This is a genomic window from Plantibacter sp. ME-Dv--P-095 (genome assembly GCF_030209365.1).
Classification (GTDB): domain Bacteria; phylum Actinomycetota; class Actinomycetes; order Actinomycetales; family Microbacteriaceae; genus Plantibacter.
This window is the reverse complement of the sequence record NZ_JARVSB010000010.1, coordinates 57672-115342: the sequence shown is the minus strand read 5'-3', so window position 1 is coordinate 115342 and position 57671 is coordinate 57672. Positions and strand designations below refer to the sequence as shown.

Below are 57671 nucleotides of genomic sequence, written 5' to 3'. Positions count from 1 at the left end.
GCCGCCTGCGTCCCCGTCGTCGTGTTGTAGCCGCCCTTGTCGCGCTGCGTGACCGCCATAGGGAACCGCGCCACGAGGGCGTCGGCGACTTCCGGCACATCACATGAGATGTAGAACCGGAGATCGGGTCGTTGTTCGAGAAGCTCCCGCATGCGCGTCTCGTACCAGGACACCGGCGAGAATTCCTTCGTCTTCGGGTGTGACGCCTCGTGTGCCCGGATCATCACCCCGACGAATTCACCCTGGCCGAGCTCGCCTCCCACCTGCTCGATCCGCTGGGCCACCGAAGCGGCGGGCCGGAGTGCGCGGAGCTGATTGCCCCAATCGAGCCGTTCGCCGTCACGGTCGACGATGTAGTCCCCCGTCTTCAGATTGATCCGACGCCGACCTTCCGCACCGGCGGGCCACGTCCGTTGGTCACCCGACAGGAATGCCCTCGACGGCAAGCTCCACAGCGTCGCCGTGGCTCGCGATGTGCGCTCGAGTTCGTTCTGCCACAGCTCGTCCAGCTCAGCGGAGAGCCCAGCCGACCGGTCGTCCCAGGTGTAGGAGAATTCCCAGCCGTGCCGATCGCTGAGATCCTTCGCGCCGAGCAGCGACCGCATCCTGTTCCCGAGGCCGCTGAGGCACCAGACATTGAGCTGTGTCATGCAGAGACCGTTTTCGTTCAGCCGAGCGGGTTCCTCCGTTGACGAAGGTCCGGGCTCGAGTTCGGGCGTGACTGGTGTTCAGACCGACGAGCGAGACAGACGTCGACGTCGACTGACACGCAGTTGCTACCCGGCTGCCGGTGTGAGAGTGACGCTATCACTGCCGATACCCCCAAGGTCCGGTCCCGATGCGCGCGATTCGTGACCCACTGCGGCTCGCACGAGCAAGAGAACTCGACGATTGTGGGGTAGTCAGTAGGATGAGAACGAGGGGTTTGCCTACGCGGCATGCATGGTCCTTCACAGAACCGCATCGCAGCGTTCGCGACTCTACTCGAGGACTAGCTCATCGACTGCTGCAGTCGCGCGCGCGGGTGTCCGACATCGAATCGAGGATTGTGTGCCACTGAGCCACTCTGATGCCGAGTACCTGCGCACGCTCAGGGAGGCCACCGAGCGCACGTTGCGAGACGCGATCGGGGATACGGTGGACGTGGCCCTCCTCGACGCCCCGAATCAGACCAATGTCGGAGACTCATTGATCTGGGCGGGAGAAATCGCCTACTTCCGCCGTCTCGGACTCCGCATCCGGTACATTGCCGACATCGCCACCTTCGATCCCGCGGCACTCCGCCGTGCGATGCCCTCAGGAGTCGTCCTCCTTCACGGCGGCGGGAACTTCGGCGACCTTTGGATGGGGCATCAAAACCATCGCGAGCGGATCGTGAAGGAACTGCCGGATTACCGCGTCTTGCAGCTGTCGCAATCGATCTACTTCGCCTCCGAGGCTCGCGCCGCGCAGGCCGACGAGATCATCGGCAAGCACCCGGATTTCCGGCTGCTGCTTCGCGACTCCCTCTCGATGGAGCGCGCCGCCAAGCAGCTCCCCTCCTTGCAGCCGGTGTTCTGCCAGGACATGGCGCTCGGATTCGATCCTCCGGCACAGGAACGCAGCGCCCGGGGCACCGATGTGCTCGTCATCGCTCGGCGTGACAAGGAGGCCATGTCGGGCCTGCACGACGTCGGCGATGACTGGGGTGACGGCCTGTCAGTCACCAGCACCGACTGGCACAGTGAAGGCTGGCTCGCGGTGCGCTATCGCACTGCGCGACGGCTGATGAAGCTCCACCACTTCCTCGTCCGAGTGCGTCGGCGTCTCGGCTGGACGCCGACGTTGCCGCAGTGGGCGGTTCAGCGTCTCATCACCTCCCTGAACGTCATCAACATCACCGGAGCACTGCGGTGGTACGCCGCCGCGGACATCGTCGTCGTCGACCGGCTCCACGCGCATGTCCTGGCGCTGCTGTTGGGTATCGACCATGTCGCGTTGGATAACAACTACCGGAAGATCGGAGCGGTGTTCGACGATTACACCGGTCGATTCTCAACGGCGAACTATGCGACCGACACCGCAGTCGCGAAGGCGACTGTCCAGAGTCTGACGGCGCACTGATGCTCGCGTTCATCACGACGCTGCGGCACCCGCAGAACTCGGTCGACTACGGGCGTGTGGAGCGGCTGCTCGAGGACACGCTGCGCTCGGTCACGCAGCAGACGTCCGATGACTACGTGGTGATCATCGTGGGCAATCGGCGACCGGACTTCGAGCTGCCGCCTCGCACCGAGTTCGTCGAGGTCGACTTCCCGGCGCCGGCGCCGGCGACCGGAGCGCAGACCGCACGGGCCCCCTTCGTCTGGGACAAGGGCACGAAGCTCGGTATCGGGCTCATCGCCGCCGCTCGGCACGATCCTACGCACGTGATGATCTTCGACGCTGACGACTTCGTCCACCGCGATCTGGCCGCGACGGTGTCGGCGAATCCCGACCACGGTGGTTGGGTGATCCACGACGGCTGGATGTATTCACGGGCACGAAACGTGTACGTCCCGCAGGCCGACTTCAACCGAACCTGCGGAACGTGTTTCATCGTCCCGATCGGTGCCTACGGGGTGCCCACGCACCTCTCGAAAGGTGCCTCACAGGAAGCGGTCGCGGAGGCCTACGGTGAACGACTGAACGAGATCATGGGCGCCCACCGGAATGCGGAGAGCTGGTACCGGGAACACGGCCATGCCTTGCGGACACTTCCGTACCGGGGCGCGGTCTACCACGTGGACACCGGGGAGAACCACTCCGGGAAGTCGCTCGCAGGAGTCGCTCGCCCGCTTTCGGCCGCCATGGAACGCGACTTCGGGATCCGCCCCTCGCGAGGACCATTGAACACGCTGTGGTCCGCGTTCGGCCCGTCGGCTGTCGCCACCGATCTCTCCGCGCTGCTCCGTCGGGCGATCCGTCCGCTGCGCCGGCGCACTCGGCGATGACCGACGGCGAGAGCGACGGGCTCAGAAAGAAGGCGACCCAGTCGATCGGCTGGATCGTTCTCGAACGATGGAGCTCGCGCGTCCTGACCCTCGTCGTGATCGCCGTCATGACGCGGCTCCTGTCACCTTCGGACTTCGGTCTCGTCTCCATGGCGACCGTCGTCATCGCCCTCCTGCAGGTGTTCGTCGAATCCGGCTTCGTCACCGTCCTGGTCCAACGCAAGGATCTCGGACCGAAGGACGCGTCCACCGCGTTCTGGACGTCGGTTTCGCTCAGTGTGCTGCTGTACACGGCGCTGTTCTTCTCCGCTCCGCTCCTCGCCTCGCTGTTCGGCGAACCTCAACTGGTCGACGTCCTGCGCGTGCTCGGCCTGAGCCTGCCGGTGTCGTCACTCGCCCAGGTACCCGCGGCGCTGCTGGAGCGCTCGTTCGGGTTCAAGTCCCTCGCCGTCCGCCAGGTCGGCGGAGCGCTCTGCGGTGCGACGGCGGCGATCCTTGTCGCCGTCGCCGGAGGCGGCGTCTGGGCCCTCGTGACCCAGACACTGGTCACGAGCACGGCCTCGGTGATCATCCTCTGGACGGCGACGGCGTGGCGACCGAGCTTCGAGTTCTCGTTCGTCGCACTGCGCTCCATGTGGTCCATGGGACTGCGCATCATCGGCATCGGGCTCCTCGATGCCGTGCAACAGAACATCGACAAGCTCATCGTCGGTGCGTTCTTCAGCACCGAGGTGCTCGGCTACTACTACCTGGCTCAGCGCATCGGCACGATCCTCATTGAACTGGTCACCACCGTCATGTCCCGGGTGACACTGACGACGTTCTCGAAGGTGCAGGACGATCTTCCACGCTTGAACCGCATCTTCCTCCAGATGACGTTCGCCTCCGCGGCCATCGGCGTGCCCCTGTTCGGACTGGTAGCCGTGTTCGCGGTGCAGATCGTGCCGTTCGCCTTCGGGCCGGGCTGGGACCAGACGGCGCCGCTGATCTGGATCCTTGCGTGCGGCTGGGCGTTCGGCGCCGTCATGTACTTCGATCGGAGCGCGTTCCTGTCGATCGGCAGAGCGGACGTGGCCCTGTGGGTCGCCGTCCTGCAGAACATCGTCGGCGTCGCGCTCGTCTTCGCTCTGCTTCCGTTCGGGATCGTCGGAGTCGCCCTGTCGCGATGGTCCAGGATCGTCACGTGGCCCGTGCGCATCCGCATCCTTCACAGGTTGATCGGTCTCCCTGCCGGAAAGTATCTTGCACAGGTGTTCCGAAGCGTGGGTGCCATGGTCCCCGTCGTCGTCGGTATCGCCCTCCTGCAGCAGACGGCCTGGGCTCGTGGCGACCACGCGTTCTGGACTTTCGCCGTTCCGCTCGCGGTCCTCGGGTCGATCGTGTACGCGGCCCTGCTCTGGTGGTTCGCCGGCAGCGAGAACCGGCTGGTCCTTCGTCAGATCATCGGACCGATCCTTCGCCGGATCACACGCCGATTCCGCCGGACCGCCTGACGCGCGAAGCCGCCGCCAGACCGGCGCGCTCCGGTCGAACCTTCGGTACGATCACAGCCACATCTGCATCGATACTCAGTTCGTTGGGAGTGCCGACGGGCGACCGACCGTCTTGGTAGCCACGCGCGCTGCAGACCTCATGCGACCTCCCCGGAGGCATCGGGGTCCGCGCGCTCATTGATGACGCGCTTCTGGTGGCTGGTGATGAAGTGTCGCTCCACGAGCCAGAAGAATCCGTACGCAAGCGAGAGGGCGACCGGAAGCACAACGAGCACGAGCAGCAGCCAGTTCACGAAGGTCGGCAGCTCGAGCGGCAGGAGGAGGATGTTCGCCAGCGCGAGTACCGGCGAGTGAATGAGGTAGATGCTGTACGACCACAGCCCGATCCAGACGAGCGGACGCCATTCCAACACACGCCGTTCCGGGTTCACACGTCCGTCGACGGCGGCACGTCCCATCGACACCAGCGCGAGGGCGATCGCGGTACCGGCGAGCGTGTCGCTGATGATCTGCTCGTTCCGAGTGTGTGGAGTCACGAAGATCATCCACGCTGCAGCGAGAATCCCCACCCCGAGCGCTCCCCACCCGAACCACGGGGCGGGGATGCGGGTGCCGCGGACGGTGACGAGCGCCGCCGCCATGCCGAGCGCGAACAGCCCGATCATCCAGTAATTGCCGGATCCGGCGTTCGGGAAGGCGTAGGAGACAACCGGCCCCACCGCCAGAGCGACGACGACCATGACCCAGGGGCTCAGCCACCGGCAGATCGGGAGGAGGACGAGCGGCATGATGAAGTAGACATGCCACTCGGTCGCGACGGATCAGGCGGGGCCGTTGATCTGATAGATCCAGGCACCATTCCAGTTGTGGATCAGCAGGAAGTGTGAGACGACGCCCTCAAGAGTGATGGGGACCTTGTTGAACCAGGCGGTGTCGTTCCCGGACTGGAGCGCGGGCACCGTGGCGATCAACAGCAGGAATAGGACGAGGGAGGCGTAGTAGGGCGGGAGGATACGCTTCGCGCGTCGCCACAGGTACCGCCAGAAGCCCCCACGCAGTTCGAAGTTAGTGGTCCGCGCCACCGGCAGCATCAGGACGTAGCCCGACAGGGTGGTGAAGACGGGGACGGCGTAGTTCCCGAGCTCCGTGAGGCGTGCGATGACGGGGAGGTTTGCATCCGCGTCTCCCAGATGCCCGGTGAATGTCGTCGCGTGCAACACCGCGACAGCCAACGCGGCCACGGCTCGTAGCCCGTCGGCGAACTCGAACTTTGGTCGCGCTCGCGCCTCGTCCACAGCTGCAGCTTAGGGGCCACCGATAGCGCTGGTGATTTTCTTTTCCGGCCCCGTTGAGTGGTCCGGCGGACGCCGCTGAAGGGTTGCTGCGCCCAGGCCGAACTCGTCGGTTTCCGCGTCCGCTGCACCGTCGGCAGGGTCCCAGACAACGAAGAACGGCCGGTGCAGTTGCACCGGCCGTTCTGTTTCGGCCCGAGGACCGAAAGGGTGTTACGCGGCGAGGCCCGCGCGCTGACGACGCATCATCACGAGGACCGCGATGAGTGCTGCGCCGAGGACGACTGCACCAGCAGCGCCCCACACGAGGAAGGCCGGGGTGTTGAAACCGGTGTCGGCGAGGCCGCCACCACCGGTGCCACCAGCGCCGCCGCCGGCAACCGCACGGACCGTGACGGTCGTGGTGCCGATGATCTGCGAGGAGAGGCCGGTGCCGGTCACCGTGTAGGTGCCGGTGGCGTTGGTCGGGAGGGTGACGGTCAGCGAGACCGAGCCGGTGGCCGAAGCCGTCTTGACGAGCGTCTTGGTGTCGACGGCCGCGAGGGTCGCGCCGGTCGCGTTCTCACCGGTCAGGGCGAGGGAGACGTCCTCGTTCGGCTGGAAGGCGCCGTCCGTGAAGGTGACGACGAAGGTGCCGCCGGCCGTGACATCGCCGGTCACGACGATGTCGGCGCCGGGAACGTACGAAGCGTTCGCAGCGACCGGAGCGATGAAGAGGCCAGCGAGGGCCAGCGCGAAGACCGCGGTGATTTTCTTGAGCATGTGTGGATTCCCCTTGGAGACTGATCGGTTGACAGTGCTGTAACTGACAGAGCTGTAGCTACCGCCACGAACAGCCGCGTCGTGACGAAGAGTGTTGCGTCGTATCCGAAGCCCCCCGAAAACGGTTCAAATCCGACAACACGCATTACTGTACGGCAAATTCGCAGCTAAGCGCCAGTTGTTGTGTTTCGGAAAGATGAAGTTTGGGGGTCGAGACGACAAATGGCTGCCTCGACACGCCGGAAGTGGAGACCGCGAGGTCGATCGTCGTGCTCTCACCGGGCGCCAATTCGAGGCGGAACTGCGACAACGGGAAGTCGCCGTCGACAGCCGGCTGCACCGGAAGATCCGCGCCATCACGCTGAATTCCTTCGGTGTAGGACCCTGGCGGCGAGTACAGTGCCACCTTGAAGTTGAAGTTCCCCGGCACGACGCCGTACTTGCCGCCGCCGGTGATGTACTCGCTCAATGACGTCGCAGCATCCGCTGGAGCCGTGTTCGTAAATTTCAGACGCAATCCGAGGACCTGTCCTCCGGAACCGCATTGTGCTATCCCGCTCTCCGTCTGCACGTCGAGGTAGTAGCCCATCTTGCTGCCGGTCGCGTCGTTGATGTACACGCCGAAAGCGTCCGCCTGCTGCTCCTTCGTCGGGAGCATGTCGGTCAGGCTCGTCCCGGCGAGGAGCGTCTGCTCCTCCTCGGAGGCGTTCCAGACCAGCACCCGGCGCTCGTCGCCGGCCTTGGCGAGTGCCTCGACCAGCTTCGTGGCGTCGAAGTTGCCCGTGGAGATGCGGGTGAAGACGGCGGCCGATGCCGCAGCGAAGAACGCGTCCTGCTCCGCTCCTGCCGGATAGCGCTGGTAGACCTGGTTCAGCAGCAGGTCCGCGGCGTTCTCGGCAGTCAGCTGGTCCCCCGAGGGGAGGTCGATCGGTCCGGTTGCCGCCAGGAGGTAGCCGAGCGCCACGGGATCGATGCTGAGCACCCCGTCGACCCGCGTCCCGAACCGCTGGAACCACATCTCCGATGCGAGCTCGGAGGACAGGTCGAACCGCGGCGTGAGCGTCGTGTCCTGCAGGAATCGGCCGGTGATGTTGCCGTAGACGCCGGCGGTCTCCACTGGGAGCGGCAGGACCGGCTCCGGGAACCGTGGGAAGTCGGCGGTGGTCGCCTGCTGGACGAGCGAGATCCGACCTCCATCGGTCCCGATGAGCGCGAGCGCACCGGGGTTGCCGCCGCTCGCGCGTGGCTCGGCCGGGTTCTGGAACATGATCAGGTAGTTCCGCGGCCCATCGGCTCCGAGCATCGCCGGGAGGAGATCGATCGCGCGACGTGCTGCATCCACGGTGTCCGCGGTCTCCGTGAGCACCGGACCGAGCTGGTCGACGGCGGCCGACACCTGGCTGATCAGGGAGGACTGGTCGATGCCGCGGACGCGCTGGGCGGCGCCCTCCAGAGCGTCGTCGGCGGAACGGACGTCCTGCTGCGCGTCGATCATCGGCTGCAGCGGCACCGCTCCGTCGACCGGCTTGAAGAGGTCGGGGCGGAGGGAACCGGACAGGTTGACGAGCGGCGAGATGGCTCCGACGGCGACCTCATCGGTCGCACCGGCGAGGTTGCGCACGGCCGAGAGGTTCGGACCGATCCAGGGCACGATCTCCGCAGCGCGCCAGATGGGGTCGCTCGTCAGCGCCGCAGCCTCACGTGCATGCGAGGCCAGTTCTCGAGCGGTCTTCCCGGCGGCAGGAGCGTCTCCGGCGAGGACCTGCTCCCGGACCTGCTGGGCGAGGGGCACTGCGGCCTCCAGCTCCCCCTTCGCGAGGAACGCGCGAACACCGATCCAAGCGACAACGGCGAGGAGCAGCACGAGCACACCCGAGACGATGAGGGCCGTCCGGCGGCGGCGGGCGCGGAGGCGCTCAGGGTCTGCATTCTCCCGGCGGCGGGCACGCTTACGAGCATTCGTGCTTCGGCGACTCCGCGACGAGGATCGGGAGGAGCTTGAGGAGGATGAACGACGATTGTCGGGTTCGGGTGCCGGCATGGGGGTTATTCAATCACGACGCCGGTACCGCCGGTCACGGCGGTCAGGCCGAGAGCGAGGATCGAGGTGTTGAAAACGACGTGCGCGACGACCGCCGGGCCGAGCCGACCGGTCAGGATCGCCAAGCTGCCCGTGACGAGTCCGACGAGCAGGGTTCCTACGCCGACGACGATTGTCTGCGCCAAAGTGGTCACGACTAGCAGGTGCAGGACGGCGAAGAGCACGGCGCTGATCACGACGGCGATCCAACGGCCGCCGCGAAGGGTTCCGATCACGGAGGGCAGGACGAGGCCTCGGAAGAACAGCTCTTCGATGACCGGTGCGAGCGCGACGACGGCGAGTAAGGCGACGACGAAGAACACCACCTGATCGACCGTGCCCAGGGGGACGGCACCGCCGGCCGTCGCCGGCAGCCCGCCGTAGAACAGGATCTCGAGGGAGCTCGTGGCGATCCGGAGCAGGAATCCGGCGGCGGCACCCCACAAGAGGTCGATGGGTCGGATCCTCCAACGCACCGCTGACGACCCCGCCGCGCGCCAGCGGGGCACCAGGGCGACGACGAGCAGTGCCACCACGAGCGGCAACCAGACCAGTAGGTACCCATTCAGTGGGGAGAACGGACCGGCGATCCGGACGCCGGCGGGGAACGCTACGATGAGCGCCACCGTCGCTGCGAACCCGAACAGCGCAATGATGAGGCGCGATCGAGCGACGTGTTGATCATCGTGCGGAGTCGGTTCACCTGGGTTCGTCACGAGAGCAAACTACGGCAATCGACCATGTTCATGACACGGCCGCTCGGGAACAGGCGTCGGTTTATGGCAGCATGGCTCCCAACGCCCTGTTCGGGGCACGCCTTGGCAGCAGGGTGAACCGCTCTCCTCCTGATCGATCGGAAGCCACCGCGTGGAGCTCAGTGACTACCTCCGTATCCTCCGCAAGTACTGGGTCCTCATCCTTGCCCTCGCTCTGACGGGGTTGGCTGCCTCCGCGCTCTACTCCCTGTCGAGGACGCCGGAGTACAGCTCATCGGCGAAGGTCTTCGTCTCGACGCAGGCGACGGACAGCCTGTCCGAATTGAGCCAGGGCAACACCTACTCGCAACAGCGGGTCAAGACCTACGTGAATCTGGTGAGCACGCCGATCGTGCTGCAGCCCGTCATCGCGGCGCTCGAGCTGAACATGACCGCCGGCCAGTTGGCCGGTCAGGTGAGCGCCACCTCGACGGCCGACACGACGATCATCGAGATCACTGCGTCGAACGCCGACCCCGTCCTGGCCGCCGAACTCGCGAACACCACCGCAGAGAGCCTGACCGGTGTCGTGGCGAAGATCGAGAGCTCCGAGGACGGCGCCTCCAGCCCGGTCAAGCTCACCCGGGTGCAGGAAGCGAACGTCCCGACCCAGCCTGGAAGCCCGAACGTACCGCTCAACCTGATCATGGGGACGCTGCTCGGCGTGGCACTCGGGGTCGCGTTCGCAGTCCTGCGCACCACCCTCGACACGCGCATCCGCAACGAGCGCGACGTCGAGTCGGTGACCGACATCCCGCTCATGGGCGGCATCGCCTTCGACCCGAAGGCGAAGCAGCGCCCGCTCATCGTCCAGGCCGACCCGAAGAGCCCACGCGCGGAATCGTTCCGGAGCCTGCGCACCAACCTCCAGTTCCTCGACGTCAGCGACCAGCCCCGCAGCTACGTCATCACCTCCTCGATTCAGAGCGAGGGCAAGAGCACGACGGCCGCGAACCTCGCGATCGCCCTGGCGGATGCCGGTCACCGCGTGATCATCATCGACGCCGACATGCGTCGCCCGAAGCTCGCGTCGTACTTCGACCTCGAGGGTGCCGTCGGGCTCAGCGACGTCCTCATCCGCCGGGCGACGCTCGAGGACACCATGCAGCCCTGGGGCCGCGGCGCGCTCACGGTCCTCCCCGCGGGCGCGGTCCCGCCGAACCCGAGCGAGCTGCTCGGCTCGAGCGTGATGCAGAAGCTCATCACCGGTCTCGAGAAACAGTTCGACTACGTCCTCATCGACGCACCGCCGCTGCTCCCGGTCACCGACGGCGCCCTCCTGGCCCGCCACACGGGTGGCGCGCTCGTCGTCGTCGCCGCCGGCCGGACGCACAAGAACCAGCTCAAGGGTGCCCTCGAGTCCCTCGTCCACGTCAACGCCTCGGTGGCCGGTCTCGTCATGACCATGGTGCCGACCAAGGGGCCCGACGCGTATGGCTATGCGCGCTACGGGTACGGTGCCGGCTACGGCTACACCGAGGATGTGAAGGCGTGACCGACGGCACGACGACGACGGACACGCGTCCGTTCTCGATCCTGTTCGTCTGCACCGGCAACATCTGCCGGTCCGCGCTCGGTGCTCAGCTCCTGACCGCCCGACTCGACGAGGCAGGGGTCACCGCTGGCGGCCACCTCATCCGCGTGACGAGCGCTGGAACGGGTATGGAGCCTGAGCTCGTCATGCCGGCGGAGGTCGCCGAGCAGTCCCGCCGCTTCGGCGGAGACCCGAGCGGTCACGTCCCGCGCCAGCTGGACCGCGACATCGTCGCCGACGCCGATCTCATCCTCACGGCGACGAGAGCGCACCGCAGCGACGTCGCCCGACTGCTCCCCCGCGCCTCACGGGTCACGTTCACCGTGCCCCAGTTCGCTCGCCTCGTGGCCGAGACGGAACCGGCGACGGACCTGTGGGCACTCGTGGCGGAAGTGGCCGCCGAACGCGGGCTCGTGCCCCCGCCCGAGATCCCTGACGCCGACGACATCGAAGACCCCTATCGCCGCAGCACCGAGACGTATGAGCGGGTCGGCGAGCAGATCCGCGGCTTCATCGACGTCATCGCGCGTCACTTGGCGCAGTCGGGCGATCGACGGTGAGCACTAAACGCGGGCGCTCGACCTTCCGATCGGCGAAAGGCCCCTCCCGCTGGCGTGAGTCTCTGAGTTCCAGCCAGCGGGTGCTCATCCTCGTGGGCCTGGCCTTGTTCCTGATCGTCGACGTGATCCTCGTCGGACTCGCCCTCTCGGCGAATGATGCCCCGACAGCAGGACGCACACCGCGCCCCCTCGTCACCTTCAACACCACGCCGCAGCCGGCTGAACCCGGTGCTTCTGCCGAGCCGACGGCTGAACCGGCGGCGGATGGCAAGCGGTTCATCACGACCGTCGACGGTCAGACGCTGTGGCGTGCAACGGCCGGCGCCTGCGCATCAACGCCCGCGGTCGTCGAGCGGAGCGTCGACGCCGGCGTGACGTGGGCGCCGCTGGCGACGAGCACCTTCGACCTCCGGCAGGTCCTCACCCTGACGACCGGCGACGAGGGTGAACTCGAGATCATCGGTGCCACGGGCGACGCCTGCGCCGTCGGGGGCTTCTCCTCCGCCGATGCCGGTGACTCCTGGGCGCCGGACACCGCGCTGGCGGCCGAGGTCGGCTACCTGACTTCTGACGAGACCTCCGTCGTCGTGGCGGGCCAGGGCGTCGGGCTCCCCTGCCCATCCGTCGACGTCATCGACGCGACGGCGACGCGGACGGTCGCCGCCTGCGCAGCCGTCCTGGCTGAGTGGAATCCCGCCACCGGCTCGTGGGGCGCGTCCCCGTACGCCGGTGTGCACGGACTGGCAACCGACGGCGAGCGCCTCATGTTCGTCGCGCGTGGCGTGCCGGGCTGCAACGGTCTGGGTGCCCTCGTGACGAACGGTGCCCCCGCTCCGTTCGAGAATGCCTCGCTGGTCGGTTGTGCCGAGGGAGCGGACGTCACCGCTCCTGCTGCCCTCGCGATCGCGGGCACCGGGGCCTGGCTGTGGGTCGGCGACACCGTGCTTCGATCGACCGACGGCGGCGTCACCTGGGGTTAGGGTTTTCCCTACAGTTGTAGCTCAGGAACCCCGGCTGGGGGCCAATCGCTAAAAGGAGGACAGATGTCGGCTACCTCGACCGCTATCCTCGGCAACAGGATGGATACATCCGCGTATCGAACCACGAAGCTCTTCCCACGTCACCCGTAGTAATTACGTGTCCCACCACGGAGACCGCATGTTGTCGCAGCCTTCCGTGCCGCTGCCAACGACGCCTGCGAGCACTGCCCCCGACCCAGCTCGCCCTGTCGCGCGCGATTGGCGCCGCGTCTACGCGCGCCGACTCGCCGTCACCGACGCGATCGTCCTGATCTGGATCGTGTTCGGCACCCAGCTCTTCTGGTTCGACTTCGACCAGGAGACGACGTCGGTCGGCTTCGACATGACACGGGTGGTCGTCAATTACACGGCCATCTCGATCACGCTCATCATCGCCTGGCTCGTCACCCTCCGCATCTTCGGCACCCGCGAGTACCGGGTGGTCGGCAGTGGCAACGCGGAGTACCGGCTGATCGCTGATGCGAGCATCCGCCTGTTCGGCATCATCGCGATCATCGCCTTCCTCGTGAAGCTCGACCTGGCTCGCGGCTACTTCCTGCTCGCCTTCCCCCTCGGCATCCTCGTCCTCCTCCTCTCGCGGTGGATGTGGCGGCAGTGGCTGTCGGTGCAGCGCGCGCACGGGCGCTACGCATCCCTCGTCCTCCTCGTCGGCTCGGCCGAGTCCGCCGAGCACATCGCCAAGGAACTGACCCGCAACACCGATGCTGGCTACCGGGTGGTCGGCGCGTGTGTACCGACGGGCAAGATCGGTGGAACCCTCGGCGACACGGGCATCCCCGTGTCCGGCACGGTGGACACCGTCCTCGAGGCGATCGCGGTGACGCGCGCGGACACGGTCATCATCACCAGCTCCGACGAACTGACGCCGGTGCGCGTGCGCGAATTGAGCTGGAGCCTCGAGCCCGGACGCCAGCACCTCATCGTCGCGCCGAGCCTGACCGACGTCGGTGGCCCACGCATCCACACGCGACCGGTCGCCGGGCTGCCGCTCATCCACGTGGAGACCCCGCGATACGAGGGCCGGAAGCGGTTCTCGAAGCGTGCGTTCGACATCCTCGGTTCCGGTGCGATCCTCCTCGTGGCCTCGCCCATCCTGCTGGTGGTCGCCCTCCTCGTGAAGTTCACCAGCCCCGGTCCGGTCCTCTACCGGCAGGAGCGGATCGGCCTGAACGGCGAGCCGTTCCACATGCTCAAGTTCCGCTCCATGCGGGTGAACGCCGACGCCGAGCTCGCCGCGCTCCTCGAGCAGCAGGGCACCAGCGACCGCCCGCTCTTCAAGGTGCAGAACGACCCCCGCCTCACGCGGGTGGGCGCGACGCTCCGGAAGTTCTCGCTCGACGAGTTCCCGCAGCTCATCAACGTGTTCCGGGGCGACATGAGCCTCGTCGGCCCGCGCCCGCAGCGTGAGGGCGAGGTCGCGCTCTACGACTCGGCGGCCAAGCGTCGCCTCATCGTGCAACCCGGCATGACCGGCCTCTGGCAGGTCAGCGGCCGTTCCGCGCTCAGCTGGGAGGACGCGATCCGTCTCGACCTGTACTACGTCGAGAACTGGTCCCTCACGGGCGACGTCATCATCCTGTGGCGCACGATCCGGGCGGTCGTCGCGCCCGGCAAGGAAGCCCACTGATGGCGGGTCTCATCGTCCACGAGTGGATCGAACGCCACGGTGGCTCCGAGAACGTCGTCGACGCGATGGCCGCCGCCTATCCCGACGCCGACATCCACTGCCTCTGGAGCAACGCGCCGGACCGCTTCCCCGGCCACACGGTGAGCGAGTCCTGGCTTGCACGCACCCCGCTCCGCAAGAGCAAAGCGGCAGCCTTGCCGTTCATGCCCCTCACCTGGGCTCGGACCGACGTCTCGGACGCCGACTTCGTCCTCATCAGTTCGCACGCCTTCGCGCATCATGCCGGAGGACGACAGCCCGTCGACGGCCCCGAGCGCTTCGTCTACGTGCACACGCCGGCCCGCTACCTCTGGGCGCCGGAACTCGACGTCCGTGGTGGGAACCTCGCCGCTCGCGCCCTCGCACCGGCGCTGCGTCGGGTCGATCGCAAGCGCGCGCAGGACGGGGCGACCTTCGCCGCGAACAGCGACTACATCCGGCAGCGGATGGAACGGTCTTGGGGGGTCGAGGCCGAGGTCATCCACCCGCCTGTCCGCGTCGAGTACCTGCAGAGCGTCCCCTCGTGGGCCGATCGGTTGAGCACCGCGGACGCCTACCTGTTCTCGACGCTCCCGACGGACTACGTCCTCGGCGCCTCGCGATTCGTCGACTACAAGCGTCTCGACGTCGCGATCCGAGCCGGGGAACTGGCCGGGCTGCCGGTCGTCCTGGCGGGCGCCGGCCCGCAGCACGCCGAGTTGCAGGCCCTCGCAGACGCCGCCTCGGTGCCCGTCATCATCATGACGAGGCCGAGTGACGAGCTCCTCTTCGCACTGTACGAGGCCGCTTCCCTCCTCGTGTTCGCGGCGATCGAGGACTTCGGCATCATGCCGGTCGAGGCGATGGCGCTCGGCACCCCGGCGCTCGTGCTGTCCGAGGGCGGGGCTTCCGAGAGCGTGCTCGCCATCGACGGCGGGGTGGTCGTCGATGCGCTCGACGATGCGACGCTCCGCGAGGCCGTCGAGCGTGCACTGCTCGTCGACATGGCACCCGCGCAGGACCGGGTAAACGCCCTCTTCGGATCGGCCGCCTTCGCCACCAAGCTCACGAACTGGGTCGGACATCCCGTCTCCGCCAGTGGTACCGATCGGACCGTCGCCTCATGATCCTCGCCGACACCAGGTGGAGCGGCGTCCACGGCATCGGTCGCTATGCGTCCGAAGTACTCCCACGGCTGAGCGTCGAGTGGTCGGCGCTCGTGGTGGGCGGCAAGCCGTCGGACCCCCAGGACTTCCTGCGGGTGCGCCGCACGCCGGCCGGTGAGACCATCTACTCCCCCGGCTACAACGGATTCCTCGCGCGTTCGCCGCAGGTGGTCACGGTGCACGACCTCATCCACCTGCACCCGACCACCGGTCGCCGTGCCGTCTACCTCGCGCACTACTCGACCGTCCTGCGGCCGATCATCCGCCGCAACCGCCTGGTGCTCACCGTCTCCGAGACGTCGAAGCGCGCGATCGAGGAGTGGGTGGACGACGACCGCGTCCGTGTCGTGAACGCCGGCAACGGCTTGTCCGAGGCATTCCACCCAGGAGACGCACCGGCAGCAGCCCACGGCGCCCCCTACTTCCTCTACGTCGGGAACCTGCGAGCGCACAAGAACGTCGATGTGGTGTTCCGGGCCCTGGCGCGCGTTCCCGACGCGAGACTCGTCGTGGTCATGAACGACCGCGAGGGTGCGGTGCGTCGCGCGACCGAGCTCGGCGTCGCCGACCGGATCGAGGTGCGCAGCGGGCTGTCGGACCCGGAACTCGCCGAGCTGTACCGTGGCGCCGTTGCGACCGTCTTCCCGTCGCTCGTCGAAGGGTTCGGACTCCCCGCGGTCGAGAGCATCGCGTGCGGCACACCGGTGATCTTCTGGGAAGGCTGCGCGTCGATCGCCGAGATCTCGAGCGGGCAGGGGTTCCCGGTCGGTGACGCACACGACGACGTCGCGTGGGCCGCAGCGATGGAGCGCGCCCTGTCCGAACGGCCCAGCGCGGTTCCTCTCGCCGCTACCTATAGCTGGGACCGCACGGCCGAGCTCGTGTCCCGGACGCTGAAGGAACAGTCATGACGAAGCCCCTGACCATCGCGTTCGTCAGTCACACCGACGCCTCGGGAGCATTCCGAGTCGGCAGCCACCACCTGGCCCGGGAGCTGTCCCGGCTCGGTCACCGGGTCCTGCACCTCTCCACGCCGGTGTCCCTCGCCCACCGAGTCCTCAAGCGAGGGGAAGCGACGCGCGACGAGGCCTCGCGTCGCGGAATCACGACGGACGCGGATGGCGTCATGCACCTGGTTCCGCGGACGCTCGCCCCCGCTGGTGTCGCACCGCTCTCGTTCTCGCCGATCTTCACGAAGGCCTTCGGCACCTCCCGGATCGACCTCGCGTTCGTCGACCAGCCCACCCTCTGGTCGAGGGAGCTCAGGCGCCTGGTGACGACGGTCGTCTACCGCCCGACCGATCTCTACGAGAGCGGTGTCAAAGCACGATTCCAACGCGCGGCCGTCCTCGCCGCCGACCGGGTCGTCGCGACGTCCGGCGCCGTCCTCATGGCGCTCGACGTTCCGACCGCCACCCCCTCGCTGGTGCTGCCGAACGGCGTGGAACTCGACCGGTTCGCAGCGCTCGACGAGGTTCCCCGCCAGGACCGCGCGGTCTACATCGGTGCACTCGACGACCGGTTCGATTGGAACGCCGTCCGGGAGATGGCGGTCGAGACACCGAGCTGGACCTTCGACGTCTTCGGGCCTGGACGATCTCCTGAGGAGCGCCTGCCCGAGAACATCGTCCTGCACGGTGCGATCAGCTATGACGACATCCCGGCGATTCTCCGGCGCGCTCGTGTGGGGCTCCTGCCGCTGTCCGACGCCCCCGTGAACCGTGGGAGGAGCCCCATGAAGCTCTACGAATACCTGGCATCGGGTCTGACCGTGGTGACGCGCGCGACAGACGTCCTGGTCGACGAACCCGGGACCGGCATCATCTCCTATGGCCACGCGCGAACCGCGGCCGAAGCGCTGCTTGCAGCTACCGGTTCCTCCAGCCCGAACACCGACGGTATGGCCGCGGCTGCTGCGGCCGGCTGGGCCGGCAAGGCGCGCGAACTGATCGAGTTCACCGCGGGAGGGAATCGATGACCGCGACACTACCTCGCACCTCGGCCCCCGGCCGCGCGTCCAACGACCGTGCAGTAGCGTTGCCGGGGACGCCTGCCGGCGGGGACGGGAAGGAGAACGGCGTGATCAAACGGTTGCTCACGAACCCGCTCTTCTATCTGCTCGCCCCGGTCTTCGTGAGCGCTCTGGTGTGGTCGGTACCCGGCACCTCCAACCAGCTTCGGGGATTCGATCAGCGAGCCGAGGGATCGTTCGAGGGCTGGGTGCTCCTCTGCTGCTTCTACCTGGTCGCCGCCACCCTGGTGTGGATCGGGTTCCGCCTCGGTGTCATGGCCGGACCGAGCGAGCGACTCGTCGAAGCCGCCAGCACCGAGCGGTTCGACCGGCGCTTCTCGTTGACGCTCACCGTCTTCGCCACCATTGGAGTCCTCTACTCCGTCTACCTGGTCCAGCAGCAGACCAACATCTTCGACGCGCTTTCCGCCACGCAGGGGAACCAGTTGAAGGAATCCATCGGGGGATCCGCGGGCATCGCGACCTTGCGATACACCGCCGCCATCGCTGCGCCGGTCGCCCTCTACGTGTGGCGGTTCAGGCACGGGAGGGCGAGTCTGGCCATCTGGAACGTCCTCCTCCTCGTCATGAGTGCACTGTTCTCGAGTCGGCTGTCCTTCATCATGGCCGTCGTCGTCTTGATCTTCATCGTGATCACGCTGCGACGTGACATCAAGTTCAAGGCAGTACCGCTCGCGCTCGCCGGCGCCGCGATCTTCGGTGCGCTCGTCGCATTCAACTACTACCGCAACGCCGGGTTCTACGAGAATCTCGGGATCACGGACCCGGTGTCCATGAACTTCTACCAGGTGGCCGCCTACCTGGGGGCACCGTTCCAAGCGTCGCTCGGCGTCGCGGACGGGATCGCGAACGGCGGTTTCACCAAATCCGTCGACGTCGTGTCCGCAGCGGCAATCGTCGTGCCGACGTTCCTGCGTCCGGAGCGCTTCGGCTCGTTCGGATCCTTCGACAGCTTCGTGCAGGTCGCTCCGAACCTGACGACGAACTCTGCGTTTGCAGACACGTACGCCGACTACGGATGGTGGGGGTTGTTCTATGTCCTCGCGACCGTGTTCCTCGCCAGTGCCCTCGCGGGCTACGCATCCCGCTTCCGCTCGCTGGTCATCGTCGCCGGCGCGGTCGTGGCGTACGGGCTGGCGGAGATGTGGCGGATCTTCCTCTTCCCTCAGGGTCTCGTGCTGTATCTCCTCATCGCGGTGCTGGCCGCGACCCTGTTCGGTCTGATCGGCAGCTCGCCCCGCGTCGATGCGCGCATCGTGACGAAGGGCTCGTACCAACTTGCGCGATAGCAGGAAGGGGCGTCCGGCCGACGCCGCTGCAGCCCGAGACGTGCCGAATCCCTCCGGAACGACGGCCCCGCGGGCCACGACAGTGATGCTGTCAGTGCGTGAGTCCGCCACCAAGATCAACCCGTTCGTCACCATGTTGGTCGATGCTCTGCGAGCGGACCCGTCCGTGACCGTCGAGTTCTTCTCCTGGCCTCGGGCACTGACGACACGGTACGACGTGTTCCACATCCATTGGCCGGAGGCGGTCACGCGCGGGCCGAGCCGGCTGCGGCGTGCGACGTCCCTGCTGCTCAGCGTGCTCCTGCTCGCCAAACTGCGCTTCAGCCGCACGCGCATCGTGCGGACCGCGCACAATCTCGCCCCGCACGAGTCGGGTTGGCCCGGCGAACGACTCATCCTGAAGGCGTTCGACCGGTCGACGACCGCCTGGATCACGATGAACGCACACACGCCGCTGCCGGTGGGGTCGCGGCAGTACGTCATTCCACACGGTCACTACCGCGACTGGTATCTGGTTCCGGAGCACGCACCGGAGCACGGACCGGAACTCCTGTACTTCGGACTCGTCCGCTCGTACAAGGGCGTCGACACGCTCGCCGCCGCGTTCTCGCATGCCGATGACCTCGCCGACCACCGCCTCCGTATCCTCGGGAAACCCGACCCATCGGGCATCTCCGCAGTCCTGCAACAACTGATCGACGCGAATCCCCGTATCGAGCCGGACTTCCGCTACGTGCCCGACACGGAGCTGGCCGCAGCCATCGCCAGAGCCAGACTGGTCGTCCTCCCGTACAAGAACATGCACAACAGCGGTGCTGTGCTCCTCGCGTTGTCGCTCAACACCCCCGTGCTGATCCCGTCGAATCCGATCACGCACGACCTGCGGACCGAGTTCGGCAGCAGCTTCGTCAAGCTCTTCGAGGGTGAGCTCACGAGTGACGCACTGTCCGCTGCCGTCGCCGAACTCCCGGCGGACGGTCTCGAAGGCGATGTCGACATGACGTCTCGCGACTGGACGTCGATCGCCCGATCCCACGCGAACGTGTACCGGGAGGTCAGCACATGGTGACGGAGAACGTCTACGGCGTCGCAGTCGAACACTGGAACCCGTTCGTCCCGAGGTTCTCGGGCAGAATCGGTTCACGTCTCCCGTTCGGGCGACGTCGGAACAACTTCGGCGATCTCCTCGGGCCGGTCATCGTGAAGCGGCTGCTGGAACAGTCGGTCGCGGATCCGACCGCGCTGGCCACCGTTTCTGCGACACCCCATCGTCTGGTGGCGGTCGGCTCCATCCTGCACTTCGCGCACGCCGGCGACACGATCTGGGGCAGCGGCGTCAACGGCAAGATGCCGGAGTCCAAGCACACCTTCGATCGGCTCGACATCAGAGCCGTCCGAGGACCGAAGACGTTCGATTTCCTCGAGGCCCGCGGCCTGCAGCCGACACGCGTGTTCGGCGATCCAGGCCTTCTGGTCCCACGCGTGTTCGACCATCTGCCTTCCATCTCCGAGCAGAAGCAGCACTCGTTGACGATCGTGCCGAACCTGCACGACCACCCGGCATGGGCCGCGCACCCGGAAACCATCGACCCCACGGGTGACCTCGTGTCCATTCTCGAGCGCATCGCTCGGAGCGAGCGGGTCGTCGGCTCCTCGTTGCACGGTCTGGTCGTCGCGGAGAGTCTCGGCATCCCGGCGACGCTCATCGCCCCCACCGCCGAGTCGATGTTCAAGTATGAGGACTACTACGGCGGAACGGGACGGAACTCGTTCCCGATCGCCCGCGATCTGCAGGGTGCGCTGGCACAGACCCCAGACCCCATCGAGTGGGACGCACAGCCACTCATCGACGCCTTCCCATCCGACCTGTGGTCTGGCATCACGCTCTCCGGCCCGACGAAACGCTAGGACCGCTCATGCACTCCCTTGTCGCCATCGCCAGCTTCCGCAGACCCGATGATCTCAGGACCCTCCTCGAATCGCTGCTGGACCCGGCCAACGCCTCGGAACACACGATGGACATCCTGGTCGTCGACAACGACCCGGCGGGTTCGGCCGAGGCCACGGTGGAGTCCTTCCCATCGGTTCGGTACGTCCTCGAGTCTCAGCCCGGTATCGCCGAGGCGCGGAACCGCTCACTCGACGTGTTCCTGGACGCTGATGGTTCGTACGACGCGATCATCTTCGTCGACGACGACGAGTTCGTCGGAGCCGGGTGGTACACCGAACTGGCCGATGCTGCCCAGCGATCGACAGCAGGCGTGGTGACCGGCCCGGTCATCTCGATCTTCCCCGAGAACACCCCTCGCTGGATCACTCGCGGCGGGTTCATGCAACGTGCGGGACATCGGGACGGCGAGCGCCTGACCGCCGCCGCGACCAACAACACCTTGCTCAAGTGGGCGGATTGGCAGCGGGCAGGGGCGCCGCGCTTCGATCGATCATTCTCGTCCACCGGGGGCAGCGACGCACGCTTGTTCGCCGACCTGATCCGCGAGGGCGTGGGCATCGAGTACTGCCAACAGGCAGAGGTGTTCGAACCGGTACCGCTCGACCGGATGACGTTCCGATGGGTGTCCCGCCGGGCGTTCCGGAACGGCGTGGTCCTGGCACGGATCGGTGTGACGAAGCGCGGAGCTGCACTGACATTCGCGCAGGGTGGGTACCTCGCGGCTAGTGGGCTCGCGTTCGGCCTCGTCGACCTCGTCCGCGTCCGCGGGCTCCACGCCCGTTCGTTCAACCGGTTCCTCAACGGCGTCGGTGCGATGTCCTCGTTCTTCGGCGCGCGAGTGCACGAGTACCAGCGGGCGTGACGCCGGCTTCGTCGTCGATCGGGACATACCTCCTGCTCCGCTGCCCCTGGTGAGCGGTCCGCGTCTACGCTGTCCAGAACGCGATCGTCACGTTCATCGGGCGTAGCCGTTCGCCAACGGGGAGGTCGACGTGATGGAACAGGGTGGCGAGCGAGGCACCGCGGACGCAGCAGGGGATGCAACCGGCGACGAAGCCGTCACGTCGAGCCGCAAACGCCCCGCGTCCCGCCGTGACTTCTTCCGCGCGGCGGGCTTCGGCGTCGCCGGCCTCGCGGCGGGCGGTGCGGTCGCCGGGGGCATCGCAGCCGCTACGGCCGCCGACCCGCAGGAGGATTACGGCTTCACCCCGCTCCCGAAGCGCAGCGAACCGGGGTTCGACCATGTGGTGGTCGTGATGTTCGAGAACCGCTCCTTCGACCACATGCTCGGGTGGCTCTACCCCGCGGGTGGTGAGCCGGCCGGACAGACCTTCGACGGCCTCGCGCAGGGCGACTACAGCAATCCCGGCGAGGCGGGTGAAGCGGTCCCGGCCCACGTCTACAACGGGCCGACGGATCAGATCATGGCGCAGCCCGACCCGGACCCGGGCGAGTTCTACCCGCACGTCAACACCCAGCTGTTCGGCACGCTCGATCCCGAGAGCAACGGCGACCTCCGCAACCCGCTGCAGCCACCGTGGAACCTCCCGGCCGACACCTCCTCCCCCAAGAACGACGGCTTCGTGAAGGACTACATCGTCAACTCGACGCTCGCCCGCGGCCGCAAACCCACGCCCGAGGAGTATGCGGTGGTGATGGGCGGCTTCTCCCCCGAGATGTTGCCGGTGCTCTCCACCCTCGCGAAGCACTTCGGCGTGTACGACCACTGGTACGCGGCGGTCCCGTCGCAGACGTTCTGCAACCGTTCCTTCTTCCACGCGAGCACGTCCCACGGCTACGTCACGAACATCGAGGGCGACGGCATCGGCAAGTGGTTGAGCGCCCCCGCCGTACCGACCGTGTTCAACCGGCTCGAGGAGGCCGGGAAGACGTGGCGGGTCTACTACGACGCGCAGCAGGTCGTCTCGCTCACCGGCCTGCTCAGTGCCCCATCGATCGAGCAGTACTGGAAGAGCAACTTCCGCAGCATGGAGCAGTTCCACGAGGACGCGGCGAACGGCGACCTGCCCGACTACGCGTTCGTCGAGCCGCGCATGGTGTTCGACCACAACGACATGCACCCGCCGGTCGTGCGGCCCGACAACCCTGGTCGGGACGACGTCGATCCGGAACTCGACTCCGCCTACTCCGACATGCGTGCCGGCGAGCAACTGCTCGGCGAGGTCTACACCGCGGTCAAAGACGGGGCGTCGACCACCGGTTCGAACGCGATGAACACGGTTTTGCTCGTCACCTTCGATGAACACGGCGGTATCTACGACCACGTCGCCCCACCGAAGGCGATGCCGCCGTCCGGCGAGCCCGAGGCCGGCGAGATGGGGTTCGGCTTCGACCGATTGGGCCTCCGCGTGCCCACCATCGTCGTCTCGGCGTACACGAAGGCTGGCAGCGTCATCAACGACGAGATGCACCACGGCTCTCTCATGAAGACGCTCGCCGAGCTGCACGGCCTCGACCCGCTGACCGAACGCGACCGGACCGCCACGAGCATCTTCAACGCCGTGAACCTCACGACGCCGCGGCAGCCCGTCCTGTGGCCGACGGTGACGCCCGCCTATGTGCCGCCGAACCCCGAGGCGAACGCGCGCGCCGATCGGGAGAAGGACCGCCAACGTCCGCTGACGCCTCCAGCGCTCGGCCTCATCGGCATCCTCCTCGCGAAGTACGAGCCCGGCGCTCCACTCCCCGACAACTATGCCGACGCCTACGCAGTCCTGATGAAGCACGGGGACGGGTTGTTCGGCACGCGGGACTGAAGCCGCTCCGGCGAACGACTCCCCCGGCCGCTACACTCGACCAACGGACGACACCACGGGGGTTCGGTGCCATCTGCACTGGGGAATGAACGCGTCGACACCAAGACGCCTCGCAAGGGTTTCCGAGCGGACATCGAAGGCCTCCGCGCCTTCGCCGTCATCCTCGTCGTCCTCGACCACCTCTTCCGTTGGCCCACCGGCGGATTCATCGGCGTCGACGTGTTCTACGTGCTGTCCGGCTTCCTCATCACGGGCATTCTGCTTCGAGAACACGCGTCATCCGGATGGATCTCCTTCTCGGCGTTCTACGCCCGCCGGGTCAAGCGGATCCTCCCGGCCGCGGTCACGGTACTCGTCGTCACCGTCGTCGCCTCATACCTGCTGTTGCAGCGCGCCCGCGCGGATCAGATTCTCGTCGACGCCTTCTCGGCACTGACCTTCACTGCGAACTGGCACTTCATCCGCACCGGTACGGACTACCTGCAAGCGGACGGCCCGGTCTCGCCCGTGCAGCACTACTGGTCGCTGTCGGTCGAAGAGCAGTTCTACGTCGTCTGGCCCGCGCTGATGCTCCTGCTCCTCGCGCTCGCCGCCCGTTGGCTGACGACTCGACGCACCCCCATGATCCTCGCCGTCATCGCGGCGGTGACGGTCCTGTCGCTGGCGTGGTCCGTGTGGAGCACCGCGCAGAACCCGACGGAAGCCTATTTCGACACCTTCGGCAGGGTGTGGGAACTGAGCGCTGGCGCCCTGCTGGCGATCGCTCTGCCATTCCTCCGTTCGATGACGCCACGACTCGGGACGGTCCTGTCGTGGTTCGGGCTCATCGCCCTGGTGGCCGGCGCACTCCTGATCACCACCAGCACACCGTTCCCAGGACCGTGGGCACTCGTCCCGGTCCTGGCCACGATCCTGATCATCATCGGCGGCACGGGCACCCCGGGGATCATCGCACTCACCAATCGGCCGACCCGGTACATCGGACGCATCTCCTACTCTCTCTACCTGTGGCACTTCCCGGTCATCATCTTCACCGAGGCCCTGCTTCCCACCGCACCCGTCGCCGCAGTCGTGGTCTCGCTGGTCGCGATGTTCGTGCTGTCCGCCCTCTCCTACCACCTCGTCGAACGACCGGTCATGGCGTCGAGCTGGCTGCGGCACCGCCTAGGTGCCCCGGTCCGTCGCCGACGGCAGCTGGTCGGCGCAGCGGTGGTCGCCCTGGTCGTGGTCGGCCTGTCCGCTGCCCAGGTCAAGGGGCCTGCTGTGGTGGCCGACGGCCCCAGACTGCGCGCCGCGCTGCACCTCGACCAGACCGGTGCGGTCTCCCATGACGCGTGGAACTCGGCAGCGGAGCTGGCCGCTGATGTGCACACGGCAGCTTCCGCGACGGAGTGGCCCACGCTCAGCCCGGCCCTCGGCGACATCGGTACAGGCCTCGCCGCTCCACAGATGGACGAGCAGTCGGGCTGTCGGAACGAGGTGCAGGCCAGAGGCAAGCCGTCCGTCTGCACCAGCGGACCCGCCGACGCCGACCGGGTCGTCCTCGTGCTCGGCGACTCCATCGCCGTCAGCTGGCTACCGGGGATCCAGGCCGCAGCCGACGCGGACACCAGAGTCGTCGGTCTCGGATACGCCTCATGCCCCCTGATCGACGCCCTGCTCGACGACGGCGGTTCGGCGTCGTGGACGACGGCATGCGCGGCCGCGAATCAGCAGATGCTCGACTACGCCGCGGAACTCCAGCCCGACGAGATCATCGTGTCGAGCAGCGGATCGGCCATGAACCGTCTCGCCAGCGGCGCCAGCGGGGACGATGCCGGCCGGGAGTGGGAAGCGGCCACGCTGTCGACGGCTCGCACCCTGGACCGACTCGCCCCGGCCGTCACCTTTCTGACGAACACCCCCGCCGGCGCGGATCCGATCGAATGCATCACGGCCGTCGCAAGCCCACAAGCGTGCACGGTGACCATCTCCGACTCGTGGCGGATGAAGGCGACTGCGGAACGACAGGCGGTCGAGAGTCTGCCGTCGGATGCCGGAGTCAGGTTCGTGGATTCGAGCGCCTGGGTCTGCGATGACGACGGCACATGCCCGTTGTTCGTCGGCACCACCCCGGTCCGGTTCGACTACTTCCACCTGACGGCCCAATTCAGCGGCGCCCTCGGGCCGGTTCTGCGCGAGGCGTTCCGTTGGGATGCGGTCCCAGCCACGCCGTAGGTACTCGAGCCCGGGCCTGCGTATCCCGCGGGCGTGGGTGGTGAGCACGTCCGTCAACCGGGCGGGCCTGCCGAGGCTTTTCAAAAGGCGACGTCGGCCACCAGCGGGAACTCGGTGATCGGGTCGTCTCCGAAGGGGGCCAGCTCCAGGTACGTCGGGCGATCGTCGTCGATGAACAGCAGCAGGAACGCGTCGTCGGTGCTCGCCTCGAGCACCGTCCTGCGGCTCGGGCCCGCACTGTCGGCCTCGTCGCTCGGCGCCAGTTCGATCGAGGGGCAACTCCCGCACCCACAGGTGCCGTGCACTCTGGCGACCTGCCCCGCCCACCGCTCCCGGTCCGACTGGGCGATGGACGCGTCGGATCCGACCGCCGAGCCGCGAGCGATCAGGGCGAGGAGCAGGTCTCGCTCGCGAGCGGTCAATGGGCGCACCCCTCGAGTGTAGGCGAGCGACCCGTGCTCCCCTCGGCGTCGGCGGAATGCGCCCGATCGGCCTCGCTCCACGGCACGGAGGCGACACGTGTTGCTTAAAAGCACCAGGTCAGACGCCAATTCTGGCAAAACTCGAATGTCAGTGGCTCATGTTTGGATGAATCCATGTCCAGCAGCCCACGCGTCCCCCTCGGCCCGGTCTCGGCCGACCCGATGGGTGCGCTGAGCGAGACGATGTCGGACCTCCTCCGCACCTGGTCCGGGGCGCTCGACCCGATCCGCCCAGGCGACGACGCCATCGAGCAACTCGCCGGCATGAACGACGCCGGCGTGGTCCGCGTCCTCGACCAACTCGGTGCAGTGCAGCACGTGGTGGAGGTGCTGGCAGCGCGGGTGATTGGATCAGTCGCCGAGCGTTCCCGGGCCGGCATCGTCGGTCACGATCCACTGGCCCGCAGCCACGGGTACGCGTCGCCAGCGGTCATGCTCTCGGAGCGCTGGCGCATCCCTCGCGGACGCGCCGCCACGATCACCTCGGTCGCCCAGGCCATCACCCCGAAGCGTGCCCTCACCGGCGACGTGATCGAATGCGACCGCCCCGAGATCGCCGCCGCCATCGAGCCCCGGCCGGCCGTATCCGGTGCCAACGCCTGCGAACAGCTGTCCGCGACCGACACCCCGACGTGCACGGTCGACCACGACGGCGTCGACCCGACAGACCACCCGCGTCTTGTCCGCTCTGCCCTGAGTATCGACGGCGCAGGCGCGCTTCTCCGCGAACTGCGGCTCGTCAGCTCAGCTGTCGACGCCGACCGGGTGCACCGCGCCGTGTGCGCAGGCATCGAGCACTGCGACGGCGCACCGCTCGCCGAGGTCAACAGCCTCGCCAGGCTCGTCCGCACGAGCCTCGATCAGGACGGCCCGGTGCCCCGCGAGATCGCCCTCCGCCGGCAGCAACGCTGCACCCTGCGGGAGCTGCCGGACGGCATGACGGAGCTTCGCGCGTTCCTCGCTCCCGAGGCTGCCGGGTGGGTCCGCGCCACCATGGACGCCGTCGTCGGCAAACAGCTCCGGCAGGTCCGGTTCGTCGACCAGACCGCGAACGACGCCGGAGCGGAAGACCCGAGTGCAGTGCAGCCGTCGGCGGACCCGTTCGACGACGCCTACGTCCCCGCCACGGAGATGCCCGACACCCGCACCATGGACGAACGACGCGTCGAAGCCCTCGTGGAGGTGTTCCGCCACGCAGCGGGCTGCGAGACCGCGGTCACGGAACTCGCGCCGGTCTCCCTCATCATCCGCATGGACGACGAAGACCTCGTCGACGACAGCCCCTGGTCCGATGGCAAAGCCTTCATCGACGGGGTCTCCGAGCCCATCACCGCCGGAACCGCCCGCCGCATGGCCGCGGACGGCCGCATCATCCCCATGGTGCTTGGCGGGCCGTCCCAGGTCCTCGACCTCGGCGTCGGCACACGGCTGTTCAGCAAGGCACAGAAGGTCGCGCTGGCCGAACGCGACGGCGGCTGCGCCTGGACCGGCTGCACCCACCCACCGTCGTACACCGAAGCGCATCATCTGCAGTGGTGGTCCCGCGGCGGACCGACCGACCTCAGCAACGGCATCCTGCTCTGCGGATTCCATCACCATCGCATCCACAACGACGGATGGGAGGTCACCGTGCGCGATCACGTGCCCTGGTTCATCCCGCCTGCCCACGTCGATCCCCACCGCATTCCGCGGCGGGGCGGTAAGCCGCGGCTGCGGGTCGCCTGACATCGGCGACCCCCGATGTTGCACATGCGGTCAGCGCACAGATCCCGCTCCGGTGCCCTCCGATCGCCCGACGATCACCATCCGACATGCGAGCGGCCTCCTGCGCATTCCTCCTGGACACGGACCGCGACATTCCTGCAGATTCCATCCAATCCACCTGTGTCCCGGCTCCGAACTCGAATCACGCAGCTTTGCGCATCCAACGAAGGAGCACTCGCACAATGACGTCACCGCTCTCACGATCACTCGCAGCACTGGGCGTCATCGCCCTCAGCGCCGCGGGTGTCGTCCTCACCGGCATCCCCGCCCAAGCCCTCCCATCATCCGCAACCATCGCCGCACCCGACTGCACCGTCCCCGCAGCCGCGACCGTGAGCATCACCGTCAGCAACGCAGCCGACGACGCCACCGACCTCACCTACAAGATCGTCCAGGACTACGGCACCGTCCTCTTCGACAACGTCACGCTCGCACCCGGCGAGAGCGACGACTACGTCATCCCCGTCCTCGAGGACGCGTCGACACCACTCCAGGTCATCGACGTCACCGGGGGCGTCATCGCCGGCGCCGTCCAGACCGCGAACTGCACGCCCAACGCCAGCCCTGCAGCGGTCGCGACCATCGGCGAAGCCAGCTGTCTGCTCCCCTCCGGCGGCATCATCCCGCCCTCCCCCGGGTTCCTCTGGACCTTCGACAACTCCGCCGGCGTCGGGCCTGCCGACTACGAGTTCGTGAAGAACGACACCGTCGTCGAAAGCGGCACCCTCGCCGCCGGCGAGACGCGGAGCTACGCCGCATCCCTCACCCCGAACGAGAGCGGCACCTCTGCGATCCGGTCCGTCGACGCGGCCGGCGACCCGGTCGTCCTCGCCAGCTCCACCTTCGACCTCGACTGCGAACCTGGCCCGGCACCGACCGGCGCCGTCAGCGACGCATCGTGCGAGATCCCGACGGGCGGCATCCTCGTGCCCACCATCCCCGGCGTCGAGTACACCTTCGACAACTCGCTCGGCACCTCCGACGCACCGTACGCCTTCCTCGACGGCGACACCGTCGTGGAGAGCGGCACCGTCGCCGAGGGCGACACCAGGGTCCGATCCTGGTCGCTGACCGAGGACCTCGAGACCGTCGTGCAGGTCGTCACCGAGGACGCCGCCGGCCAACCGGTCGTCCTCGACGCGAAGACGGTCACGCTGGACTGCCTCGCCAACACGCCGACGATCGTCGCGCCCGCCGCCGACGCGGTCGTGACCACGCCCACGACCACCATCAGCGGCACCGGCGACGTGGGCGAGACCATCACCATCGTGATCACCCCCGCCACTGATGACGCCACAGCAGCCGAGACGGCCGCTCTGGACGAGTCCGACGTGTCCGCCGCTGCGGTTGCGGTTCCGGCCACGCTGACCACGACGGTCCAGGCCGACGGCACGTTCTCCCTCGCGGTCGAACTCGCCGACGGCGCGTACAGCGTCTCGGCCTCGGCCACACGGGCCGCCAGCGCCAGCGGTGTGGTCCCGGAGAGCACCTCGCCGTTCTCCGCGCCGACCGACTTCGCGGTCGCGATCGCGGCACCGGTCACCCCGCCGGCTGGCGGTGGTGCCACGGTCACTCCCGTGGGGTCCACCGTCGGTGGGAACGGTTCCCTCGCGAACACCGGTGTCGAGACGGCAACCTTCGCCGGACTCGCCGCTGTGCTCCTCCTCATCGGTGGAGCCGTGACCATCCTGTTCCGGCGCCGCACGGCCTGACCGAGGAGGCGCTACCGCCGCTCTGAGACCCGCCGGGAGCATCATGCGACCGGCGGGTCTCACCATGCCGACCGACGGCCCGTCGACGCATTGCGTGATCTTCCAATCCGGTCTGCCGATTGCTCCGAAGCATCTGTTCCGGTCGTTTTCGTCACCCGAATGCGCGAACGGCCGGTTGCATCACCCGATCCACTCCGATCGCGGTCGATGCGGCAGGGCGGAAGGCAGCAACGGAGCTGCACTCCGCCCGCCACACCTCGCCCAGACGCCCGCCCCTTCGGCATGCCCCGGGACCGGGATGATCGTGCAACCCTTCGACAGGCTCAGGGACCGAGGAAGGACCGGGGCAGCACGAAGCCCCGCCGTCGACCGGAGTCGAGGACGGGGCTTCGCAGTGAATCAGCGGTGACTAGGCCGTGACCTGCGCGCCCTTACGGCGAGCAGCAGCGACGAGCATGCCGGCAGCACCCAGGAGCAGCAGCGCAGCAGCGCCACCGACGAGGACGCCGGAGTCCGAACCGGTGTCAGCCAGCGTCGGAACGACCGGAGCACCAGCAGCGACCGGGTCAGCGATGACCGCGATCGAGTCGGCAGCAACCCGACCAGCCGTGTCCGTCACCGAGAAGGTGTAGGTACCGACCTGGATGCCTTCACCCTCGAGGGTCAGACCCTCGGCGACGAAGCCACCGTTCTCGTCGGCGATGACCGTGTTGGCACCGTCGGCCGAACCGAAGATCTCACCGTTCGGGTCCGTCACAGCGATCGACAGGGTGTCGCCAGGCGTGAAGCCAGCAGCCGTGACACCGAAGCCGGCGCCACCGGGACGCACGTCCGAGAAGAAGATCGTATCCGGGGTGACCTGGACGCTCGGGACTGCAGCGACGGGAGCCACGAAGGAGTACGTGTCGTTGAGGTAGGTGATCGACTGGACGACGTCGTCGCTGCCAGCAGTGGCCTTCACACCGAACCCGAGGATCTCGTAGTCGTTGCCGATCGCGGCGCTGATCTCTTCGATCGAAACGGGCGTGTTCGCGGGGATGCCCGGCAGGTCATCCGTGCTCGCCTGCCACGGCGGTCCGGGGATGTTCGCCGGGCCCGCGAGCGAAGCGCTCACGGTCGTGGTCGAGTCCACGTCACCCGGAATGACACGGACCTGAACCTGGAAGTACGCAGCATTGAGCGACGAGACGAAGTTCGCGGACGTCAAGAGCGTCTGGAACGAGATCGTGGCGGGCTCCGGAGCGTCGTACGCGTACATGATCTGCGAGTCGCCGGTGAGCACGAGCCCAGCGTCGGTGATCTCGGCAGGCGCGCCAACCTGGTCGGCCGGGAGGGCCTCGTACCAGCCGGTGGCGGTAGCGGGGTCGATGCTGCCCTGGAGCTCGTCCGGGGTCACCTGGTAGTCGAACGCAGAGGCAGAGCCCGCGACGAGGAGGGTGGATCCGGCGACAACTGCGAAGCCGGTGGCGAGAGCCGCAATGCGGCGTGACGTCGTGATTTTCACTGAGAGGAGAACCTTCGTTTAGGGGTCCGATAGGCGCGATGCACCTGTTGGTTCTCTGAGACTAAGGGAACTCACAGTAAAACTGAATTAGGGGAACCACTGATTTTTGCGCGGGGTGTCGAGGAGGGTGCGGGAACCCGGACGTCGAACCCTTCGACAGGCTCAGGGACCAATAGTCGCGTCCAGGACAGCAGCGCCCTTCGACAGGCTCAGGGACCGAGGGGCGCTAGGCCAGGGCGGCGACCGTCTGGCGGGCGATCTCGAGTTCCTCGTTCGTCGGAACGACCAGCACCGTCACCGGCGAGTCGTCCGTCGAGATGACCCGGATGCCACGCACACGCTCCGCGTTGCGCTCCTCGTTGAGGACGATGCCGAGCCCCTCGAGCCCCTGCACCGCACCGGCACGGATCTGCGGCGCGTTCTCGCCGACGCCGGCCGTGAACACGACGATGTCGAGGCCACCGAGCACCGCGAGGTACGCACCCAGGTAGTGCCGCAGGCGGTGGACGGTCACGTCGAGCGCGAGCTGCGCCGCCTCGTCACCGTTCGATGCCGCATCCGTCACGTCGCGCATGTCGCCCGTGCCCGACAGGCCGAGCAAGCCGCTGCGACGGTTGAGCAGCGTGTCGAGCTCGTCGAACCCGAGCCCCGCCTTCCGATGCAGGTGGAAGAGCACCGCCGGGTCGATGTCGCCCGAGCGCGTGCCCATCACGAGGCCTTCGAGCGGGGTCATGCCCATCGACGTGTCGACCGAACGGCCGCCGTCGACGGCGCACACCGACGCCCCGTTGCCGAGGTGGAAGACGATCTGCTTCAACTCACCGAGCGGGCGGTCGAGGTAGGCGGCCGCCGCCTCCGACACGAACTTGTGCGAGGTGCCGTGGAACCCGTACCGACGCACCCGGTGCTTCGCCGCGAGCTCCGCGTCGATCGCGTAGGTGTACGCCGCCGCCGGGATCGTCTGGTGGAACGCGGTGTCGAACACGGCCACGTGCGGCACGTCCGGGAACGCCGCCTGCGCGGCCGTGATGCCCTGCAGGTTCGCGGGGTTGTGCAACGGGGCGAGTTCCGAGATGTCCTCGATGTTGATCTTCACGAGATCCGTGACGACGGTCGGCTCGAAGAAGCGCTTCCCGCCGTGCACCACCCGGTGCCCGACGGCGATCGGCGCGTGCTCCTGGAGCGACGGACCGTGCTCGGCGAAGGCGTCGAGCATGACGCGGAACCCGGCCGTGTGGTCGGGGATCGCCCGCTCGATGATCCACCGCTCCTCGATGGGCGTCGCGTCGTCGCCCGTCTCGCCCGAGCTCGTGTCCTCATACGTCATCGCGCGGTGCTCGGCCGCGCCCGTCGCGTCGCCGATGCGTTCGACGAGCCCGCTGGCGAGCGTCCGCTCCGTCTCGACATCGATGAGCTGGTACTTGAACGACGAGGAACCGGAGTTCACGACGAGGACGGTGGGCATGTGCGTGTGGACCTATTCCTGCTCTTGCGCCTGGATGGCGGTGATGGCGACCGTGTTGACGATGTCCTGCACGAGGGCGCCGCGCGACAGGTCGTTGATCGGCTTGTTCAACCCCTGCAGCACCGGCCCGATGGCGACGGCACCGGCCGAACGCTGCACCGCCTTGTACGTGTTGTTGCCGGTGTTGAGGTCGGGGAAGATGAACACCGTCGCGCGGCCGGCGACCTGCGAGTCGGGCATCTTCGTCGCGGCGACCGCGGCGTCGGCGGCGGCGTCGTACTGGATCGGCCCCTCGACGAGGAGGTCGGGGCGACGCTCCCGGACCTGGCGGGTGGCCGACCGGACCTTCTCGACGTCGGCGCCCGCACCGGAGTCTCCGGTGGAGTACGACAGCATCGCGATCCGCTGCTCGATCCCGAACTGTTCGGCCGTCTCGGCCGAGGAGATCGCGATGTCGGCCAGCTGAGCGTCCGTCGGGTCGGGGTTGACCGCGCAGTCGCCGTAGACGAGCACGCGGTCGGCGAGCGCCATGAGGAACACACTCGACACGACGGAGACGCCGGGCTTCGTCTTGATGATCTCGAACGACGGGCGGATGGTGTGCGCCGTCGTGTGGGCGGCACCCGAGACCATGCCGTCGGCGAGGCCGAGGTGCACCATCATCGTGCCGAAGTAGGAGACGTCGGTGACGGCGTCGTTCGCCATGTCGATCGTGACGCCCTTGTGGGCCCGCAGGCGTGCGTACTCCTGCGCGAACTTGAATCGCAGGACCGCGTCGAACGGGCTGACGATCGTCGCCTTGCTGAGGTCGATGCCGAGCTCGATCGCCCGCGACCGGACCTCGATCTCCTCACCGAGGATGGTGAGGTCGGCGACCTCGCGGGCGAGCAGCGTGCCGGCGGCACGGAGGATGCGGTCGTCGTCGCCCTCAGGCAGGACGATGTGCTTCCGGTTCGACCGGGCCCGCTCCAACAACCCGTACTCGAACATGAGCGGCGTGACGACGTCGGCGCGCGCCACGTTGAGCAGCTCGAGCAACAGCGGAGCGTCGACGTTCTGTTCGAACAGCGCGAGCGCGGTGTCGTACTTGCGCTGCGAGTCGGCGGCGAGGCGACCGCGGGTGTTCATGACGCGGACCGCCGTGTCGTACGTGCCGAGGTCGGTGCTGACGATCGGCGGGATCTCGCCGAGGCCCGAGATGAGCTCCTCGACGGCCTCGGGCAGCGGGAACCCGCCGTTCAGGACGATGCCGGCGATCGACGGGAAGGTGTCGGAGGCGTTCGCCATGAGCGCGGCGAGCAGGACCTCGGTGCGGTCGGCGGGGATCACGATGACCGCGCCCTCCGTCAGCCGCGGCAGCACGTTGACCATCGACATACCGGCCACGACGACGCCGAGCGCCTCACGGGTGAGGAGTTCGGCGCTGCCCTTGACGAGGGTGCCGTCGACGGCCTCGAGGATGCTGTCCATCGTCGGCGCGATGAGGAAGGTGTCCTCCGGGATGGCCCAGACGGGGACCATCGCGGCACCGGCCGCGTGACCCGCCGGGGCGACGACGGATGCACCCGAGGAGCCGTTCGGGTGGATCGCGTCACTGATCGCCGCCGTGATCTCGAGCAGTTTCTCGGGGTCGGCGCGGTTCGCGACGACGGCCAGCAGCTGGGCGTGGGCGTCGGCCAACTCGCCGAGGGCGAGCTCCGCGATGTTGCGCATGTCGTCGGGCGTGCGCGCAAGCGACTGCCCGAGCTGCTCCCCCGACCCCTGGCCGGCGCGGCCGCCGAGCACGAGGAGGACGGGCGCACCGAGGTTCGTGGCGATCCGGGCGTTGTAGCCGAGCTCCGTCGGGCTGCCGACGTCGGTGTAGTCCGAGCCGAGGATGACGACCGCGTCGCACTGGGCCTCGACGTGCTTGTAGCGCTGGACGATGCGCGAGAGTGCCGCCTCGGGGTCGGCGTGCACGTCGTCGTAGCTGACGCCGATGCAGTCCTCGTAGGAGAGGTCGACACCGTCGTGCTCGAGCAACAGCTGCAGCACGTAGTCGGGTTTCGTCGTCGAGCGCGCGATGGGCCGGAACACCCCGATCCGCTCGATCTGATGACTCAGGGTGTCGAGGACCCCGAGGGCCACCGTCGACTTCCCGGAGTGTCCTTCGGCAGAGATGATGTAAATGCTTCGCGCCACGGGTTCCAGCCTACGGGGACGGGGTCCGTGGGGGCTGGGTAACCACACAATGTCGGGTTGCACGGGGGGGGCGGGTCGCACAGAGGGCCGCGTCGCACGGCGGGCGGGGTTGCATCGGCGCGAGGCTGCCGGATGCACGAAAAGACTCCCCGCGCACCCGCCAGAGCCCGGTTACCCTTGCTGCGTTTCCGCCCTGGGGGAGTTGGCCTGGATGGCGCCACGCGGGGAGCCGTCACCCAGTGTACCCGAGCCGCGACCGGGTTGCGTACGCTCCGCCGGAGGCGTTGACTGGCGGATCTGGGGCCACCGGCCGCAGACCCTCGATCGACCGCCGCTCCCACGAACGGGCGGCGCGAGGATCGACACCGCATCGAACGAGAGGACTCACATGACCGACGTCGTCATCGCCGGAGGACACGGACAGATCGCGCTGCACCTGCAGCGGCTGCTCGCCGAAGCAGGCCACACCCCCGCGGGCATCATCCGCAACCCCGAGCAGGTGGGCGAGCTCCAGGGCATCGGCTCCCGCGCCATCGTCCTCGACCTCGAGCACTCCTCGCCGGCCGAACTCGCCGACGAACTCGCCGGGACCGACGTCGTCGTGTTCGCGGCCGGAGCCGGCCCGAACAGCGGCGCCGACCGCAAGCTCTCCCTCGACCGCGACGGAGCCGTGCTCCTCGCCGAGGCAGCCGAACTCGCGAAGGTCCCGCGCTACATCATGGTGTCCGCGATGGGCACCGACGACTTCGACCCGGAGTCGGACGACGTCTTCCAGGTCTACCTGCGGGCGAAGTCCGAGGCGGACGCCGACCTGCGCGGCCGCGACCTCGACTGGACCATCGTCCGCCCCGGTGGCCTGACGGACGACGCGCCGACCGGCACGATCACCGCCGCGACGACCACCGACCGCGGCTCCATCCCGCGCGCCGACGTCGCTGCCGTACTGTTCGCGCTCATCGAGTCCGGTGCGGCCTCCCGCACGCAGTTCGAGGTCATCGGCGGCGAGACCCCGATCCGCGAGGCGCTCTCGGCGCTGTAGGACACGCGCTCCGCGACAGGCTCGGTGAACGGACCCCCGTTCCCGGGCCTGTCGTCGTTTCCGGAGCGCGCGGCCCGGGGCCTGGTCCCTGAGCCGGTCGAACGGCAGCGCAAGCGATGTCCCCGACGGCTCCGAAGACTCCCCTGACCGGTACCGACCCGGTGTGTGCGCGACGTGGTGCACATATGGAGTTCCTGTGGGCGACCCGTCCAGGGGTGTTACCTGTTCGTTATCAGTCCTAGGATCGGGCAGACGGGTTCCGGCCCGGACGATGCACGCAGCGCGACGGAGGCCGACGATGGACCAACGCTACGACCCCGCGTTCCAGCGCGGACACACCGACCAGCGCTCCCGCCCGAACGCCGTCGACTCCGGCCGTCGGAGCCGACTCGCCTCCCTCGAGGAGGTCGCCCCGCAGCTCATCCAGCCGCCGACCGACGGCCGCCCGGTCCGCCCGCCCACCGACGACCGCTTCGACGACGGCCCGCGCGCCCGCGTCGAGCCCTTCCGCCAGGGAGCACCGGCCGGCGCCGCCCCGGAAGCCGGCCCGTCCGCCGAGGACCTCGCCCGCTGGGCCGACGAGGACGAGGAGGCCCGCGGCGCCGCATCGGCCAGAGCCGCGCAACTGGAACGCGCACTGTGGGCGGTCGGTGTCGTCCTCGCGGTCGGCGGTGGCCTCGCCATCTGGTTCGCGACGAGCAACGGCTACCGCGGCTGGAACGGCACCGGCGACGGCCCACCGATGGCGTTCCTCGTCTTCCAGACCATCCTGGCGATCGGTCCGTGTCTCGTGACCGTCGGACTCGCCACCATAGTCGCGCTGCTGTTCAGGCGTCTGCACGACCACGACCGCAGGAGCCGACCATGACCGAGCAGAGCAGTCTGGGCCGCACCACCAGGGACTCCGTCGCCGAACTGAACCCCGCGTTGACCGCCGTGGAGTTCCAGCTCCTCGCCGAACGGATCCTCGACAACGTCGAACGTGTCATCGACGGCAAACCGTTCGCCGCCCGCATGGCGCTCATCGTGATGCTCGCCGAAGGGCACCTGCTCATCGAGGACGTCCCCGGTGTCGGCAAGACGGTCCTCGCGAAGGCCCTCGCGGCCTCCGTCGGCAGCTCCGTCCGCCGCATCCAGTTCACGCCCGACCTGCTCCCCTCCGACGTGACCGGCGTCTCGATCTTCAACCAGGTGGACCGCGAGTTCGAGTTCAAACCGGGCGCCGTGTTCGCGAACATCGTCATCGCGGACGAGATCAACCGCTCCTCCCCGAAGACGCAGTCGGCGCTCCTCGAGTCGATGGAGGAGGGCCAGGTCACGGTCGACGGCGAGACCCACGCGCTGCCGTCACCGTTCACCGTCGTCGCCACGCAGAACCCACTCGAGATGGAGGGCACGTACGCCCTGCCGGAAGCCCAGCGCGACCGGTTCATGGCGCGCATCTCCATGGGCTATCCCGACCCCGACGCGGAACTCGCGATGCTGCGCCAACGCGACACGGTGAACCCGCTGGACACGATCGGTCCGGTCGCCTCGCGCGGGGACGTCGAACGGCTCATCGCCTGGGCGCGCGGCGTGTTCGTCTCGCCGATCGTGGAGCAGTACTGCGTGTCGCTCGTGCAGGCGACGCGGGTGCACCCGGAGCTCCGCCTCGGGGCGAGCCCCCGTGCCACGCTGCAACTCATCCGCGCCGCGAAGGTCCTGGCCGCACTCGACGGCCGCGAGTTCGTCCTCCCCGACGACATCGACCAGCTGCTCGCGCCGGTGCTCGCGCATCGCCTCATCCCGACGCGCCGCGCGGTGAGCGCCCACGACCGCTCGGGCGTGCAGGCGGTCGCCGAGGTGCTCGTCGAACTCCTCGAACGGACCCCGGTGCCGCACTCCGGCCGAGCCGAGGCGAGGTCCTGATCGTGTGCCCGCACGGCGATCGCCGGGCCCCGGTGACGCGCCGGGAGGTTCCGGGCCCATGAGGCGTCGGATCCCGCTGACGAGGCGCGCCGTCGGCGTGCTCGTGGCGGCAGGCGTCTGCCTCGTCTTCGCCCGCGGCATCGGTTCGCCGGAGCTGCTCGCCGCCGCCGGACTCCTCATCGCCCTCGTGGCCGCCAGTTTCGGCGCGGTCTACCTGGAACGCCCCTCGCTCCGGGTCGACCGTACGACGCGGCCGGACCTCGTCGCCGTCGGCGGTCGCATCTCGGTCGAGGTCTCCATCGCCGAGACGAGCGCCCTGCCGCACGTGCACACCGAGTGGAAGGACCGCATCCCGTCCGGGCTCGACGGCGACGCGAGCGGCACGCTCCCGAGCACGGGCGTCGCCGGTATCGGGTCCCGCAAGCGGACCGCCGAGTACACGGTGACGGCGCTGCGCCGCGGCCAGCACGAACTCGGTCCACTCGGCCTGGCGGTGAGCGACCCGTTCGGGCTGGTCGTCCGCCGGCGGAATGTCGGTGGAACCCACGCGGTCGTCGTCCTGCCGGAGGTCGTGGTCCTGCCGGAGATCCCCGCACTGACCGCCAGCCGCGACGGCTCCACCCGTCCTTCCTCCCTGCGTGCCGGTGCCGGCGAGGACGACGTCATCGCCCGCCCCTACCTCCCCGGCGACGCGATCCGACGCCTGCACTGGCGGGCGAGCGCGCATCACGGTGAACTCATGGTCCGGCAGGAGGAGCAGCGCAACGACCCCGAGGCGACCGTGCTCCTCGACACCGCGGCCGCGCACTGGGCCTGGCCCGACGACGACCCGTCCCACCCGCCGGCGTTCGAGCAGGCCGTCTCCCTCGCCGCGTCGATCACCGCGCACCTCGTCGACGCCGAGTACCGGGTGAACCTCGTCGGCGCCGGGAGCGAAGCGCTCTCCCGCGAGGTCGGCGCCGGTTCGTCGGCGTACGGCCTCCGGTCCAGCCCCGTCGGCGGCATGGGCGACGCACTCGAACGCGGCGGGCAGCACCTCGAGGAAGACGACCTCGACACCGCACTGCTCGACCTCGCACTCCTGCGGCCGTCGCACGAGCCGACCCGGTTCCTCGACCTCTCCCCCGTCATCGCGGCACGTCGCACGCAGCCCGTCATCGCGATCCTCGGCGACGTGGAGGAGGGCGACCTCGGTGAACTGACGGCGGTGGCACGGCTCTCCCCGCTGCCCATCGCATTACTCCCGGCCGGCGCACGACGCCGGACCGTCGAGCTGCTGGAGCTCGCCGGGTGGCGATGCCACGTCGGCGAACGCGGCGCATCCCTCGCGGCGCTGTGGCTCGACAGCAGCGGTCCCGCCAGCGCCGCCGGGGCATCACGGTCGACCAGCCGACAGGGTCGTCGAGGGGGTGCGTATGTCCGTCGCTGAGGGACGTCGCGCGGCCGGGACCGCCAACGGGAGACGACCGGCCGTCGGCCCCGCCTCGCGTGACCGGGCACGCCCGACCGGAGCCGGGACCAGCGGCGGATCGTGGTCCGGCGCCGACAGCGGTCGGCCGGAAGACCCACGTGCGTCGGCGACCACCGGAGACCTCCGACTCGCCCTCGCCGCGTTCGCCCTCCTCGTGACCGGCGGCCTCGGTTTCGGCCGCGTGCTCGACACGCTCGACTGGTGGGTCGTGGCGAACGTCGTCATCGCGATCGTCCTCGCCAGCGCCGTCCTGCTCCGCCGCACCAGACTGCCGGCGGTGTTCGTGTGGATCGGTTCCGCGATCACCTGGCTGCTCACCATCACCATCGGCTTCGCGAGCGGTACCGCCATCCTCGGCATCGTGCCGACACCCACCACGGTCACCACCTTCGAACGCCTCCGCGACGCCGGGTTCCAGACCTTCCACGACGGGTCCGCGCCGCTCGACACAGACGCCGGTGTCGTCTTCGTGATGGCCGCCGGCGGTGGCCTCGTCGCCCTCGCCGTCGCCTGGCTCGTCCTCGGCCGACATGCGCCGGTCCTCGCGGGCGTCCTCGTCTTCGCGGTCTACGCCGGCCCCACCGTCGCCGTGTCGTTCCCGCTCGACCCCTGGGTGTTCGCCGCCGTCGCACTCGCCTTCCTCTGGCTGCTCCGCGAGGACGTGCGACGCCGGGAACGGTTGCGAGAGGCCGCCTCGGCCCGTGCGGCCGGCTCCACCCGACGGACGGGATCGACGGCGCTCGCGGGACGCTTCGGCAGTGTCGGCCCCGCGGTCCTCGTCGGCGCGGTCGCCGTGGTCGTCGCCCTGCTCACCCCGGCCGCGCTCCCCGACCTCGCCGTCCGCGACGTGACCGCCGGCGCCCGCGGCAACGGCCCCTTCGTGAACGGCATCAATCCGCTCATCTCCCTCGGCCAGAGCCTGCGTCGCCCGGCGAACACGACCGCGCTCGAGTACACGACCACCGCCGACGACGCGCCCTACCTCAAGGTCACCGACCTCAGCGACTTCACGGGCAACGTCTGGGGTCCCGACAACTCCGGCTACAACGACGGCAACTCGCTCGACGCGTTCCCCGCGCCGGCCGGGCTCAGCGAGGCGATCCCCGTGGAGACCTTCGAGACCACCGTCACGGTGGACTCCCTGTCGAGCCCGTGGCTGCCCCTGCCGTATCCGACGCAGAAGGTCGACGGGCTCCGCGGTGACTGGCGGTTCGAAGCCGCCGGGCTGACGGCGATGGCGGAACGTGGATCCACCCGTGGCCAGACGTACACCGCGACGAGCACCGCGATCCTGCCGACGGCGCAACAGATGCGCGACGTCCCGCCCGTCGCCGACCCGGCGTCCGCGGCCCAGTACCTCGAGCTGCCCGACGAGCTGCCGCAGATCATCCGAGACACCGCCGCGGACGTCACGGCGACCGCCTCGACCGACTACGACCGGGCGATCGCCCTGCAGCGGTACTTCCGCAGCTCCTTCGAGTACTCCGAATCGGCACCCGTGGAGGAGGGCTTCGACGGCAGCGGCGCAGAGGTCATCGCGACGTTCCTCGAACGCAAGGCCGGGTACTGCATCCACTTCTCCTCCGCGATGGCCGTGATGTCGCGCGTCCTCGGCATCCCGGCGCGCATCGCCATCGGGTATCTGCCCGGCACGACCGTCGACAACACGCCGTCGAACCGCGGCACCTACATCGTGACCTCCGACCAGCTGCACGCGTGGCCGGAACTGTACTTCGAGGGCGTCGGCTGGGTGCCGTTCGAACCGACCGCGAGCCGCGGGGTCGTGACGCAGTTCACCGACACGAGCGCTGCGACACCGGGAAGTGGATCGGTGAGTCCCGACAGCCGTCCGGCTCCGACCGCGGCATCGACGCCCACGCCGACGGCTGGAGCCCTCGGCGAATCGACGGCCACCCAGACCGGCGGTGGGCTGCCGGCCATGCTGGTGCCGCTCGCGGTCCTGCTCGGCGTGCTCGTGCTCCTCGCCACCCCCTCGATCGCGCGCGGTGTCCGGCGTGCGGCCGGGCGTCGACGGGCCCACGCCGCCGGGACCTCGGCCGGCTGGGCGTGGACGGAGTTCGTCGACAGCGCCAGGGACCTCGGGTTCCCGGTGACGACGTCGGAGTCGCCGCGTGGCTTCGCGGCGAGACTGCGCGGGCAGTTCCAGGTCGATTCGCCCGCGATCGAGCGGCTCGTCACCGCCGTCGAGCGGGAGAGTTACGCGCGGGCCGCCACCGACCGGGCGTCCGGTGGCGAACCTCCGGCGAGCGCCGACGCCGTCGAGGCCGCGCTCGGCGAGGCGAGAGCTGCCCTGCGCGCCGTGAGCCCGCCGATCGAACGGGTCCTGTCGGTGGTGTTCCCGCGGTCGCTCGTGTCGCACCGGGACCAACGCGTCGACTGGCGACCCCCTGCCGCGAGCTGATCCGTGGTGCCGAGCGGTGCGTGGTTCCGGCAGGTGGCGCGCGGGAGTCCGCGAACCAGGTATGCTGCTATCTGGCCGTTTTTCACAAACAGCCGAGGAGAATTCGCCTAGTGGCCTATGGCGCACGCTTGGAAAGCGTGTTGGGTTAACGCCCTCGGGGGTTCGAATCCCCCATTCTCCGCCAGCATCACCACAAACGCCCGACGCATCCGCGTGGGGCGTTCTGTGTTTCGGGATTGTGTCACCCCTCTTGCCAGCGCGGTGCGCTGACGTGAGCGCGGGTCACACGCGTGAGCGCGGGTCTCCGGAGGGGTGCGCCCGCGGCTCAGACCCGCGCCCAGGCCGAAGGGTCGCCGTTCGCGTCAGCGCACCGCGCTGGCAAGATCAGATCATTCATGGGTTGACGGTTAGAGATCAAAGCGTTAGTGTTCTAACCATGGACGACGAGACACCCGCCTTCACCAGCACCCTGCAGATGGTCCGTGGGATCGGGTGGGCACAGCGCAAGGCCGGCGAGGACTGGATCCGCGCCCGCGAACTCAGTCACGAACAGGCCTTCGTCCTCGGGTACCTCGTCCAGCATCCCGGCTCGATCCAACGCGACATCGCCGAGGTCAGCCGAACGAGCGCCGCGAGCGTTTCGAGCCTCCTGCAGGGGCTCGAACGCCGAGACCTCGTCGAACGCCGCGCGGAGGACGGGAACGCGCGCACCAAGCGCGTCTTCGCCACCCAGCTCGGCGCCGACCTCATCGACGGGTTTGAAACCGCGATGGCCGACGCCGACGACAGCATCCTCACCCCGCTGGACCAGAGCGAACGCGACACCCTGCACGCTCTGCTCACGAAGCTCACGGCGAACCTGCCGCAGCCGACCCGCTGACCATCGCTCGGTTGACCCGAGCTCCCTGACCACGCGCCGAGACCACTCACCGCGCGCGTCACCCACCGCCGACGGCGACCGCGACCGCGACCGCTATCACGCTCGCCATCGCCACGACGGCGCTGTCCGTCGCGCCCGTACGCCCGCTGAGCTCGTGCGCCCAGCCCCCGACCGTTCCCCTCCTCACCATGCACCCCTCGCCGCGCCGGCGCTCATCGTCGCGCCCGGAACCTGCCCGAAACGGAGCCTTCCATGCACCCCGAACACCACACCGATCACGAAGCCGACACGTCCATCCCCGGCGGCGCCGCTGCTCCCTCGACCGCCGCTGCTCCCCCGACCGCCGCCACTCCCTCGACCGCCGCCACGACCGCCGCGGACACGGTCGGGAGCAACCGCTGGTACCTCTCGACCGCCCCGATCATCCGAGCACTGGTCCACCTGTGCGTCCCGATGGCGGCCGCTCTCGTCGTCAGCGCCGTCTACAACCTCATCAACGCCGGCGTCGTCGGCTCGCTCCACGACACCACGCTGCTCGCCGCGATCACGCTCGGAGCGCCGATCCTCGGATTGATCATGGCCATCGGCGACCTGTTCGGCGTCGGCGGCGGCGCGCTCATCTCGAGGCTCCTCGGCGCCTCGGAACGCGACCCCGCGCAAGCCGGTGACATCAAACGCGCCGCCACCTTCGCCGTCTGGGGAGCCTTCCTCACCGGTGCCGTCCTGGGCGGGATCGGCCTCGTCTTCCTCGGCCCTCTCGTGTCGCTGCTCGGGGCGGATGCGGTCACCGCCCCGGCGACCTCCGCGTTCATCGGCGTCATGCTCGCATTCGTCCCCGTCATGGCGACCGCGTTCTGCCTGGAACAGCTCGTCCGAGCCGAGGGTGCCGCCCGTCAGGTGATGATCGCGCTCATCGCCTCCGCCGTCGCCAACCTCGTCCTCGACCTCGTCTTCATCCTCGGTCTCGGTTGGGGTGTGGCCGGGGCGGCGCTCGCGATGGGCCTTGCCAACCTCGGTGTCGTCGTCTACTTCGTCGCGTGGTTGCAGCGCAACAGCGAGCACGTCAGCCTGGCGCCGCGCTGGTTCACGCTGTCGCCGACGATCCTCAAGCCGGTCCTCGGTGTCGGCGTCAGCACGCTCCTGCAGTCCGGCTTCCTCATCGTCACCGCGCTCGTCCTGAACACGCTGGCCGCCGGCTACGGAGACGCACCGCTCGCCGCCATGGGGGTCGCGGTCCGGATCGCCCAGGTACCGGAGTTCCTCGTCATGGGGGTGACGTTCGGCGTGCTCCCCCTCCTCGCCTACGCGTTCGGCAAGGGTGACGGTGCGCGCCTGCGCTCGGCCCTCCGAGCCTCGGCACTCGCGGTCGGAGGGATCTCGGCGCTCTTCGCCGGTGTCGTCTTCGTCCTGCGCGAGCCGATCGTCTCCGCGTTCATCGCCGATCCGGCCGTCCTCGGGCTCGGCGTCACGATCCTCGTCGCGCAGCTCACCGCGATGATCGCCAACGGCTTCACCGGGCTCATCACCTCGCTCTTCCAGGCGACCGGGCGGGCGCTCGCTGCGACGGTCATGGCCGTCACCCAGGGGGTGTTGTTCGTCCCCATCGTGCTGCTCGGCAACCTCTGGTTCGGACTCGGGGGCATCGTCTGGTCGCTGACCGTCACGGAGGTCATCGTCTTCCTGGTGGGCGTGCTCCTGTGGCTGGGCTCGCGGGCGGCCATCGACCGCGGGCTCGCCGCCGGCTCCCCGGAGCGAGCCGACGCCCAACTCACCGACGCCTGACGGACTGCCAGCGCGGTGCGCTGACGTGAGCGCGGGTCACCCGCGTGAGCGCGGGTCTCCAGAGGGCCGCGCCCAAGCGTGCGACCCGCGCTCACGCCGATCGCACCGATCTCACGCGTCGAGGACCATCCGCATCACCGCGTTCTCGATGAGCACTCCACGACGCTCGACCCGCTGCTCGCGGACCACGACGAAGCCGTGACGCTCGAACACCGGCTGCGCGGTCCGACTCGCCTGCACGGTCACCTCCCGGAGCTCCACCGACCGGGCTTGGTCGAGCACCTGACGGATGAGCGCGGAACCGACACCGCGTCGTCCGGCGTCCGGATCGACGAACAGCATGTCGAGGTAGCCGGTCTCGACGTCCAGGTCGGTGAATCCGACCACCGAGTCGTCGATGACAGCGACCCACGTCGTCACCGCGGCACGTCGGGCGGCCCAGTCGTCGAGCACCACAGCCAGCGGGTCGTCCGGCACCCATGCGGTGCGTTGCTCGGCCGTGTAGTGGGCGGCAGCGGTCACCCGCACCGCGCGTTCGAAGATTGCTCGGGTCGCTCGGGCATCGGTGTCGCGGTACGGGCGGATCAGGAGGTCGTCGAGCACGCGGGTCAGCCTAGCCGGACCGCCGCGACTCGGCGGGCGGCGGCATCAGCCCTCGATCGCCGGGATCTCCGCGAGGTCGGTGTACACCGGGATCCCGCGCTCGCGGGCGATCGCGACGTCGGTGTCGGCACCGGAGGACTCCCCCGGCAGCCGGAGCACCGCGTCACAGTGCTGCAGCAGGCGCCTCGCCGTCTCGTACATGACGTCGCCGTCGCCGGCGGTGTCTGCGGCGTCGATCCCTCGGAGGATCGGCAGGGCGACCCACTCGCCGATCATCGGGACATGGCCGAGGGCGTAGATGGGGGCCGCCGCGGCTTCGAGTCGTTCGAGGTTGCGGGCGATGGCGGCGGGGTCGCCACCGGTTCCGGAACGGTAGGGGCCGGCGATGAGGATGAGGAGTGGTGTGTGCATGCCCAGCACTGTAGCGTTAACCACGCACAAACGTGCAACATCGTGAAGGAGTACGCATGCTGAGCGCACAACGTCGAACGCACCTCCTGGACCTCCTCGAGCGCGACGGCCGGATCGTCGCCAAGGAGGCCGCAGCCGCACTCGGGGTGTCGGAGGACTCGATCCGCCGGGACCTCCGCGACCTGGCCGACGCCGGTCAGTGCATCCGCGTCTACGGCGGAGCGCTGCCGGTGCCCGCGGCCGACCGCCCCTTCGCGGAACGCCTCTCCCTGGAGACGGACAGCAAGGAGCGCGTCGCCCGCGTCGCCGCCGCACGCATCCTCCCGGGCAGCACCGTCATCATCGACGCCGGCACCACGGCCCTCGCCCTCGCCCGCCTGCTCCCCGACGACCCGACCCTCACCGTCATCACTCCGAGCCCCGCGGTCGCGCTCGCCGTCGCCGAGCATTCGCCGGCACGCGTGATCATGGTCGGCGGCGAACTGGGGCGGCACTCGATGGTCGCCAACGGAGCCCTCGCCACCGAGGCGATCCGACGGCTGAGTGCCGACGCGTGCTTCCTCGGCGTCACCGGGGTGCACCCGGAGCACGGCCTCACCACCGGGGAACTCGACGACGCCGCGACGAAACGCGCCCTCGCCGAGCGCAGCACCGAGGTCTACGTGCTCGCGAGCGAGGAGAAGATCGGAGCCGTCTCCCGACACCCGGTGCTCGACCTCGACGAGGTCACCGAGGTCATCGTCGACCCGGAGGGCACGACCACGACCCCGTGAACTTGCGTCGCACGCCCAGGCACGTCAAGCACCCAAGCCCGCCAGACGATCAGCGAGCTCAGACGATCGGGTAGGTCTCGGCGAGGAACGCCGCGTACCCACCCGGCGTGCGACCACGGCGGCGGCCCGACGTCTCGACCGCGCCGTCCAGCGTCGGCACGACCCGGAACCCGGCCGCCCGCGCCCGCTCGACGACGTCGACGTCCTCATGCTCGGCCAACTCGCGGAACCCACCGATCGCCTCGAGCCGATCGGCCCGGACACCGAGGTTCGCCCCGTGGACGTTCCCCGGCAGATGCCCGGCAGGATGCGTCTCCAGCCACCGCTCCACGTCGCGCTCGGAGAAGTCGCCGAAGTCGGGACGGACCGTGCCCAGCAGGACGTCCACACCGGCGTCGAAGGCGTCGGCGTGCACGGACAACCAGTCTGCCGGGACGCGGGAGTCGGCGTCGGTGTTCGCGATCCACCGCTCGGTCGGGTCGGCCTCGCCGAGTCGCGTCGCGGTGTCGACACCCGCGCGGCGGGCCGCTCCGACGCTGCGCTCCGCGATGACCACCACGGACGCCGCGGCTGAACCGGCGTCGTGGCCGGACCCGCCGCCGTCGCCGTCGTCGAGGCCGTCGAGACGCTCCTCGACGATCCGGGCCGTGTCGTCACGGCAATCATCGAGCACCACCACGAGGCCCACCTGCAGGCCGGGGCGACGCCGCTGCACCTCAGCACAGGCGACGAGCAGGGCGTCCAGGCAGGCGCCGATCAGCTCCTCCTCGTCGTGGGCCGGCACGACGACGTCGATCCGTCGCAGCATCAGGACGTCAGACCGTCCACCGCAGCGACACTCGCCTCACCGGCCGGCACGAGGACGTCGAGCAGGAAGTCGTCCTCGACGTGCTGGACCGAGCGACGGCCGGGCCAGCGTTCGAGCAGCCGTCGGTGGACGAGCTCGGCCGAGGTCGCCGCGTGGTCGTCCGGGTGACGCCAGTGGCACGCGACGATACTGCCGTCCGGGGTGAGGGATCCGAGGATCCGGTCGATGACCCGGTCGAGGTCCGCCTCGGACAGGTAGTAGCCGACCTCGGACAGCACCACCAGGTCGAATTCGCCCGCCGGCCACTCGTCGGGCACGGTCCGGCGTTCGAAGCGGGCCGTGGGGACGTGTCGTCGGGCGAGCTGCAACGGCGCCTCGGCGATGTCGACACCGAGCACCTGGTCACTGCGTTCCGCGAGCCGGGCCGTGAGCACCCCGGTGGCGCAGCCGAGTTCGAGCACCGAGCGGTATCGCTGGCGTGGCAGCGCGGCGAGGAGCACCTGACGCTTCCGCGCCTCGTACCAGGACCCGAAGTCCCAGCCGTCCGGGTGCTCGCGGTAGTGGTCCTCGAAGGACTCCTGCGACCGTGAGCCGTCGACCTGCCCGACCGCCGCCGTGTGCACGTCCGGCTCCGCTGCGAGGTCGAGCGCCCGCTGGTTCGGGAAGAGCACCTCGAAGCGACGCGCGTAGTGCTGCAGGTGGTGGTGGTCGACGATCGCCTCGTCGCCGGGGGCGTCGGACAACGGCTCCGTCTGCGAAGGGTAGGCGTCCATCGCGGCGATCTTCGCCCCGTGCGCTGCGGCGTCGAGGGGCACGATGCGCGCCTCGGTCCACGGCAGCGTGTCGTCGTCGGTGTCGGCCCAGTGCCAGAGCCAGATCGGGAACTCGACGAGCGCGAGGTCTCGCTCGGTCGCGAGCGCGGCGGCGAGCTCCCCGGCGATGCGGTGGTCGCGGTGGCCGTCGCCGCGCCAGGGGGCGACGATGAGCGGCTTCGTCCCGGCGGCGTCGACCGCCGAGCGCAGGGACGCGGCGATGCCGGAGCGTTCGGCGTCGAGCCCGCCGTCGGGGACCCGCAGGACCTCGTGGGCGACCTCGGTGCCGAGCCGGGTGACGGCCTCGATGAACTCCGCCTCCCGGCGTGGAGCGAGCTCCTCCGGGGTGGCGGTCGGCGAATCGGGGTGCGAGCGCTCGCCGAGCGTGACCAGGAGGACGGCGACGGGGATGCCGGCGGCTGCGGCTGCGGCGATCAGCCCGCCGGCGCCGAGCGACTCGTCGTCCGGATGGGGCGAGAGGACGACGAGGCCGGTCGTCTGCCGCCAACCGTCCCAGACGGGCAGGTCGAGCTCGTGCAGGCGCGTGCCCCAGGCGGCTGCTGAGGTGCCGGGGTCGCGGTGGTCGAAGGCGGGCATCAGTCGGCCTCCACCAGCATGCGGCCGTAGCGCGCGAGGTCGCGATCGCCGTGGTCCTGCTGTACGTACAGCTCGAGGTCGGACATGCGCTCCAGGTAGGCCGGTTCCGCGGTGAGCGGGCCGGGTCCGAGTGCCCCGAGGACGCCGGAGCGGATCGCGTCCACCCTGGCCCTCACCGTCGACCGGACGCGCTGCGCGAGACGAGGACCGGCAGCGCCGTCGGCCAGGCCCCCTTCGATCGCCGCGGCCGCGTCCGCGATCGCCTGTTCCGCGATCGCGAGGTCGATGGCGGCGGATCCGAGGGTGCGGAGCAGGAGCTCGGCGTCAGGTCGTGCGCGTGCCGCGGTGAGCAACCGCTCGACGAGGGTGCTCGCGCCGCCCCACCAGCAGGCCGCGACGCCGATGCCGCCCCAGGAGAATCCGGGGCGCCGGAGGTACCAGCCGTCATCGCCGACGGGTGCTGCGGGAACGACGTCGAAGCCGACGGGGGCGCTGGGGACGAGCGGCATTCCGCGGGCGAGCCAGGCGCTGTCGTCGGTCGTGACGCCGGGGGCGGCGAGCGAAACCGCGAAGAGTCGCCGCTCGTTCAGGCCGGTGTGGGCGGTGACGAGGGCGTCGCTGAGGCTCGAGGCGAGCGAGCACCACGGCTTCGTCCCGCTGAGGATCCAGCCGTCGTCGACGCGGACGGCGTCGAGCCGGACACCGGGCGCCTCGGCCGCGAAGACCCCCCACGTGGACTCCGGTGACGGGTCGAGCTCCGCCTGGCGCAGGATGGCGAGCGCGTCGAGGTGCGGTTCCACGACGCGGGCGAGCGTGACGTCGACGGCGGCGATCGCTCCGAGGCCTGCGAAGACGCGCCCCGCGGTGTGCTGTTCGAGCGGACCGACGAGCTCGACCGCCTGTCGGGTGAATGCGAGCCGCGATGCGAGATCGGTGATCGAGCCCGCCGCCGCAGCGTCGAGGGCCGGGAGGTCGAGCGTGGTGCCGCTGGTCGGCCAGGCGGTCGACTGCAGACGGATCATGCGATCCGGTTCTGGTGTCGGGGTTCCATCGGTGCGCGCATGCGACCTCCTCGCGTCGTCGATGCGTCCAGTTTCGCACCACTCCGGGCCACATCCCGCGGCTGGACCCGGGCGATCGTCCCTGATAGGGCGATCACCCGGATCTGGCGAGCGCGACGGGCCGATCCGCGGGGCGACCGGACGCCGTGCGAGGCGCCCGCGGGATCAGTCGCGGAAGAGGGCGCTGTACGCGTTGATCGCCGGTTGCCCGCCCAGGTGCGCGTAGAGCACGTTGCTCGACGCCGGGATGTCACCGCTCGTCACGAGGTCAATGAGCCCCGCCATCGACTTCCCCTCGTAGACCGGGTCGATGATGACGCCCTCGAGTCGTCCCGTCAGCCGGATCGCCTCCATCGTCGACTCCACCGGGATCCCGTAGAGGTCGCCGGCCCAGCCCTCGAGCACGGTGATCTCGTCGTCGCGCAGCTCGCGGTCGAGCCCGATGAGCGCAGCCGTGTTGCGGGCGATGCGCGCCACCTGGTCGCGGGTCTCCTGGATCTTCGCGGAGGCGTCGATCCCGATGACCCGGCGGGGTCGATCCTGGCCGGCGAACCCGGCGATCATGCCCGCGTGCGTCGATCCGGTGACGCTGCAGACCACGATGGTGTCGAAGAACACGCCCAGCTCGCGCTCCTGCTGCTCGACCTCGGCGGCCCAGTTCGCGAACCCGAGCCCGCCGAGTCGATGGTCCGACGCACCCGCCGGGATCGCGTACGGGACGCCTCCGCGCTCGCGCACGTCGTCGAGGGCGCGCTCCCAGCTCGACTTGAAGCCGATACCGAAGCCGGCGGGGTCGAGGCGCACCTCGGCGCCCATGATCCGCGACAGCATGATGTTGCCGACGCGGTCGTTGACGGAGTCCGGCCAGTCCACCCAGTTCTCCTGCACGAGCACCGCCCGCATGCCGAGCTTCGCCGCGACCGCCGCGACCTGGCGCGTGTGGTTCGACTGGTACCCGCCGATCGACACGAGGGTGTCGGCCCCCTGGGCGATGGCCTCGGGGATGAGGTACTCCAGCTTGCGGGTCTTGTTGCCGCCGTAGGCGAGACCACTGTTGACGTCCTCGCGCTTGGCCCAGATCGTCGCGCCACCGAGGTGGGCGGTCAGACGGTTGAGCTCGTGAACGGGGCTCGGCCCGAAGGTGAGCGGGTAGCGGGCGAAGTCGCTGAGGGACATGGTGCTCCTGGAGGTCGGTGGTGCGGCGGGCGTGCAGGTGGCGGTGCGATGCGATGCGGCTGTTCAGTTCGGCAGGTGATGCCCGCGACGGGCTGTTCCGAGGACCGAGTTCCTCAGTCCTCGTCGAGGTGGGCGACGACGAGGTCGGCGAGCGTCGTCCAGTTGCCCCGGACGAGTGCGGCGGCGGCGTCGACGTCACCCTCGGCGCACCGTTCGACGAGCGCGTCGTGCTGCGCGATCGAGCCCCGGGCGGCGACGGAGGAGAACCGGAGGCGTTCGACCCGGCGCAGCAGGGGCGTGACGGCTTCGAGCGCGTCGCGGACGAAGGGGTTGCCGGCGACGTCGACGGCCACGGCGTGGAACGCGTCGTCCGCCTCGAGCGCTGCATCGGTGTCGTCCCGCTGCAGGGCGGCCTCGAAGTCTCGGTTGGCCGCGCGCATGCGGTCGAGGTCGGCGTCGGTCAGGTGCGGCACCGCCTCGCGGACGGCGAGTTCGTGCATGGCCGCGGCGACGGCCTGTGCCTGCAACGTCGCCCGCGTGTCGAGTGGCGCGACCACGGTCGACCGGCCGGGTTTCGCGATCACGAGCCCACTGCGTGCCAGCCGGAGGATCGCCTCCCGGATGGGCGTCCGGCTCACGCCGAGCCAGCGTTCGAGGTCCGTGTCGACGAGCTTCTCCCCCGGCGTGAAGGTGCCGTCGACGATCGCGTTCCGCAGGGAGCGATAGACGTCGTCCCTGAGCAGGGCTCGGCGGTGCGGCTGGGCGGTTGCGGGAGCGGGCATGCAATATATTGCACATCGCGGGCCGCAGAAGTCAAGGATCCAATCGCCTCCCGCCGACGACGGAGTCCCCGACATCCGACCGAAGTGGGACATTCGTCCTACTTGTCCCCCAGATGGCGGATTGTCGCACCACTGAAAGCAGGCCACGATGGTCGGCGGGGAAAGAGGTGCGCGTGATGCAACGGGGGGATGAACCGGTGACGGTCCGACCGCATCCCCGCATCCTGTTCAGCACCGTCCTGAGTGCCGCCATCGTCATCCTGCCCGTCTGGGGCGTCTCGCTCTGGCTCGTCGGGCCCGGGCCGAGCATGGAGCACACCTGGGTGGTCACCTTCGGCATCGTCGGCCTGGTCGCCCTGCCCGTGCTCGCGATCCTCTCGCGTCGCCAACGCATCGTCGTGTGCCACGACGGCTTCATCGAGCAACCCGTCCTCGGACGCCGACGGTTCGTCCCTCGTGAGACGATCGGCCGCAGCCTGCTGTTCGAGTTCGGTGGTCGCGGCCAGCGGACGAGTGCACAGTTCTTCGTCTGCGACACGGAGAACCTGCCCCTGCTCCGCATGCGCAGCAGCCGCTGGGGCAACGACAGCATCGCGGCCGTCGTCGCCGCCTACGAGGGTCCGGTGGAGCGGCCTCGGCAGCCGGTGTCACTCGACGACCTCCGGGAGGACCATCCCGGTCTCCTCACGCCGCTCGAGCGCCTGCGGTGGGCGCGCGCCGAACTGCTCTAGCCCGCGCCCGCGGATCGCCTTGCGTCAGAGCGCCTTCGCGTACCAGTGCGCGCCAGGATCGCCGTCGACGCGGGTGAAGCCCGTCCGCTCGTAGAACCGCTGTGCGCCCGTGTTCGAGACGCCGACCCCGAGGTGGACCCCCGGCACACCGCGTTCCGCGAGCAGACCGCAGAACGCGTCGATGAGCCGCCTCCCGAGCCCCATCCCCTGCGTCTCGGGGAGGAGGTCGATGTGCAGATGCGCCGGGTACTGCGCGAGGAGCTCCGGCGCCAGGCCGATCCGTTCCGTGGCCGAGCGGACGATCCCACGCTCCTGCTCGGAGGCGGCACCGGACGATGCGGCGGTCTCATACTTCCCGACGACCGTCGGCCACCAGCGTTCGACGAACCACCGGTCGAAGGCGACGGTGTCCGCCGTCCCGAGGATGTAGCCGATCGGGCCGGCACCCGCGTCGACAAGGAGCGCCAGCTCCGGCTCGTGGTCGACGTAGGGCAGCGCGTAGACGTCCGGCAGCAGCTCGTCCGTGCTGAAGTGCCCGGTCGCGTCCGCCCCGGAGTCGCCGGTCCGGGTGCAGATCGTCGCGACGGCGGAACGGTCGGTGGGGCGGTAGGCGCGGATCTCGGTCACCGCGCCAGCCTAGACCCCGGCCCGGCTGTCTAGGCTGGCTCCCATGGAGTGGCGAGCGGGGACGGTCGACGCCGCCGTCGAGCAGTGGGTACTCGTCCGCGACGGCGACCCGATCGTCACGGCGTCGAGCCATCTGCTCCCGGTGACGCACCGCGGTCGATCGGCGATGCTCAAGGTCCCCCTCGTCCACGAGGAGGCGCTCGGTGGGCGGCTCCTCGCCGCCTGGCGTGGCGTCGGGTGTGCGGCGGTGTTCGCCGCCGACGAGCACTCGGTCGTCCTGGAACGCGCGGTGGGCGGGCGCGACCTCACCTCGCTGACCCGGGCGGGTGACGACCTCGGCGCGATCGGGGTGCTCGGCTCGGTGCTCGGCGTCCTGCACGGGGCCGTCGCGGCTCCGGCGCCCGCTCTGACCACGGCGCACGACACGGGCGACGTCCTCACCGAGCTCCCCTCGCTCGACGAATGGTTCCGCGCGCTGCTGCTCACCGATGCTGCGGCACTCGGCGCACTGACCGACGATGCGGCGAGCGCCGCGTTCCTCCGTCGCGGGCGGATCCTCGCGCATCGCCTCCTCGACGACACGACGCCCGCCGACACGGTGGTCCTCCACGGCGACCTGCACCACGAGAACGTGCTCGAGTTCGCTCCCGGTGACTGGCGGGCGATCGATCCGAAGGGCATCGTCGGCCATCGGGTGTTCGACGCGGCGGCGATGCTCGCGAATCCGGACCGGGCGACGGCGCAGGACCCCTGGCACCTCGAGCAGCGGGTGGAGCTGCTGCGTCGTTCGCTCGGGGTCGACCGGAGCACGATCCTCGCGTGGTCGGTCGCCCGGTCCGCGCTGTCCGCCGTCTGGTCGCTCCAGGACGGGGTCGACGAGGATGCGCGGGACACCATCGCGGTGGGTCTCCTCGCGGAGCGCGCCCTCGGTGCCGCTCGCTGAGGGCCGGGTTCAGCGGCGGCGGCGCGTCCCGAAGATCCCCTCGACCACGCCGGTGAGGATCGAGCGCGTCGCCTTCGACCCGAGGATCTCCTCGAGCGGGCTCTTCGACGAACTCGACGTCGACCTCGTGGACGTCCGCCTCGTCGTCCCGGCAGTCTTCCGGAGGAGCCGTTCGTACTCGGCGTCCGCCTTCCGCTGGGCGGCGGCCTGCGCCTTGTCCGCCGCGGCCTGCTGTTTCGCGAGTTCGGCGGCGATGCGCTGACGTTCGAGCTCCGCCTCCGCGGCGAGGGCGGCCTGGTTCGCCTCCTCGAGCTTCGCGGTCAGGATCTCCCGCGCCGACTCCCGGTCGACGGGCGTCCCGTACCGCGCGAGGAGCGGTGACGCAGCGATGGTCGCGTCGATCGCGGCATCGGGTGTCGGCGACATGAGCCCCTCCGGCGCGCGCAGTCTCGTCCACGCGACCGGCGACGGTGCACCCTTCTCGTTCATCACCGTCACGACCGCCTCGCCGGTGCCGAGCGAGGTGAGCACCTCGCCGAGGTCGTACCCGGACGTCGGGTACGTCGACACCGTCGCCTTCAGGGCCTTCGCGTCGTCCGGGGTGAAGGCGCGGAGGGCGTGCTGCACCCGCGAACCGAGCTGCGCGAGCACCTCCCCCGGCACGTCCTTCGGCGTCTGCGTCACGAAGAAGATCCCGACGCCCTTCGAACGGATGAGCCGGACCGTCTGCGTGATCTGCGCGAGGAAGTCCTTCGACGCGTCACGGAAGAGCAGGTGCGCCTCGTCGAAGAAGAACACGAGCTTCGGTTTCTCGGGGTCGCCCACCTCGGGCAGGGTGTTGAAAAGGTCGGCGAGCAACCACATGAGGAACGTGGAGTAGAGCGCCGGCTGGTCCTGGACCCCGGGGACCTCCAGGAGGCTGACGATGCCCCGGCCGCTCGGGTCGAGGCGGATGAAGTCCGCGGTGTCGATCTCGGGTTCCCCGAAGAAGACGTCGGCGCCCTGGTCGGCGAAGGTGATGAGTTCGCGCAGGATCACCCCGACGGTCGCGCCCGACAGCCCACCGAGGTCCTTCAGCTCGCTCTTGCCGCCGTCGCTCGCGAGATAGGTGAGGACGGCGCGCAGGTCGCTGAGGTCGAGGAGCGGGAGGCCGGCCTGATCGGCGTAGTGGAAGACGAGACCGAGGCTCGACTCCTGGGTGGCGTTCAGCCCGAGGACCTTGCTCAGCAGCAGCGGGCCGAAGGCGGCGATGGTCGCCCGGATGGGGACGCCCTTGCCCACCCCGCCGAGCGCGAAGTACTCCGTGGGCGTGGCGGCCGGGGTCCAGTCCTGGCCGATGCCGCGCGTGCGGTCGAGCAGTTTGGGGCTCGACTCCCCCGGTGTCGCGATGCCGGAGAGGTCGCCCTTGATGTCGGCGGCGAACACCGGGACGCCCGCGGCGGAGAGCTGCTCGACGAGCCCCTGGAGAGTGCGGGTCTTGCCGGTGCCGGTGGCGCCGGCGACGAGGCCGTGCCGGTTCATGACACTGAGGGGGATGCGGACCTGCACGCCCGGAAGCGGATCTCCGTTGACCAGCGCACCCATCTCGAGCGCCGGGCCGTGCACGACGTAGCCGTCGCGGATCCGCACCACGTCGTCGAGACCGAGGGGGCCTGGGCCGATCGTGTCGGTGGTGAGCGCATCGGCGGGGAGCGCATCGGTGGCGAGCGGTTCAGCAGTCGCCGCGACCGGCTCCGACGAGACGACGGTGGTGGGCGCCTCGCCCGGAGCGCTGGCCGGAGCAGTGCCCGGTGCCCGGCCCGACGCCGTGATCCCGGCTCCGGCGAGCGCCGCTGCCGCTTCGGCGGCCTTCACCTTCGCCGCGGCGAGCGCCGCCTGCGCCTGGGCCGCTTCGAGTTCGGCCTGGGCCTGCTCGGCGGCAGCCTGGAGTGCGGCGATCTGCGGGTCGGATGCTGCATCACTGGGCGTCATGTGCCGAGCCTAGCGACGCGCTCCCCACCGGTCGAGGGGTCGCGTGAGGGCGGAACGGCCGCACCGCTCACCACTGTTCGCGCGTGCGCTCCTGGTCGACGACGGCGGCCAGGTCGGACAGTCGACGGAGTCCGGCGAGTGGCTGCGCCATGCGTGTGTTGTGTCGGATGCGCGGTTCGACGCGGTCGAGGAAGGCCCAGTACCCGGCGGTGAACGGACAGGCGTCGTCGCCCAACCGCACCTTCGGGTTGAAGACGCAACCCCCGCAGTAGTCGGACATCTTGTCGATGTACGCACCACCTGACGCGTATGGCTTCGTCGCGACGATCCCGCCGTCCGCGTGCTGCGACATCCCGATCACGTTCGCCGGCATGACCCAGGGGGTGCCGTCGACGAACATGTCGATGAACCAGTCGTTGAGCGCGACCGGGTCGTACCCGTGCTGCAGGGCCCAGTTGCCGAGCACCATGAGCCGCTGGATGTGGTGCGCCCACCCGTGGCGGCGCATGCCGTCGATCGTCTCGCGGAGGCAGTTCGACTGGATGGCGGCGGCGTCGAGTTCGCGGAACTGACGTGGGAGCGGCTCGTGCGCTCCGAGGGCGTTGTGGCTCGTGCGGTACGGCTCGCCGAGGTGCCAGTAGAGGTGCCAGACGTAGTCGCGCCAGCCGATGATCTGTCGGGTGAAGCCCTCGACGCTCGCCAGGGGTGCGCGACCGGCGTGGTACTCCGCGACCACGGTCTCGACGGCATCACGCGGGTCGAGCAGGCCGAGGTTGAGCGGCGCGCTCAGCAGGGAGTGCGCCATCGTCCAGTCGCCGCCGAGCATGGCGTCCTCGAACGGCCCGAAGTCGCCGAGCCTCGTCTCGATGAAGTCCGCGAGCGCCGCCTCCGCCTCGGCCGCGGTGGCCGCGAAGCGTCGGGGTCCGTCGTCGCCGACCAGCTGGACCAGCCCGTCGCGCTGCCACCGGTCGAGGTCCTCCCGGACTTCCGCGTCGATGTCGTCCTCCGCCGGCCAGAACGGCTCGGGCAGGCCGAGCCGGGCGGCGCCCTTCGGCGGCGGGTTCCGGTTGTCGTGGTCGTAGTTCCAGCGTCCACCCTCGGGCTGATCGCCGCGCATGAGGATGCCGGTGCGCTCACGGACGGTGCGGTAGAAGTCCTCGAGGAGGAGCCGCTTGCCGTCCCGCGTCGACGCCCACGCTGCGAAGTCCTGCTCCGCGGTCACGAAGCCGCGACTCGGCAGCACCCGGAGACCGCGCTCACGGACGAAGCGCCGAGCCGTCCACGAGGGCGGATCGATCACCTCGAGGTCCGCACCGACGTCGATGACGTCCTCGTACCGGTCGACCTGGTGGAACTCGGCCCGGTCGCCGAGCTCGGCGGCCCGATGCCGGATCGCCGAGAGGAAGAGGTGGGCCTTCGCCCGGTGCATCGGTCGCTTGGTGAAGGTCGACCGCGACTCGACGAGCAGCATCGGCCCGCCGTCGTCGAACGCCGGGCCCAGTTGCCCGGTGAGGATCCACCGACGGCGAGCGGGAGCAGCTGCATCGTCGTGCTCGGCGACGCTCCGACCGGTGGTGTCCATCGCCTCAGGGTACGCGGGACGACGGACACCACCGGGGGCTTGCCGAGCCGGTCGGGCTCTGCTGCCGGCCCGGCCGGCCCGGCTCAGCTCAGCTCAGCTCGGCTCGGCTCGGCTCGGCTCGGCTCAGAGGGTCGCGGCGAACGGGTCCCAGTCCTCGGCCACGAGCGGCACCGGTGCGACCCGGCTCTCCACGTCGACGGTCTGACCGGACACCACGGACTCGTCGATCGAGACGAGCGTGTCGAGCACGTGGTATCCGAGCGCGCCCGAGGCGAGCGGCTGACCGCCCGAGCGGATGGCGCGCGCGAGGTCGAGGACGCCTGTCCCCCGGCCGGCGAGCACCCCCTCGGTCGGCACGACCTCCCACTCCGGTTCCTGCTGCATGCGCTCCATCGGTGCCGCACGGGTGATCCGCACCTCACCGGTGAACATGTTGGGGTCGGGGATCACGAGGGTCCCCTCCGTACCGGTGATCTCGACGACGCCCATCTTGGCGAGCGGTGACTCGAAGCTGAACACGCTCTGGCTCACCCCGCCGTCGACGAAGCGGGCGATCGCGCTGACGTGCGTCGGCACCTCGACGGCGAACTCCGTACCGACCCGATCGCCCTGCTGGATC

Annotated in this window: 47 protein-coding genes, 1 tRNA gene, 1 other RNA gene and 1 pseudogene (2 of these 50 cut by a window edge); 29 read left to right on the top strand and 21 right to left on the bottom strand. The window is 69.2% G+C overall.

What is annotated here, in order from left to right; translation table 11 throughout:
* On the bottom strand, nucleotides 1–650 hold the 5' portion of the coding sequence (locus tag QRN26_RS15405) for an O-fucosyltransferase family protein (protein ID WP_285037447.1). It extends 202 nt beyond the left edge of the window; 650 of the gene's 852 nt are visible here — the first part of the coding sequence; its start codon is at nucleotides 648–650; the stop codon falls past the left edge of the window.
* Between the two features lie 400 nt (nucleotides 651–1050).
* Between QRN26_RS15405 and QRN26_RS15400 the strand changes: the two genes are divergently transcribed.
* The 3 genes from QRN26_RS15400 to QRN26_RS15390 are packed head-to-tail and all read left to right on the top strand — an operon-like array spanning nucleotide 1051 to nucleotide 4465.
* Nucleotides 1051–2103, top strand: coding sequence for a polysaccharide pyruvyl transferase family protein (locus QRN26_RS15400; protein WP_285037446.1), 1053 nt, complete (start codon nucleotides 1051–1053; stop codon nucleotides 2101–2103).
* The gene (locus QRN26_RS15395) at nucleotides 2103–2972 is read left to right on the top strand and encodes a glycosyltransferase family A protein (RefSeq protein ID WP_285037445.1); all 870 of its coding nucleotides are present in this window, start codon (nucleotides 2103–2105) and stop codon (nucleotides 2970–2972) included. Before QRN26_RS15400 ends, QRN26_RS15395 begins: the two co-directional genes overlap by 1 nt.
* Nucleotides 2969–4465 carry a lipopolysaccharide biosynthesis protein gene (locus QRN26_RS15390; protein ID WP_285037444.1) on the top strand — a complete coding sequence of 499 codons (1497 nt, stop codon included), beginning with the start codon at nucleotides 2969–2971 and terminating at the stop codon, nucleotides 4463–4465. The genes QRN26_RS15395 and QRN26_RS15390 overlap by 4 nt, the downstream gene beginning before the upstream one ends.
* Nucleotides 4466–4602: 137 nt before the next feature.
* On the opposite strand, the pseudogene QRN26_RS18930 reads toward QRN26_RS15390, so the two are convergent.
* The 4 genes and pseudogenes from QRN26_RS18930 to QRN26_RS15365 form a co-directional block, all read right to left on the bottom strand.
* A pseudogene (locus QRN26_RS18930) lies at nucleotides 4603–5760 on the bottom strand (acyltransferase family protein).
* A gap of 210 nt (nucleotides 5761–5970) precedes the next feature.
* Nucleotides 5971–6519, bottom strand: coding sequence for a hypothetical protein (locus tag QRN26_RS15375; protein WP_056014399.1), 549 nt, complete (start codon nucleotides 6517–6519; stop codon nucleotides 5971–5973).
* A 145-nt stretch (nucleotides 6520–6664) separates the two neighbouring features.
* On the bottom strand, nucleotides 6665–8389 hold the full coding sequence (locus QRN26_RS15370; RefSeq protein ID WP_285037441.1) for a DUF4012 domain-containing protein: 1725 nt from the start codon (nucleotides 8387–8389) through the stop codon (nucleotides 6665–6667).
* Nucleotides 8390–8565: 176 nt separating this feature from the next.
* Entirely contained in the window at nucleotides 8566–9225 is a 660-nt protein-coding gene (locus tag QRN26_RS15365; protein WP_285037440.1) for a CPBP family intramembrane glutamic endopeptidase, read from the bottom strand.
* Between the two features lie 241 nt (nucleotides 9226–9466).
* On the opposite strand from QRN26_RS15365, the gene QRN26_RS15360 reads away from it, so the two are divergent.
* The 13 genes from QRN26_RS15360 to QRN26_RS15300 all read left to right on the top strand — a co-directional run bounded on the left by QRN26_RS15360 (nucleotide 9467) and on the right by QRN26_RS15300 (nucleotide 25565).
* Nucleotides 9467–10849 carry a tyrosine-protein kinase domain-containing protein gene (locus QRN26_RS15360; RefSeq protein WP_285037439.1) on the top strand — a complete coding sequence of 461 codons (1383 nt, stop codon included), beginning with the start codon at nucleotides 9467–9469 and terminating at the stop codon, nucleotides 10847–10849.
* Entirely contained in the window at nucleotides 10846–11448 is a 603-nt protein-coding gene (locus QRN26_RS15355; protein ID WP_285037438.1) for an arsenate reductase/protein-tyrosine-phosphatase family protein, read from the top strand. Before QRN26_RS15360 ends, QRN26_RS15355 begins: the two co-directional genes overlap by 4 nt.
* Before the next feature lie 80 nt (nucleotides 11449–11528).
* Nucleotides 11529–12428: a hypothetical protein gene (locus tag QRN26_RS15350; RefSeq protein WP_285037437.1), complete on the top strand. Its 900-nt coding sequence runs from the start codon at nucleotides 11529–11531 to the stop codon at nucleotides 12426–12428.
* A 178-nt stretch (nucleotides 12429–12606) separates the two neighbouring features.
* Nucleotides 12607–14115 (top strand): sugar transferase, encoded by a 1509-nt coding sequence (locus QRN26_RS15345; protein ID WP_285037436.1) that lies wholly within the window; start codon nucleotides 12607–12609, stop codon nucleotides 14113–14115.
* Nucleotides 14115–15260 (top strand): glycosyltransferase, encoded by a 1146-nt coding sequence (locus QRN26_RS15340; RefSeq protein WP_285037435.1) that lies wholly within the window; start codon nucleotides 14115–14117, stop codon nucleotides 15258–15260. The genes QRN26_RS15345 and QRN26_RS15340 overlap by 1 nt, the downstream gene beginning before the upstream one ends.
* A complete protein-coding gene (locus QRN26_RS15335; protein ID WP_285037434.1) occupies nucleotides 15257–16210 on the top strand; it encodes a glycosyltransferase family 4 protein in 954 nt (317 codons plus the stop codon). The genes QRN26_RS15340 and QRN26_RS15335 overlap by 4 nt, the downstream gene beginning before the upstream one ends.
* The gene (locus QRN26_RS15330; protein WP_285037433.1) at nucleotides 16207–17277 is read left to right on the top strand and encodes a glycosyltransferase; all 1071 of its coding nucleotides are present in this window, start codon (nucleotides 16207–16209) and stop codon (nucleotides 17275–17277) included. Before QRN26_RS15335 ends, QRN26_RS15330 begins: the two co-directional genes overlap by 4 nt.
* 101 nt (nucleotides 17278–17378) lie before the next feature.
* The gene (locus tag QRN26_RS15325) at nucleotides 17379–18620 is read left to right on the top strand and encodes an O-antigen polymerase (protein ID WP_285037432.1); all 1242 of its coding nucleotides are present in this window, start codon (nucleotides 17379–17381) and stop codon (nucleotides 18618–18620) included.
* A 94-nt stretch (nucleotides 18621–18714) separates the two neighbouring features.
* Nucleotides 18715–19689: a glycosyltransferase gene (locus QRN26_RS15320; RefSeq protein ID WP_285037431.1), complete on the top strand. Its 975-nt coding sequence runs from the start codon at nucleotides 18715–18717 to the stop codon at nucleotides 19687–19689.
* Nucleotides 19683–20528 (top strand): polysaccharide pyruvyl transferase family protein, encoded by an 846-nt coding sequence (locus QRN26_RS15315; protein WP_285037430.1) that lies wholly within the window; start codon nucleotides 19683–19685, stop codon nucleotides 20526–20528. The genes QRN26_RS15320 and QRN26_RS15315 overlap by 7 nt, the downstream gene beginning before the upstream one ends.
* Before the next feature lie 8 nt (nucleotides 20529–20536).
* Entirely contained in the window at nucleotides 20537–21433 is an 897-nt protein-coding gene (locus QRN26_RS15310) for a glycosyltransferase family 2 protein (protein WP_285037429.1), read from the top strand.
* Between the two features lie 133 nt (nucleotides 21434–21566).
* Entirely contained in the window at nucleotides 21567–23348 is a 1782-nt protein-coding gene (locus QRN26_RS15305) for an alkaline phosphatase family protein (RefSeq protein WP_285037498.1), read from the top strand.
* Between the two features lie 66 nt (nucleotides 23349–23414).
* Nucleotides 23415–25565, top strand: a complete 2151-nt coding sequence (locus tag QRN26_RS15300) for an acyltransferase family protein (protein ID WP_285037428.1) — start codon at nucleotides 23415–23417, stop codon at nucleotides 25563–25565.
* An 80-nt stretch (nucleotides 25566–25645) separates the two neighbouring features.
* Here QRN26_RS15300 and QRN26_RS15295 read toward each other — a convergent pair whose 3' ends face one another.
* Entirely contained in the window at nucleotides 25646–25996 is a 351-nt protein-coding gene (locus QRN26_RS15295) for a hypothetical protein (protein ID WP_285037427.1), read from the bottom strand.
* 165 nt (nucleotides 25997–26161) lie between these two features.
* On the opposite strand from QRN26_RS15295, the gene QRN26_RS15290 reads away from it, so the two are divergent.
* Complete coding sequence (locus tag QRN26_RS15290; protein ID WP_285037426.1) at nucleotides 26162–27772, top strand: HNH endonuclease signature motif containing protein; 1611 nt, start codon at nucleotides 26162–26164, stop codon at nucleotides 27770–27772.
* A 221-nt stretch (nucleotides 27773–27993) separates the two neighbouring features.
* A complete protein-coding gene (locus QRN26_RS15285; RefSeq protein WP_285037425.1) occupies nucleotides 27994–29523 on the top strand; it encodes an LAVTG motif-containing sortase-dependent surface protein in 1530 nt (509 codons plus the stop codon).
* 409 nt (nucleotides 29524–29932) lie between these two features.
* On the opposite strand, the gene QRN26_RS15280 is transcribed toward QRN26_RS15285, so the two are convergent.
* The 4 genes from QRN26_RS15280 to ffs all read right to left on the bottom strand — a co-directional run bounded on the left by QRN26_RS15280 (nucleotide 29933) and on the right by ffs (nucleotide 34907).
* Nucleotides 29933–31027, bottom strand: coding sequence for a hypothetical protein (locus tag QRN26_RS15280; RefSeq protein WP_285037424.1), 1095 nt, complete (start codon nucleotides 31025–31027; stop codon nucleotides 29933–29935).
* Nucleotides 31028–31253: 226 nt separating this feature from the next.
* Complete coding sequence (locus QRN26_RS15275; protein WP_285037423.1) at nucleotides 31254–32492, bottom strand: acetate/propionate family kinase; 1239 nt, start codon at nucleotides 32490–32492, stop codon at nucleotides 31254–31256.
* Between the two features lie 12 nt (nucleotides 32493–32504).
* Nucleotides 32505–34673, bottom strand: coding sequence for a phosphate acetyltransferase (pta, locus tag QRN26_RS15270; RefSeq protein ID WP_056776434.1), 2169 nt, complete (start codon nucleotides 34671–34673; stop codon nucleotides 32505–32507).
* A gap of 137 nt (nucleotides 34674–34810) precedes the next feature.
* An RNA gene (ffs, locus tag QRN26_RS15265) (signal recognition particle sRNA small type) lies at nucleotides 34811–34907 on the bottom strand.
* A 154-nt stretch (nucleotides 34908–35061) separates the two neighbouring features.
* On the opposite strand from ffs, the gene QRN26_RS15260 reads away from it, so the two are divergent.
* From QRN26_RS15260 to QRN26_RS15225, 8 genes are all read left to right on the top strand, one after another.
* Nucleotides 35062–35712, top strand: coding sequence for an SDR family oxidoreductase (locus QRN26_RS15260; protein ID WP_056776438.1), 651 nt, complete (start codon nucleotides 35062–35064; stop codon nucleotides 35710–35712).
* Nucleotides 35713–36010: 298 nt separating this feature from the next.
* The gene (locus QRN26_RS15255; protein ID WP_285037422.1) at nucleotides 36011–36580 is read left to right on the top strand and encodes a hypothetical protein; all 570 of its coding nucleotides are present in this window, start codon (nucleotides 36011–36013) and stop codon (nucleotides 36578–36580) included.
* Nucleotides 36577–37620 (top strand): AAA family ATPase, encoded by a 1044-nt coding sequence (locus tag QRN26_RS15250; RefSeq protein ID WP_082455680.1) that lies wholly within the window; start codon nucleotides 36577–36579, stop codon nucleotides 37618–37620. Before QRN26_RS15255 ends, QRN26_RS15250 begins: the two co-directional genes overlap by 4 nt.
* Nucleotides 37621–37678: 58 nt before the next feature.
* The gene (locus QRN26_RS15245; RefSeq protein WP_285037421.1) at nucleotides 37679–39049 is read left to right on the top strand and encodes a DUF58 domain-containing protein; all 1371 of its coding nucleotides are present in this window, start codon (nucleotides 37679–37681) and stop codon (nucleotides 39047–39049) included.
* Nucleotides 39036–41513 (top strand): transglutaminase TgpA family protein, encoded by a 2478-nt coding sequence (locus tag QRN26_RS15240; protein WP_285037420.1) that lies wholly within the window; start codon nucleotides 39036–39038, stop codon nucleotides 41511–41513. Before QRN26_RS15245 ends, QRN26_RS15240 begins: the two co-directional genes overlap by 14 nt.
* A 96-nt stretch (nucleotides 41514–41609) precedes the next feature.
* Nucleotides 41610–41697 (top strand) — tRNA-Ser (locus QRN26_RS15235).
* Nucleotides 41698–41949: 252 nt separating this feature from the next.
* Complete coding sequence (locus tag QRN26_RS15230) at nucleotides 41950–42393, top strand: MarR family winged helix-turn-helix transcriptional regulator (RefSeq protein ID WP_285037419.1); 444 nt, start codon at nucleotides 41950–41952, stop codon at nucleotides 42391–42393.
* A 252-nt stretch (nucleotides 42394–42645) separates the two neighbouring features.
* Nucleotides 42646–44175, top strand: a complete 1530-nt coding sequence (locus tag QRN26_RS15225) for an MATE family efflux transporter (RefSeq protein ID WP_285037418.1) — start codon at nucleotides 42646–42648, stop codon at nucleotides 44173–44175.
* A gap of 111 nt (nucleotides 44176–44286) precedes the next feature.
* On the opposite strand, the gene QRN26_RS15220 is transcribed toward QRN26_RS15225, so the two are convergent.
* Both QRN26_RS15220 and QRN26_RS15215 read right to left on the bottom strand, forming a co-directional pair.
* Nucleotides 44287–44778: a GNAT family N-acetyltransferase gene (locus tag QRN26_RS15220; RefSeq protein WP_285037417.1), complete on the bottom strand. Its 492-nt coding sequence runs from the start codon at nucleotides 44776–44778 to the stop codon at nucleotides 44287–44289.
* Nucleotides 44779–44823: 45 nt separating this feature from the next.
* Complete coding sequence (locus QRN26_RS15215) at nucleotides 44824–45189, bottom strand: DUF4406 domain-containing protein (protein ID WP_285037416.1); 366 nt, start codon at nucleotides 45187–45189, stop codon at nucleotides 44824–44826.
* A gap of 56 nt (nucleotides 45190–45245) precedes the next feature.
* Between QRN26_RS15215 and QRN26_RS15210 the strand changes: the two genes are divergently transcribed.
* Complete coding sequence (locus tag QRN26_RS15210) at nucleotides 45246–45962, top strand: DeoR/GlpR family DNA-binding transcription regulator (protein WP_285037415.1); 717 nt, start codon at nucleotides 45246–45248, stop codon at nucleotides 45960–45962.
* 58 nt (nucleotides 45963–46020) lie between these two features.
* Here the strand turns inward: QRN26_RS15210 and QRN26_RS15205 are convergent, their stop codons facing one another.
* The 5 genes from QRN26_RS15205 to QRN26_RS15185 all read right to left on the bottom strand — a co-directional run bounded on the left by QRN26_RS15205 (nucleotide 46021) and on the right by QRN26_RS15185 (nucleotide 51198).
* Nucleotides 46021–46770 carry a glycosyltransferase family 2 protein gene (locus QRN26_RS15205; RefSeq protein WP_056014318.1) on the bottom strand — a complete coding sequence of 250 codons (750 nt, stop codon included), beginning with the start codon at nucleotides 46768–46770 and terminating at the stop codon, nucleotides 46021–46023.
* Complete coding sequence (locus QRN26_RS15200) at nucleotides 46770–48179, bottom strand: bifunctional PIG-L family deacetylase/class I SAM-dependent methyltransferase (RefSeq protein ID WP_285037414.1); 1410 nt, start codon at nucleotides 48177–48179, stop codon at nucleotides 46770–46772. Before QRN26_RS15200 ends, QRN26_RS15205 begins: the two co-directional genes overlap by 1 nt.
* Nucleotides 48179–49201 (bottom strand): acyl-CoA dehydrogenase family protein, encoded by a 1023-nt coding sequence (locus QRN26_RS15195; RefSeq protein WP_285037413.1) that lies wholly within the window; start codon nucleotides 49199–49201, stop codon nucleotides 48179–48181. The genes QRN26_RS15200 and QRN26_RS15195 overlap by 1 nt, the downstream gene beginning before the upstream one ends.
* Nucleotides 49202–49405: 204 nt before the next feature.
* Entirely contained in the window at nucleotides 49406–50416 is a 1011-nt protein-coding gene (locus QRN26_RS15190; protein ID WP_056776467.1) for a 1-aminocyclopropane-1-carboxylate deaminase, read from the bottom strand.
* Nucleotides 50417–50529: 113 nt separating this feature from the next.
* Nucleotides 50530–51198: a GntR family transcriptional regulator gene (locus QRN26_RS15185; RefSeq protein ID WP_285037412.1), complete on the bottom strand. Its 669-nt coding sequence runs from the start codon at nucleotides 51196–51198 to the stop codon at nucleotides 50530–50532.
* 197 nt (nucleotides 51199–51395) lie between these two features.
* Between QRN26_RS15185 and QRN26_RS15180 the strand changes: the two genes are divergently transcribed.
* A complete protein-coding gene (locus tag QRN26_RS15180; protein WP_285037411.1) occupies nucleotides 51396–51929 on the top strand; it encodes a hypothetical protein in 534 nt (177 codons plus the stop codon).
* A gap of 24 nt (nucleotides 51930–51953) precedes the next feature.
* Here the strand turns inward: QRN26_RS15180 and QRN26_RS15175 are convergent, their stop codons facing one another.
* Nucleotides 51954–52556, bottom strand: a complete 603-nt coding sequence (locus QRN26_RS15175; protein ID WP_285037410.1) for a GNAT family N-acetyltransferase — start codon at nucleotides 52554–52556, stop codon at nucleotides 51954–51956.
* 43 nt (nucleotides 52557–52599) lie between these two features.
* Here QRN26_RS15175 and QRN26_RS15170 point away from each other — a divergent pair, with 43 nt between their 5' ends.
* Complete coding sequence (locus QRN26_RS15170) at nucleotides 52600–53499, top strand: aminoglycoside phosphotransferase family protein (protein WP_285037409.1); 900 nt, start codon at nucleotides 52600–52602, stop codon at nucleotides 53497–53499.
* A 9-nt stretch (nucleotides 53500–53508) separates the two neighbouring features.
* Here QRN26_RS15170 and QRN26_RS15165 read toward each other — a convergent pair whose 3' ends face one another.
* The 3 genes from QRN26_RS15165 to QRN26_RS15155 all read right to left on the bottom strand — a co-directional run.
* A complete protein-coding gene (locus QRN26_RS15165) occupies nucleotides 53509–55470 on the bottom strand; it encodes a helicase HerA-like domain-containing protein (protein ID WP_285037408.1) in 1962 nt (653 codons plus the stop codon).
* 67 nt (nucleotides 55471–55537) lie between these two features.
* Nucleotides 55538–57052: a cryptochrome/photolyase family protein gene (locus QRN26_RS15160; protein ID WP_056776483.1), complete on the bottom strand. Its 1515-nt coding sequence runs from the start codon at nucleotides 57050–57052 to the stop codon at nucleotides 55538–55540.
* Between the two features lie 123 nt (nucleotides 57053–57175).
* On the bottom strand, nucleotides 57176–57671 hold the final stretch of the coding sequence (locus QRN26_RS15155) for a Gfo/Idh/MocA family protein (protein ID WP_502927623.1). Its footprint extends 692 nt past the window's final position; only the last 496 of its 1188 coding nucleotides appear in the window; its start codon lies off the right edge, out of view; it ends in the stop codon at nucleotides 57176–57178.

Coding starts and splice junctions, on each gene's coding strand:
- QRN26_RS15375 (WP_056014399.1), bottom strand. CDS start 6,519: ATGCTCAAGAAAATCACCGCGGTCTTCGCGCTGGCCCTCGCTGGCCTC.
- QRN26_RS15210 (WP_285037415.1), top strand. CDS start 45,246: ATGCTGAGCGCACAACGTCGAACGCACCTCCTGGACCTCCTCGAGCGC.
- QRN26_RS15195 (WP_285037413.1), bottom strand. CDS start 49,201: ATGATCCGTCTGCAGTCGACCGCCTGGCCGACCAGCGGCACCACGCTC.
- QRN26_RS15290 (WP_285037426.1), top strand. CDS start 26,162: ATGTCCAGCAGCCCACGCGTCCCCCTCGGCCCGGTCTCGGCCGACCCG.
- QRN26_RS15170 (WP_285037409.1), top strand. CDS start 52,600: ATGGAGTGGCGAGCGGGGACGGTCGACGCCGCCGTCGAGCAGTGGGTA.
- QRN26_RS15285 (WP_285037425.1), top strand. CDS start 27,994: ATGACGTCACCGCTCTCACGATCACTCGCAGCACTGGGCGTCATCGCC.
- QRN26_RS15165 (WP_285037408.1), bottom strand. CDS start 55,470: ATGACGCCCAGTGATGCAGCATCCGACCCGCAGATCGCCGCACTCCAG.
- QRN26_RS15340 (WP_285037435.1), top strand. CDS start 14,115: ATGGCGGGTCTCATCGTCCACGAGTGGATCGAACGCCACGGTGGCTCC.
- QRN26_RS15200 (WP_285037414.1), bottom strand. CDS start 48,179: ATGCCCGCCTTCGACCACCGCGACCCCGGCACCTCAGCAGCCGCCTGG.
- QRN26_RS15250 (WP_082455680.1), top strand. CDS start 36,577: ATGACCGAGCAGAGCAGTCTGGGCCGCACCACCAGGGACTCCGTCGCC.
- QRN26_RS15255 (WP_285037422.1), top strand. CDS start 36,011: ATGGACCAACGCTACGACCCCGCGTTCCAGCGCGGACACACCGACCAG.
- QRN26_RS15395 (WP_285037445.1), top strand. CDS start 2,103: ATGCTCGCGTTCATCACGACGCTGCGGCACCCGCAGAACTCGGTCGAC.
- QRN26_RS15335 (WP_285037434.1), top strand. CDS start 15,257: ATGATCCTCGCCGACACCAGGTGGAGCGGCGTCCACGGCATCGGTCGC.
- QRN26_RS15230 (WP_285037419.1), top strand. CDS start 41,950: ATGGACGACGAGACACCCGCCTTCACCAGCACCCTGCAGATGGTCCGT.
- QRN26_RS15260 (WP_056776438.1), top strand. CDS start 35,062: ATGACCGACGTCGTCATCGCCGGAGGACACGGACAGATCGCGCTGCAC.
- QRN26_RS15305 (WP_285037498.1), top strand. CDS start 21,567: ATGGAACAGGGTGGCGAGCGAGGCACCGCGGACGCAGCAGGGGATGCA.
- QRN26_RS15160 (WP_056776483.1), bottom strand. CDS start 57,052: ATGGACACCACCGGTCGGAGCGTCGCCGAGCACGACGATGCAGCTGCT.
- QRN26_RS15390 (WP_285037444.1), top strand. CDS start 2,969: ATGACCGACGGCGAGAGCGACGGGCTCAGAAAGAAGGCGACCCAGTCG.
- QRN26_RS15310 (WP_285037429.1), top strand. CDS start 20,537: ATGCACTCCCTTGTCGCCATCGCCAGCTTCCGCAGACCCGATGATCTC.
- QRN26_RS15245 (WP_285037421.1), top strand. CDS start 37,679: ATGAGGCGTCGGATCCCGCTGACGAGGCGCGCCGTCGGCGTGCTCGTG.
- QRN26_RS15275 (WP_285037423.1), bottom strand. CDS start 32,492: ATGCCCACCGTCCTCGTCGTGAACTCCGGTTCCTCGTCGTTCAAGTAC.
- QRN26_RS15225 (WP_285037418.1), top strand. CDS start 42,646: ATGCACCCCGAACACCACACCGATCACGAAGCCGACACGTCCATCCCC.
- QRN26_RS15345 (WP_285037436.1), top strand. CDS start 12,607: ATGTTGTCGCAGCCTTCCGTGCCGCTGCCAACGACGCCTGCGAGCACT.
- QRN26_RS15190 (WP_056776467.1), bottom strand. CDS start 50,416: ATGTCCCTCAGCGACTTCGCCCGCTACCCGCTCACCTTCGGGCCGAGC.
- QRN26_RS15215 (WP_285037416.1), bottom strand. CDS start 45,189: ATGCACACACCACTCCTCATCCTCATCGCCGGCCCCTACCGTTCCGGA.
- QRN26_RS15315 (WP_285037430.1), top strand. CDS start 19,683: ATGGTGACGGAGAACGTCTACGGCGTCGCAGTCGAACACTGGAACCCG.
- QRN26_RS15205 (WP_056014318.1), bottom strand. CDS start 46,770: ATGCTGCGACGGATCGACGTCGTCGTGCCGGCCCACGACGAGGAGGAG.
- QRN26_RS15240 (WP_285037420.1), top strand. CDS start 39,036: ATGTCCGTCGCTGAGGGACGTCGCGCGGCCGGGACCGCCAACGGGAGA.
- QRN26_RS15330 (WP_285037433.1), top strand. CDS start 16,207: ATGACGAAGCCCCTGACCATCGCGTTCGTCAGTCACACCGACGCCTCG.
- QRN26_RS15185 (WP_285037412.1), bottom strand. CDS start 51,198: ATGCCCGCTCCCGCAACCGCCCAGCCGCACCGCCGAGCCCTGCTCAGG.